General features: G+C 65.2%; 42 protein-coding genes and 2 pseudogenes. 20 read left to right on the top strand and 24 right to left on the bottom strand.

Translation table 11 applies throughout. The features are described from left to right. Positions 1 to 29: 29 nt before the first annotated feature. The 4 genes from GNZ21_RS16215 to GNZ21_RS14920 form a co-directional block, all read right to left on the bottom strand. Positions 30 to 266: a carboxymuconolactone decarboxylase family protein gene (locus GNZ21_RS16215; protein ID WP_308805455.1), complete on the bottom strand. Its 237-nt coding sequence runs from the start codon at positions 264 to 266 to the stop codon at positions 30 to 32. 233 nt (positions 267 to 499) lie between these two features. After that, positions 500 to 1,339 carry a DUF2510 domain-containing protein gene (locus GNZ21_RS14910; protein WP_308805456.1) on the bottom strand — a complete coding sequence of 280 codons (840 nt, stop codon included), beginning with the start codon at positions 1,337 to 1,339 and terminating at the stop codon, positions 500 to 502. Positions 1,340 to 1,461: 122 nt separating this feature from the next. Further along, a complete protein-coding gene (locus tag GNZ21_RS16395; protein WP_157325798.1) occupies positions 1,462 to 1,620 on the bottom strand; it encodes a helix-turn-helix domain-containing protein in 159 nt (52 codons plus the stop codon). 10 nt (positions 1,621 to 1,630) lie between these two features. Further along, entirely contained in the window at positions 1,631 to 2,077 is a 447-nt protein-coding gene (locus GNZ21_RS14920) for an SRPBCC family protein (protein WP_157325730.1), read from the bottom strand. Positions 2,078 to 2,296: 219 nt separating this feature from the next. On the opposite strand from GNZ21_RS14920, the gene GNZ21_RS14925 reads away from it, so the two are divergent. The 3 genes from GNZ21_RS14925 to GNZ21_RS14935 are packed head-to-tail and all read left to right on the top strand — an operon-like array spanning position 2,297 to position 4,568. Next, positions 2,297 to 2,884: a hypothetical protein gene (locus GNZ21_RS14925; protein ID WP_157325732.1), complete on the top strand. Its 588-nt coding sequence runs from the start codon at positions 2,297 to 2,299 to the stop codon at positions 2,882 to 2,884. Between the two features lie 60 nt (positions 2,885 to 2,944). After that, positions 2,945 to 3,628 carry an IMPACT family protein gene (locus GNZ21_RS14930; RefSeq protein WP_157325734.1) on the top strand — a complete coding sequence of 228 codons (684 nt, stop codon included), beginning with the start codon at positions 2,945 to 2,947 and terminating at the stop codon, positions 3,626 to 3,628. Between the two features lie 10 nt (positions 3,629 to 3,638). Beyond that, positions 3,639 to 4,568, top strand: coding sequence for an amidohydrolase family protein (locus GNZ21_RS14935; RefSeq protein ID WP_157325736.1), 930 nt, complete (start codon positions 3,639 to 3,641; stop codon positions 4,566 to 4,568). Positions 4,569 to 4,576: 8 nt separating this feature from the next. Here the strand turns inward: GNZ21_RS14935 and GNZ21_RS14940 are convergent, their stop codons facing one another. After that, positions 4,577 to 5,959 (bottom strand): DUF6318 family protein, encoded by a 1,383-nt coding sequence (locus GNZ21_RS14940; RefSeq protein ID WP_157325738.1) that lies wholly within the window; start codon positions 5,957 to 5,959, stop codon positions 4,577 to 4,579. Positions 5,960 to 6,141: 182 nt separating this feature from the next. On the opposite strand from GNZ21_RS14940, the gene GNZ21_RS14945 reads away from it, so the two are divergent. The 7 genes from GNZ21_RS14945 (at position 6,142) to GNZ21_RS14975 (ending at position 14,388) form a co-directional block, all read left to right on the top strand. Next, positions 6,142 to 6,768, top strand: coding sequence for a hypothetical protein (locus GNZ21_RS14945; protein WP_157325740.1), 627 nt, complete (start codon positions 6,142 to 6,144; stop codon positions 6,766 to 6,768). Between the two features lie 95 nt (positions 6,769 to 6,863). Next, positions 6,864 to 7,973, top strand: a complete 1,110-nt coding sequence (locus GNZ21_RS14950) for a BMP family lipoprotein (protein WP_157325748.1) — start codon at positions 6,864 to 6,866, stop codon at positions 7,971 to 7,973. Positions 7,974 to 8,012: 39 nt separating this feature from the next. Next, positions 8,013 to 9,587, top strand: a complete 1,575-nt coding sequence (locus tag GNZ21_RS14955) for an ABC transporter ATP-binding protein (protein ID WP_157325750.1) — start codon at positions 8,013 to 8,015, stop codon at positions 9,585 to 9,587. Continuing rightward, the gene (locus GNZ21_RS14960) at positions 9,584 to 10,930 is read left to right on the top strand and encodes an ABC transporter permease (protein WP_157325752.1); all 1,347 of its coding nucleotides are present in this window, start codon (positions 9,584 to 9,586) and stop codon (positions 10,928 to 10,930) included. Before GNZ21_RS14955 ends, GNZ21_RS14960 begins: the two co-directional genes overlap by 4 nt. Then, positions 10,927 to 12,237: an ABC transporter permease gene (locus GNZ21_RS14965; RefSeq protein ID WP_157325754.1), complete on the top strand. Its 1,311-nt coding sequence runs from the start codon at positions 10,927 to 10,929 to the stop codon at positions 12,235 to 12,237. The genes GNZ21_RS14960 and GNZ21_RS14965 overlap by 4 nt, the downstream gene beginning before the upstream one ends. A gap of 518 nt (positions 12,238 to 12,755) precedes the next feature. Further along, a complete protein-coding gene (locus GNZ21_RS14970; protein ID WP_157325756.1) occupies positions 12,756 to 13,373 on the top strand; it encodes a DUF47 domain-containing protein in 618 nt (205 codons plus the stop codon). Position 13,374: 1 nt separating this feature from the next. Further along, on the top strand, positions 13,375 to 14,388 hold the full coding sequence (locus GNZ21_RS14975; RefSeq protein ID WP_157325758.1) for an inorganic phosphate transporter: 1,014 nt from the start codon (positions 13,375 to 13,377) through the stop codon (positions 14,386 to 14,388). Positions 14,389 to 14,435: 47 nt separating this feature from the next. On the opposite strand, the gene pstB is transcribed toward GNZ21_RS14975, so the two are convergent. The 9 genes from pstB to GNZ21_RS15020 all read right to left on the bottom strand — a co-directional run bounded on the left by pstB (position 14,436) and on the right by GNZ21_RS15020 (position 24,920). Then, complete coding sequence (pstB, locus tag GNZ21_RS14980; RefSeq protein ID WP_157325760.1) at positions 14,436 to 15,215, bottom strand: phosphate ABC transporter ATP-binding protein PstB; 780 nt, start codon at positions 15,213 to 15,215, stop codon at positions 14,436 to 14,438. Between the two features lie 15 nt (positions 15,216 to 15,230). After that, positions 15,231 to 16,475 (bottom strand): phosphate ABC transporter permease PstA, encoded by a 1,245-nt coding sequence (gene pstA / locus GNZ21_RS14985; protein ID WP_157325762.1) that lies wholly within the window; start codon positions 16,473 to 16,475, stop codon positions 15,231 to 15,233. Next, positions 16,475 to 17,485: a phosphate ABC transporter permease subunit PstC gene (gene pstC / locus GNZ21_RS14990; protein WP_373868402.1), complete on the bottom strand. Its 1,011-nt coding sequence runs from the start codon at positions 17,483 to 17,485 to the stop codon at positions 16,475 to 16,477. The genes pstA and pstC overlap by 1 nt, the downstream gene beginning before the upstream one ends. Before the next feature lie 174 nt (positions 17,486 to 17,659). Beyond that, a complete protein-coding gene (pstS, locus tag GNZ21_RS14995; protein WP_188503566.1) occupies positions 17,660 to 18,850 on the bottom strand; it encodes a phosphate ABC transporter substrate-binding protein PstS in 1,191 nt (396 codons plus the stop codon). A 213-nt stretch (positions 18,851 to 19,063) separates the two neighbouring features. Beyond that, the gene (locus GNZ21_RS15000) at positions 19,064 to 19,588 is read right to left on the bottom strand and encodes an amino-acid N-acetyltransferase (protein WP_188503579.1); all 525 of its coding nucleotides are present in this window, start codon (positions 19,586 to 19,588) and stop codon (positions 19,064 to 19,066) included. A 32-nt stretch (positions 19,589 to 19,620) separates the two neighbouring features. Continuing rightward, complete coding sequence (locus GNZ21_RS15005) at positions 19,621 to 20,286, bottom strand: hypothetical protein (RefSeq protein WP_157325764.1); 666 nt, start codon at positions 20,284 to 20,286, stop codon at positions 19,621 to 19,623. 55 nt (positions 20,287 to 20,341) lie between these two features. Further along, positions 20,342 to 21,577: a chromate efflux transporter gene (gene chrA / locus GNZ21_RS15010; RefSeq protein ID WP_188503567.1), complete on the bottom strand. Its 1,236-nt coding sequence runs from the start codon at positions 21,575 to 21,577 to the stop codon at positions 20,342 to 20,344. A 65-nt stretch (positions 21,578 to 21,642) separates the two neighbouring features. Further along, positions 21,643 to 22,815 carry a fatty acid desaturase family protein gene (locus GNZ21_RS15015; RefSeq protein WP_157325766.1) on the bottom strand — a complete coding sequence of 391 codons (1,173 nt, stop codon included), beginning with the start codon at positions 22,813 to 22,815 and terminating at the stop codon, positions 21,643 to 21,645. Positions 22,816 to 23,018: 203 nt separating this feature from the next. Beyond that, complete coding sequence (locus tag GNZ21_RS15020; protein ID WP_157325768.1) at positions 23,019 to 24,920, bottom strand: sensor histidine kinase; 1,902 nt, start codon at positions 24,918 to 24,920, stop codon at positions 23,019 to 23,021. Between the two features lie 147 nt (positions 24,921 to 25,067). On the opposite strand from GNZ21_RS15020, the gene GNZ21_RS15025 reads away from it, so the two are divergent. The 3 genes and pseudogenes from GNZ21_RS15025 (at position 25,068) to GNZ21_RS15030 (ending at position 27,951) form a co-directional block, all read left to right on the top strand. Then, complete coding sequence (locus GNZ21_RS15025) at positions 25,068 to 25,757, top strand: response regulator (RefSeq protein WP_268234824.1); 690 nt, start codon at positions 25,068 to 25,070, stop codon at positions 25,755 to 25,757. 20 nt (positions 25,758 to 25,777) lie between these two features. Beyond that, a pseudogene (locus tag GNZ21_RS16220) lies at positions 25,778 to 25,852 on the top strand (hypothetical protein); the annotation flags it as partial. 80 nt (positions 25,853 to 25,932) lie between these two features. Continuing rightward, positions 25,933 to 27,951, top strand: a complete 2,019-nt coding sequence (locus GNZ21_RS15030) for a S9 family peptidase (protein ID WP_308805457.1) — start codon at positions 25,933 to 25,935, stop codon at positions 27,949 to 27,951. 141 nt (positions 27,952 to 28,092) lie between these two features. Here GNZ21_RS15030 and ppa read toward each other — a convergent pair whose 3' ends face one another. After that, positions 28,093 to 28,572 (bottom strand): inorganic diphosphatase, encoded by a 480-nt coding sequence (gene ppa / locus GNZ21_RS15035; protein WP_188503580.1) that lies wholly within the window; start codon positions 28,570 to 28,572, stop codon positions 28,093 to 28,095. A gap of 196 nt (positions 28,573 to 28,768) precedes the next feature. Between ppa and GNZ21_RS15040 the strand changes: the two genes are divergently transcribed. After that, positions 28,769 to 29,311, top strand: a complete 543-nt coding sequence (locus GNZ21_RS15040; RefSeq protein ID WP_229659450.1) for a GNAT family N-acetyltransferase — start codon at positions 28,769 to 28,771, stop codon at positions 29,309 to 29,311. Positions 29,312 to 29,315: 4 nt separating this feature from the next. On the opposite strand, the gene GNZ21_RS15045 is transcribed toward GNZ21_RS15040, so the two are convergent. The 4 genes from GNZ21_RS15045 to GNZ21_RS15060 form a co-directional block, all read right to left on the bottom strand. After that, positions 29,316 to 30,473 carry a DNA glycosylase AlkZ-like family protein gene (locus tag GNZ21_RS15045; protein WP_157325770.1) on the bottom strand — a complete coding sequence of 386 codons (1,158 nt, stop codon included), beginning with the start codon at positions 30,471 to 30,473 and terminating at the stop codon, positions 29,316 to 29,318. Positions 30,474 to 30,520: 47 nt separating this feature from the next. Further along, positions 30,521 to 31,135, bottom strand: a complete 615-nt coding sequence (locus GNZ21_RS15050) for a GNAT family N-acetyltransferase (protein ID WP_157325772.1) — start codon at positions 31,133 to 31,135, stop codon at positions 30,521 to 30,523. A gap of 262 nt (positions 31,136 to 31,397) precedes the next feature. Beyond that, positions 31,398 to 32,123 carry a GNAT family N-acetyltransferase gene (locus GNZ21_RS15055; RefSeq protein WP_157325774.1) on the bottom strand — a complete coding sequence of 242 codons (726 nt, stop codon included), beginning with the start codon at positions 32,121 to 32,123 and terminating at the stop codon, positions 31,398 to 31,400. Positions 32,124 to 32,298: 175 nt separating this feature from the next. After that, on the bottom strand, positions 32,299 to 33,714 hold the full coding sequence (locus GNZ21_RS15060; RefSeq protein WP_157325782.1) for a cytochrome P450: 1,416 nt from the start codon (positions 33,712 to 33,714) through the stop codon (positions 32,299 to 32,301). Between the two features lie 225 nt (positions 33,715 to 33,939). Here GNZ21_RS15060 and GNZ21_RS15065 point away from each other — a divergent pair, with 225 nt between their 5' ends. Genes GNZ21_RS15065 through GNZ21_RS15075 form a run of 3 tightly spaced genes read left to right on the top strand, consistent with a single transcriptional unit; the run spans position 33,940 to position 36,888 of the window. Continuing rightward, complete coding sequence (locus GNZ21_RS15065; protein WP_157325785.1) at positions 33,940 to 35,658, top strand: carbon starvation CstA family protein; 1,719 nt, start codon at positions 33,940 to 33,942, stop codon at positions 35,656 to 35,658. A gap of 10 nt (positions 35,659 to 35,668) precedes the next feature. Further along, positions 35,669 to 35,923 carry a cory-CC-star protein gene (locus GNZ21_RS15070; protein WP_157325787.1) on the top strand — a complete coding sequence of 85 codons (255 nt, stop codon included), beginning with the start codon at positions 35,669 to 35,671 and terminating at the stop codon, positions 35,921 to 35,923. Further along, positions 35,914 to 36,888 carry an ArsA family ATPase gene (locus GNZ21_RS15075; protein WP_188503568.1) on the top strand — a complete coding sequence of 325 codons (975 nt, stop codon included), beginning with the start codon at positions 35,914 to 35,916 and terminating at the stop codon, positions 36,886 to 36,888. The genes GNZ21_RS15070 and GNZ21_RS15075 overlap by 10 nt, the downstream gene beginning before the upstream one ends. Before the next feature lie 20 nt (positions 36,889 to 36,908). Here the strand turns inward: GNZ21_RS15075 and GNZ21_RS15080 are convergent, their stop codons facing one another. After that, positions 36,909 to 37,847: an HAD family hydrolase gene (locus tag GNZ21_RS15080; RefSeq protein WP_373868404.1), complete on the bottom strand. Its 939-nt coding sequence runs from the start codon at positions 37,845 to 37,847 to the stop codon at positions 36,909 to 36,911. A 96-nt stretch (positions 37,848 to 37,943) separates the two neighbouring features. Between GNZ21_RS15080 and GNZ21_RS15085 the strand changes: the two genes are divergently transcribed. After that, positions 37,944 to 38,873 carry an aldose epimerase family protein gene (locus GNZ21_RS15085; protein ID WP_157325789.1) on the top strand — a complete coding sequence of 310 codons (930 nt, stop codon included), beginning with the start codon at positions 37,944 to 37,946 and terminating at the stop codon, positions 38,871 to 38,873. Positions 38,874 to 39,056: 183 nt separating this feature from the next. On the opposite strand, the gene GNZ21_RS15090 is transcribed toward GNZ21_RS15085, so the two are convergent. Then, on the bottom strand, positions 39,057 to 40,469 hold the full coding sequence (locus GNZ21_RS15090; RefSeq protein WP_229659460.1) for an ROK family transcriptional regulator: 1,413 nt from the start codon (positions 40,467 to 40,469) through the stop codon (positions 39,057 to 39,059). A 131-nt stretch (positions 40,470 to 40,600) separates the two neighbouring features. On the opposite strand from GNZ21_RS15090, the gene xylA reads away from it, so the two are divergent. Together xylA and xylB are read left to right on the top strand one after the other, a co-directional pair. Beyond that, complete coding sequence (gene xylA / locus GNZ21_RS15095) at positions 40,601 to 41,779, top strand: xylose isomerase (RefSeq protein WP_157325793.1); 1,179 nt, start codon at positions 40,601 to 40,603, stop codon at positions 41,777 to 41,779. Between the two features lie 139 nt (positions 41,780 to 41,918). Continuing rightward, positions 41,919 to 43,364: a xylulokinase gene (gene xylB / locus GNZ21_RS15100; RefSeq protein ID WP_188503569.1), complete on the top strand. Its 1,446-nt coding sequence runs from the start codon at positions 41,919 to 41,921 to the stop codon at positions 43,362 to 43,364. Here xylB and GNZ21_RS15105 read toward each other — a convergent pair. From GNZ21_RS15105 to GNZ21_RS15115, 3 genes and pseudogenes are all read right to left on the bottom strand, one after another. Continuing rightward, positions 43,303 to 44,331, bottom strand: a complete 1,029-nt coding sequence (locus GNZ21_RS15105) for an HTTM domain-containing protein (protein ID WP_157325795.1) — start codon at positions 44,329 to 44,331, stop codon at positions 43,303 to 43,305. The two genes, xylB and GNZ21_RS15105, sit on opposite strands and share 62 nt — an antisense overlap. Further along, on the bottom strand, positions 44,328 to 44,981 hold the full coding sequence (locus GNZ21_RS15110) for a DUF5819 family protein (protein ID WP_198346045.1): 654 nt from the start codon (positions 44,979 to 44,981) through the stop codon (positions 44,328 to 44,330). The genes GNZ21_RS15105 and GNZ21_RS15110 overlap by 4 nt, the downstream gene beginning before the upstream one ends. Before the next feature lie 168 nt (positions 44,982 to 45,149). After that, a pseudogene (locus tag GNZ21_RS15115) lies at positions 45,150 to 45,831 on the bottom strand (hypothetical protein); the annotation flags it as partial.

Here is a 45,831-nt window from a genome sequence, read left to right on the forward strand (position 1 = left end):
CCCATACCGCTATCGGTAGTGCCGTTCCCTCAGCCCGTGTTCACAACCTCACGGGGAACTACATCTAGGTCGGTAGCGTGCATGTCCACGCAGAACGCGCACTCATTGATCTGGGAAGCACGCAGTTTCACCAAATCGAGCAGCACTGGATCGAGACTCTTCCGCAGATAGGTCTCCAACCCGATAACTGCCTGGTAGCCCTCGGGGTGCGTGTCGGTTGATTTCAAGACGAGGCAAGACGAACCCCTTCCATGTCGGTGCTGCACCGCGGCCTACCCGCAGTGAAAGAGCCTCCTTGCGGACTCTTCACCCAGCTTGTCGATGCCACCCCCGTCGATGTGACACCTGCCCTGGGCTATTAGGAGCCGGGTCGGCACAGTACGAAGGCGATGAGAAGGCGCACTTGGGTGTGGACGGTAATCTCGAAGGGTCTAGCCCATCACCGGCAGGAGAAGTGGGAAGGGTCTGATAAGCCGCTGGTCGCGCGTTCGAGGCGGAATCAGTCCGTCAGGACAGTGATGACCTCGACTTCGAGATAATTGCCGGAAAAGTCCTCGACTACAACCTCGTAATCACCGGCTTCGAGTGGCAAGGTCAGCCGAGAGTTGAACCCGTCGCCCCCATCGTCGTCGAACCATTCTTGCCCATCAGGGGCGATGAGCGTCATCATCGGATCCTCGTTGTTGAGAGTGTCCACGCTGATTTCGTAGGTGCCGTCCTCCTCCAGCGTCAGCACTGTCGAGGCTTCACCGCCTTCAGGAACCTCCAGCTCGACCCGCGGCAGGACCTCATTACTGTCATCCTCGCCTCGATCACCGAAGTCGAGAAGCCCGCCCTCCTCAGTGCTGGCTTCGTCATCGGTGCCGGTCTGGTCATCCTCGGCTTCCGCCTCTTCGAGCTCGGTCTCGGAGGCCTCAACCTCGCCCGACTCATCATCCTGTTCATCGTCGGAAGACAGCAGCATAATCAGCAGAGTCACGATGACTCCCAGGAGAACAAGCAGCACAACGCTGATTGTGATGATGATCCCCACGTTCTGCTTGCCAGAAGAGGGGCCCGGCTGCCACTGGGAAGGCTGCTCATGCTGCCCAGAGGGGGAATAGCTGTGAGCCTCAGTGTTCGCGACGTTCTGGCTGCCGGTCGCCTGGTAACCAGACGATCCAACGGCCGGATTGCCCTGCTCAGCTGGGCTGTACCCGGAGGCGGCCGGCTGGGCGGCTCCCCACTGAGTACCATCCCACCATCTCATCGCGCCGGGGTGCTCAGGGTCTGGGTACCAGCCTTCAGGTGGGAGTTGATTCACGGCGAACCTTTCACTTTGCGAGTTCACAATCGACACTAAGCCTATTCGAACTCATCGCATCACGCCTCCGTGTGGTTATTCCGAACCAGCACAGGGCCCGGGTTCGGCTCGTAACGAGAACGTGCCTAGAGGACGCCAGCCAGACCAGATCCGGGGCCCTACCCTGCTGGAGCCTCTTGCCCAGCCGGTCTCCGGCTCCTGTATTTCTTGGGACTCATTCCGTAGTGGCGCTCGAACGCCGATGAGAAGCTGTGAGGACTGCTGTAACTGGTCCTGCGTGCGATTGAAGCAACGGTGGCATTACCCCGGCTGAGCAGGTCAGCGGCCCTAAGCCTGTTCCGACACCTTCTTCAGGCGGAGGATGGACGCCTCGAGATTCTCTGCAGTGGTGTTCCGCGCCCGTTCCAGGCGGGCGGGGTCACTCAACGCAGTCCAGTCATAAGTATGGGTCACCTCGGTACGAGCAGGATCCACTGCTCTGAGCTCCCAGCGCCACAGGTGGCCTGGCTGGCTCCCTCCGATGGGCGAGGGCTTCCATGCGATCAGCTGCCCTTCTGCGAACTCCACCACGTGGTTCTCACGCGTCTTGCCATTGGTCAGCGTCATGAGGAAGACGTCTCCCACAGCACGCACCCGCTGGTCAGGCTCAGCCGAGGTGAGATTGTTATTGCCGTCCCATTCCGGCTGCCTGGCCGGATCTGCGATGTACTCGAAAACTGTCTCTGCCGGTGCCTCGATCACACCGCTGGCGCTCACCACCCGCTGCTCAGTCATATGACTCAGCGTATCCTAAGGCCTCCGAGAACAACACGATTCAGGTTCTGGATCCGTAGAAAACCGGCGGCCAGCAGGACTGCCAGCGCGGCCGGGTCATCCGGCCTCTGCGGACCGTCAGCTGACCCTGGCCCTTAGCACGGCATGTGACGCGCTGACCTGGGGCTTGTACGGTGAATAGTTATGCGAGACGGACTGAGCCCTATACGACACTCTCCGATGACCCTCATTGCCGTATTGATGGTGATCTCTGCAGCGGTAGCCCTCATCCAGGGGCAGATGGAGGATCTGCTCGTTCCCCTGTTGGTCCTGCCGGCTGTGCTGCCGCCGTTCCTCATTGAGAAGTGGGCTCGGGTCCACATCCCGGGAAGCGTCCAAGCCCAATATGCGCTGCTGCTGCTGGCCGGACCCTATGTGGGGGAGCATCTGGGGCTCTACCACCTGTGGGACCCCTGGGATAAGTGGGTGCACCTCTACTCCGGGTTCTTCATCTCCTTCACCATCGTTTTTGCACTCGGAGTGGTGCTGCGCCGGTACGGCCTCAGCCTGCCTCCCTGGGTGGAGGCCGTCATCCTGATCTCCCTCAAGGCTTCAGTAGCGCTGTTCTGGGAGGTCGCGGAGTTCTTTTGGGATCTGGCTCTGGGCACCTCGGCGCAGGACCACAACTTCGACACGATGACTGACATGATGCTGGGCACCGCGCCCGGCTTCCTCATTGCAGGGCTCCTGATCCTGCATCGCACCAAGAGGCGCATCCGGTATCTCGAAAACCTGCTGAACGCTCCCCTGCCGAAGTCCAGCAGCTAGGCCACCAAGGACCAGTCCCGGCCCGGCCCCCCTCCAGTCCCGGGGCCGTAGGCTGAAGAGATGACAGAGGCCAGGTATACGGTGCTCAGGCCCGGAGTGCGGATCACAGCGCAGATCGAGCGGAAGAAGTCGCGGTTCCTCACAGTGCTGGAACGTGCCGAAACCACCGAGCAGGCACAGGAGTTGGTCGAGGAACTCCGCCGGGAGCATCACAGCGCTCGCCACCACTGCAGCGCCTGGGCCATCGGTCCAGACCGCCGGGTCCAGCGAGCAAACGACGACGGCGAGCCCTCAGGCACCGCAGGGGCGCCCATGCTGGAGGCACTCACCAAAGCCCAGATGCCCTCTGGTGAGCAGGATCTCTCTGATGCTGTGGGCGTCGTCGTGCGCTGGTTCGGCGGAACTCTGCTCGGTGCCGGCGGACTGGTCAGCGCCTACTCCGACTCGATGATCGCAGCCCTGCAGCAGGCCCAGGCCCAGGGCGCTTTCCTGAGCCGGCGGCGGATGCGGCTGTTCACCCTGGAAACCCCTTTCGCCAAGGCCGGCCGATGGGAGAACGAGCTGCGCGCCATCGGCGCCGAAGTACCCTGCACCGACTACGCCGCGGTTCCGGGGGCAGCGGTGATGCAGCTGGCGGTCCAGGACGAGGACGCCTCGGTGGACAGTCTCCACAGCAGGGTCGCTGCCCTGACCCAGGGCGGAGGGCAGCTGCACCCGGCTGGCACCACATGGGTGGACCTCTAGGATCGGCAATATGACGACGACGCCTCCCCCAGCCCATGACGAGGACATCGCCCGGTATGCGGAGGCCCTGGGCATCCCGGGACTGGCCGATATCCACGTGCATTTCTTGCCGCAGAGCGTCTTGGACAAAGTGTGGGCCTTCTTCGACCGGGCCGAGGCGCACTACGGCAGGCCCTGGCCGATCCGGTACCGCTACAGCACCGAGACCCGACTGAAGATCCTGCGCAGCTTCGGGCTGCAGGCCATCCCGGCACTGACCTACCCGCATAAGCCGGGCATGGCGGCCTGGCTCAACGACTGGAATGCCGAGTTCGCCGCCGCCCACCCGGATGTCATTCACTGCGCCACCCTCTACGCCGAGCCGGAGGCCGCCCAGTACGTCCCGGCTGCCCTGGCCGCCGGTGCCCGCCTGTTCAAGGTCCATGTCCAGGTAGGCGAGTTCGCCCCCGATGACCCGGTCCTTGATCCGGCCTGGGCGGCCCTTGAGGAGGCAACAGTCCCAGTGGTCATCCACGCCGGCTCCGATCCGCTGCCCGGGGCTCACACCGGACCGGGGGCGGTGGGCCGTCTATTGGGGCGCTTCCCTGAGCTGAGGCTGGTGATCGCCCATATGGGCATGCCTGAGTACCAGCAGTTCGCCGACCTCGCCCAGGAGTACTCCGGGGTGCACCTGGACACCACGATGTATGTCTCCGGGTTCTTCAACTCCGCCGCAGATGTGCCCGCCGGCTACCGCGAGCGCCTGAGAACCCTGCAGGACAAAGTGGTACTCGGCTCCGATTTCCCCAATATCCCCTACCCATATGCCGACCAGATCTCCGGGCTGGCAGAACTGGGACTGGGGGATGAGTGGATGCGCTCTGTGCTCTGGGAAAACGGGGCGCGGCTGATGGGCCTCTCAGGGCAACATACGACGACGCCGCCCCAAGCAGGTGCCTGAAGCCAGCCTCAGTCCCTGGTCAGGTCCGGTTCGGGGATCTCGACCTCCATCAGCTCGAAGACCTCCTCCGGCTCATTGCCACCGGTCTCGGCGGCCTGCCAGTGGCCCACATCGTCGTTGTAGATGAACATGTAAGTGGTGGTGCCGATCTCGTGCTCCCGGTTCACGTGGAAGACAGTGCCGTCCTCCGCGTAGGCGGTCCACTGGCCCTCCACCAGCTGACCGGAGACCATCCCTGCCTCAGGGTTGGGCAGTGATCCCTGCCAGACCCGCACCTCAGAGATCTCAGTTGGGGTGTCCAGGGCGATGGTCACATTCTCCTGTTCGATCAGCTCCAGCCGGCCTTCGAAGAGGGACTCGAGCTCGCCCCACTCGGGGTGCATCATCTGCTCAGCCGGCTCCATGTCTCCGGTGGCCCCGGAGTAGTCGAAGACCTCCAGCCAGTAGTCCATCGCCGCAAGGGCGCCCTCGGGGCTGTGCTCCTCCACCTCAGAAGGCATCTCGGGCTGCTCGGGGGACTCGCCGGCACCAGGCGGGGTCCCGCCGTCGTCGTCGCTGTCATTGCCCGGATCGGTGTCCACAAAGCCGGGTGCGATCCCAGCCACCCGCCAGTGTCCCTGGTGCTCATCGAAGACCAGCTCAAAGGTGTTGGTCTCCAAAATGCCCACACTTGTGGTGACCACGCCCTCGGGGTCCACCCGCTCATAGGGATCAGAGACCAGGTCCACCACCGCTTCGAAACCCTCACCCATCGGCATCGAGAAGTAGAGCTCGCCGAAGATCTCACCGCCCACCAGCCACTGGTTCTCAGCGGCCATATCCTCCACATCCGTCTCCCAGACGGCACAGTCCCGGCAGTCCTCCATATGCAGCTGCGCAAGGTACTCGTTGTCACGGGTCAGCTCGGCATGGTGCAGGAACTCGAACCAGTGGGACAGCGCGGCATAGGCCCCATCAGTGCTGGAATCGCAGATCAGTGCAGAGAATTCAGGGGCCTCTACCCCCTCGGCGGGGGACTGCTGCGTGGCAGGCTGGAACTCCTCAGAGGATGCCAGCTGCTCAAAATACGGCACCGGGACCTCTTCCGGGCCCTCGCCCGTAATTACGTTGACCCCATGCAGAATCCGGTCCTCATCCTCTGGCTGGACCTGGGGATCTCCGGCGCAGAATTCGGCCAGCGTGCCGGGCTGCGCCTGGTCGGTCTCCGGCGGCTCCTCCGTGCCCTCAGGCTGATCAGTGCCCTCCGGATCCCCGGGCACCTCCACCGGCGGCGCCGGCTGCGGCTGGCTTCCGCAGGCGGTGAGGCCCAAGGCTGCCACAGCTGCCAACGCGGCCCAGTTCTGTGACCCTGGTCTGAAAATAATCCGTCCCGAGACTGCCTGCTGTCCCACGTCCAACTCCCCTGATGGCTGTGCTGTTACTGACCCGTTGCTGAAGACTCCGCCGCCCTCCGTACGCTCAGTCAAACCAGTTTGTCTGGAATGTTCCTGAATACTTGCCTGACGCCCACTACGTATTTCACTCGTACAGCCTGCGCTCTGCCATGCCCAGCGGCAGATATTATGGCGACCCGATGAGCAATGCTCCGCGCTACCGCAGACCCCTGTACTCCGACCCAGCTGCGTTCGACCAGCGGGTGGGTGGCTCTGATCCTGCCCAGATCGCCCAAGCGGCCCATGACACCGCCCACGCCTTGATCAGCCAGGGGCGCGACGCCGCCGACCCTGAAATCACCGAAAGGTTCGTGCGGCTGGCCGAGACAGAGGGGATCGAGGCCATCGCTGAGCTTTGGGCCCACTCCCCCGCCCGCTCTCTGGCGGGTGCCCTGTGGCGGATCTACGTGCTGCGGGCCGCAGTCCAGAAGTCCCCGGAGCGGATCAGCGAGTACTACCGGCTGGGCCGCAGCCACTCCGCACCCTCAGCGATCGCCGGGGTTGCCGAACCACCCTCCGCCGAGGAGATGACCCGGCTGGCCGACCGCATCCTGGCCGGAATGTACGCCGGGGACATCGATGTCGCCTTCGACCGGGCCGGCGCCTTCTGCCGGGTGGTCGCCCGGGGCCAGGCACTCTGGGCTGACCAGCGCCGACTGGAACACTTCGAGGCCCGGGCACTGACCGAGAAGGCCAAACAGCTGCTGGGCACCGCCGAGGAGCTGGAGTCCGCGGCCCGGGCGCACCGGGCCGGGACACTGGACTGACCCGGGGTTGGGTCTTCGACGTTTGACCCGTACTATGTCCTCACACCGCACCTGTGCGCGGTTACGCACCTTTACTCACACCACAGGAGAACCCGATGAGGCCCTTCAACCCCAAAACACTGTTCAGCCTGGCTGCAGTGGGCGTGCTCGCCCTCTCTGCATGCGGCGAAGCCCCTGAGGAGGAGCCGGAGAACGAGAACACTGAAACCGCCGAGAACGGCGAGGCCGCAGAAGCCCCCGAAGACGTGGACTTCACCGCCTGTCTGGTCTCCGATGCCGGCGGCTGGGACGATCAGTCCTTCAACGAATCGGCGTATAACGGCCTGCAGAACGCCATTGAGGATTTCGACATCGACTCCAACACTGCCGAGTCCAGCTCCGAGGCTGACTTCGGCCCCAATGTGGACGCCATGGTCCAGCAGGGCTGCGACCTCACCTTCGGTGTGGGCTTCATGCTGGAGGACGCTGTTGACGAGGCAGCCCTGGCCAATGAGGATCTGAGCTTCGGCCTCATCGACTCCACCTTCCCCAGCGATCCGGAGAACGGCAAAGCTCTGGTCTTCAACACCGCTGAGGCCGCCTACCTGGCCGGCTATGTGGCTGCTGCCACCTCTGAGACTGGTGTAGTGGCTACCTTCGGCGGGATCCAGATTCCCTCAGTGACCGTATTCATGGACGGCTTCGCCGATGGGGTGGATCGCTACAACACAGATAACGGCGCAGAGGTTCAGCTGTTGGGCTGGGACAAGGAGTCCCAGAACGGCTCCTTCTCCGGGGACTTCGAGGACCAGAACGCCGGGCGCACCCTCACCGAGCAGTTCCTGGCCCAGGATGCCGATATCGTGATGCCGGTGGCCGGTCCGGTGGGCCTGGGTGCGGCAGCCGCCATCGAGGATCACGGCGATGCCCTGTTGATCTGGGTGGACACTGACGGCTATGAGTCCACCGACTACGGTGACATCATCCTCACCTCTGTGATGAAGCAGATTCCGCAGGCCGTCTACGACACTATCGAGGAGGCTGTGGCCGGAGAGTTCAGCTCCGAGCCCTATATCGGCGACCTGGAGAACGAGGGCGTGGGACTGGCTCCCTTCCACGACTACGAGGACGAGGTTGACGGCGAGGTCAAGGAGAAGATCGACGAGCTGATCGAGGAGATCATCAGCGGAGAGACCGTGGTCGAGTCCGAGAACGCCCCGCAGTAGTCCGCACCAGGGCCCAACAAGCCGAGGGGAGTACGCGGCATGAAGCTGCAGCTCAAAGGTGTCACCAAGCGATTCGGCACCTTCACCGCCAATGATCAGATCGATCTGACGGTGCAGCCCGGGGAGATTCACGCCCTGCTGGGCGAGAACGGCGCTGGCAAGTCCACGCTGATGAACACTATCTACGGGCTCTACTCCCCGGACGAGGGCGAGATCCTGCTGGACGATGAGCCGGTGCGCTTCAGCGGGCCCGGCGACGCCGTGGCGGCCGGGATCGGCATGGTGCACCAGCACTTCATGCTGATCCCGGTCTTCAGCGTCACCGAATCCGTGATGCTCGGCTATGAGCCCACCAAGGGTCCCGGGCTCATCGACTTCACCGAGGCCCGCCGCCGGGTGAAGGAGATCTCCGCAAGGTTCGGCTTCGAGGTGGACCCCGAGGCGATGATCGAGGACCTTCCGGTGGGCGCCCAGCAGCGGGTAGAGATCATCAAGGCGCTCTCCCGGGACGCTAAAGTGCTGATCCTGGATGAACCCACCGCAGTGCTCACTCCGCAGGAGACCGATGAGCTGATCAGCATTATGCGTCAGCTCAAGGCCTCCGGCACCTCCATCCTGTTCATCACCCATAAGCTGCGCGAGGTGAGGGCGATCGCCGATAAGATCACCGTGATCCGCCGCGGCAAAGTGGTGGGCGAGGCCACCCCGGAGTCCACCGAAACCGAGCTGGCCAGCCTGATGGTGGGCCGCGAGGTCAGCCTCACCACCCAGAAGGAACCCGCCCAGCCCGGCGAAACCGCCCTGAGCATCTCCGGGCTGAGCGTGGTCTCCGCCCAGGGCAAAACGCTGCTGGACGATGTCAGCCTGGAGATCGCCCGCGGCGAGATCCTCTGCATCGCCGGAGTGGACGGCAACGGGCAGACTGAACTCACCGAAGCGATCCTGGGCATCCGTGAGGCTGCCGCCGGAACCATCACCCTGGACGGCACCGACCTGGGGCCCAAAAGCGTCAAGCAGCGGCTAAACTCCGGGATCGGGTTCGTGCCCGAGGACCGCTCCACCGATGGGGTGATCGCAGGGTTCAGCATCACCGAGAACTTTGTGCTGGACCAGTACGACCAACCCCCGTACTCCAACGGCGTGGCGATGAAGCATGAGGTGATGCGCGCCGCCGCTGCGGAGCAGACCTCCCGCTTCGATGTGCGCCTGGGCACGGTGGACGACCCCATCTCCACCCTCTCCGGGGGCAACCAGCAGAAAGTGGTGCTGGCCCGTGAACTCAGCCGGGACAACCGGCTGCTGGTAGCCTCCCAGCCCACCCGCGGAGTGGATGTGGGATCCATCGAGTTCATCCACCGCACCCTGATCGAGGAGCGGGCCAAGGGCACCCCCTGCCTGATCGTCTCCACCGAGCTGGACGAGGTGCTCAACCTGGCCGACCGGATCGCAGTGATGTACCGGGGCCGGATCATCGGCACCGTGCCCGGGGACACCGACCGGGACGTGCTGGGGCTGATGATGGCCGGGGTCCCCGCTGAGGAGGCCAAGGCGCAGGCGGCTACCCACCATACGGTGCTCGGTGAGGCCGACGCCGAGGCAGAGGAACAGGCATGAGCGAAGCGGACCGGAAGAACGACGCCGCCCCCGAGAGCAGCAGCCCCGCCCCGGCACCCGGAGGTGCCCTCAAAGAAGCTGAGTCGAGGCTGCACTATGCGCTGCGGGATCTGGCCCAGTCCTCCTGGGTCATCACGGTGCTCTCCATTGTGGTGGCCTTAGGCGTGGGCGCAGTGCTCATCCTGGCCACCAATGCCCAGGTCCAGGACACGCTGGGCTATTTCTTCGCCCGGCCTGGGGATTTCTTCTCCGCCAGCTTCGAGGTGATCCGCGATGCCTACTCCGCCCTGTTCCGCGGAGCCGTCTACGACTGGCAGGCCGCCACACCCCAGCGTTCCATCCGACCCCTCACCGAGACCCTGGTCAACGCCGTTCCGCTGATCCTGGCCGGGTTGGGCATCGCCATCGGCTTCCGCTCCGGGATGCTGAACATCGGCGGGCAGGGCCAGATCATCCTAGGTGCCACCTGCGCAGCATTCATCGGCTACGCCTTCCAGCTCCCGCTGGGCCTGCATCTGCTGCTGGCCCTGATGGGCGGGGTGCTCGGCGGAGCCATCTGGGGCGGGATAGCCGGCGTGCTCAAGGCCAAGACCGGGGCGAACGAGGTGATCGTGACGATCATGCTCAACAACATCGCCCTGTACTTCCTGGCCTGGCTGCTGCGCCAGCAGTGGTTCGTCCAGACCGGCTCCAACCAGCCGATCGCCGCCCCGGTGGAGGATTCCGCCCGGCTCTTCGGCCTGCTGGGCAGCGGTTTCCGGCTGCATGCGGGAATCTTCATCGCCATCGCCGCCACAGTATTCGTATGGTGGCTGCTCGAACGCTCCACTCTGGGCTTTGAAATGCGCGCCATTGGGGAGAACCCAGAGGCCGCCCGCACCGCCGGGGTCAACGTGCCCAAGGCCACTGCCCTGGTGCTGATCATCGGCGGTGCACTCTGCGGGCTGGCCGGGGCCGCCCATCTGCTGGGCACAGAGTATCGGCTGGCCGCAGGTATCGCCGGAACCCTGGGATTCGATGCGATCACGGTGGCTCTGCTGGGCCGCTCCCGACCGCTGGGCACCTTCCTGGCCGGGCTGCTCTTCGGCGGCCTGCGGGCCGGCGGAGTGCTCATGCAGGCTCAGACGGGCACCCCCATCGACATCGTGCTGGTGCTCCAGTCGGTGATCGTGCTGCTGATCGCCGCCCCGCCCCTGGTCCGCGCCATCTTCTTCCTGCCCGGTACAGACACTAAGCCGAAGAAACCACGGCACCGCCGCAGAGCACTTCGGGACACAGCCAGCCGACGCGCCGAGGACCCGGCACTGGCCGGCAGCGCACAGGGCGAGGGGAGCCAACGATGAGCGAGCAGACCACCGCCCCAGAGACCACCGCTGTCCACGCCGAGCCGCTGGAGCAGGCCGAGGCACGCCTGCAGCCCATCCGGTGGAAGTTCCCGGTCACCTACATCCTGCTGGGACTGCTCTCGCTGCTGGTCTTCACCCTGCTGATCCCCTCCGGTGCCGTCACCCAGTTCCGGGTCTCCACCGCCAACGACTTCATCACCTTCGATGCGATCAACGTACCCAGCTTCGGCACCGCGCTGGTGTTGAGCATCCTGCAGCTGGCACTGGCTGCCTGGGCGGTCTACGCGGCCGTGCACCGGATCCGGCTCGGCGCCTGGCACCCGGTACTCTTCGGCATCCTGTTCGTGCTGGCGTTCCTGGTCTACGCCGGGGCCGGCCGCGGGGCTTTCATACCCATGGTCACCCTGCTCTCCGGAGCACTGATGCTCTCAGTGCCGCTGATCTTCGGGGCCATGTGCGGCCTGGTGGGTGAACGCTCAGGCATCATCAATATCGCTATTGAGGGGCAGCTGCTGGCCGGTGCGTTCCTAGCCGCGGTGGCGGCGTCGTTCTTCACCTCCGCCTATGTGGGGCTCCTGGCGGCACCTTTTGCCGGTGCTGCGGTGGGCGCACTGCTGGTCTGGTTCGCCGTGAAGTACCACGTCAACCAGATCATTGTGGGCGTGGTGCTCAATGTGCTGGTGATCGGGCTGACCAGCTTCTTCTACTCCACAGTGCTGACCCAGAACGCTGAGCTGTGGAACACCCGGCAACAGCTGCCGCGACTGCCGATCCCAGGGCTGAGCCAGATCCCGATCATCGGACCAGTGCTGTTCAACCACACCATCCTGGTCTACCTGATGTACGTGATCGTCTTTGCGCTGAGCATCCTGGTGTTCAAGTCACGCTGGGGGCTGCGGATGCGCGCAGTGGGCGAACACCCCAAGGCGGCCGATACCGTGGGCATCAACGTGGCCCGCACCCGAGTGATCAACACGATCCTGGCCGGTGCCATTGCCGGAATGGGCGGGGCGTACTTCACCGTGGGTCAGGGCTTGGCCTTCGGCCAGGAAATGTCGGCCGGGCAGGGCTTCATCGCCCTGGCAGCGATGATTCTGGGCCGGTGGAATCCCAAGGGAGCGCTGCTCGCGGCGCTGCTGTTCGGGTTCTCCACTTCATTGGGTCAGACCCTGTCCACTATCGGCACCCCGGTTCCCTCCGAGATGCTGCTGATGCTGCCCTATGTGATCACGATCTTCGCGGTGGCCGGGTTCGTCGGCAGGGTGCGGCCCCCCGCCGCGGAGGGCGTGCCCTACATCAAATAGGGCTCGCGGCTCCGCATGCGCGGTGAGGAGCGCAGCGAAGACTTCAGGACGTGAAGTTCCGCGCCAGCGGAACGCGAACCGCGAGGTCAGGGACCTGCGCAGCCATCCTGACGGCTGTACGGGCCACCTCAAGGCGAGGCGAGCGGGACAGGAACCGCGACCTCAAGGACCCGCGCAAACGCAGTAGCGTTTTGGGGGGGCCAGGTCGTGGCGTGGCCGCCGCCGGGACTAAGGGGTGCCGGGCTGGGAACGCCTCACGGCGCGTGGCCGCTCGTAGCGGCTGAAGGTTGGAGCCCGGGGGTTACCTGCAGCCCGGCACCTTCACACCAGTGTGGACCCGGCGCCGAGGGATGGTCAAACTGCTGAGTACCTGGAACGGTTAATGACGCCTCTGGGACCACCCTGCGGTAGCCTTGTCTGCGGCCATTCACCCAGTGGCTATACACTCACCACTTATAGGACACCTGCCGTTCACCTTGGCGGCAGGCCTCGCCGCACGTACCAGAGGCCCATATCGAATGATCGCTCGGAACCGCCAGCGCCAGCACCGGTCTGCCACGCTGCTCACCGATATCGCCCGGGAAGTTCGGGCCGGGGTGAGTCTGCTGTCCCAACTGCTGGGCACCCCGGCCGGGGAGCGAATGGCCCACCGTGAGGAGCTGCTGGGGCTCGAGGGGCGGGTCATGGACCTGCACTTCAACCTGATGACCCATATCCGCAGCGTGTTCCTGACCCAGCTGCCCCGCCAGGACATCTACGGCATCTCCCAGCAGCTCAACCGCACTATGGAGCATGTGGTGGCAGCCGGTGACCTCATCCTGCGCCGTCAATCCCTGCAGCTTCCTCCAGAGTCCGCAGCCCTGATTGAGGCACTGACCCGGCAGGCCGAGCTGAGCCATGCCGCGATGGCCAGACTGGACGATTTCGACTACCTGGAAGAATACTGGGCCCAGCTGCAGCGGCTGAGCAAACAGGCCAATCGCATCCACCGGGACTGGATCACCTCCACCGATTCTGCATTCCAGCCCAATATCGCCCAGCAGCAGGCGCAGCTGGCCGATCGGATCCTGGCCGCAGTGCATTCGCAGCGGAAGGTCGCAGTCATCTGCGGGTCTATCATCGTGCGGGAATCCTGACGTGGAGCTTGCACTGCTGGTGCTCGTGGTGGCTGTTATGGCACCGAACCTCTACGTGGCGGGCCTGCACGATGTGCCCAACTCCATCGCGATTCCGGTCCGCACCCGTGCGCTGACCCCACGCATCGCAGTCCGAGTAGCAGCAGCCTTCAATGCCCTCGGTGTGCTGCTGGCTGTGCCGATGGGCCTCTACCTCTACTCCTGGTTCGAGTTCCCGCATATGGAGCCGGGGCTCACATTGGCAGTGCTGCTCTCCGCACTGTTGACAGTGCTGGGCTGGAACCTGTTCACCTATTTCCAGGGGATGCCGACCTCCACCACACACGCCCTGTTGGCAGCGCTGCTGGGCGGGGCGCTGGCGGCGGTGCTGGTGGATGGGGCCCCCAGTGACGAGGTATGGGCACTGCCCTGGCTCACCCCGCTGTTGACTCTGCTGATCTCCCCGCTGGTGGCATTCGGCCTGGCGTATCTGCTGGTGTTCTTGGCGGTTCGGATCGCTCGGGGCGAGGACCCCCATACCGTCAACCGGGTCTCTCGCGGGCTGCAGTCGGTCTCAGTGGGAGTGACCTCAGTGGGCACCGGACTGCAGCAGGGCCAGCGGTTCTCCTTTGTGCTGCTGATGGCGCTTGCCGCCGGTGGGGTGAGCGATCCCGAGGACTGGATGGGGGTGGCCTATGTGGTCTTCGCCCTACTGATCGGGGCCGGGGCCTGGCACGGCGGTTGGCGGATCGGCCATGTGCTGGCCCACCGGCTGGTAGCGATCGACCCGCTGCGCGGGATGGTCGCCACCAGCGCTGCCTCAGGGCTGCTGTTTGCCGGCTCATTGGGCATTGCGCTGCCGCTGTCGACCTCCCTGACGGCAGCAAGTGCCATTATGGGTGCCGGTTCAAACCAGCGCTTCGCCACCGTGAACTGGAGGCAGTTCCGCCGGATTGCCCGCTACTGGGTTGCCACTCCGATACTCTCCGGACTGGTCGCGGCCACTCTCACCGTGGCTCTGAGCGCACTGGTGTGAGTATTGGGGTCCGGCCGGGTATGGTCGGCCCCCTGCTGGCCAGCCGATCACCCGAACTTGCCGGAGACGTAACGCTCTGTCTGCTCGTTGGAGGGATTGTTGAAAATGACCGAGGTCTCGTCGTACTCGATCATCTTGCCCGGCTTGCCGGTGCCGGCGATGTTGAAGAACGCGGTCTTCTCCGAGACTCGGGCGGCCTGCTGCATATTGTGAGTCACAATCACCACGGTGTACTTCTCCTTGAGCTCCGCGATAAGATCCTCGATGGCCAGGGTGGAGATCGGGTCCAGGGCCGAGCAGGGCTCGTCCATCAGAATCACATCAGGCTCCACGGCCACGGTGCGCGCGATGCACAGGCGCTGCTGCTGGCCGCCGGAGAGGCCTGAGCCGGGCTTGTCCAGGCGGTCCTTGACCTCGTTCCAGAGGTTTGCCCCGCGCAGTGCCTTCTCCGCGATGTCATCGGCCTGGCTGCGGGAGAGCCGCGCGCCGTTGAGCTTGTACCCGGCCAGCACATTGTCCCGGATGCTCATAGTGGGGAACGGGTTGGGCCGCTGGAAGACCATTCCGACCATGGCCCGTACTGTCACCGGGTCCACGCCAGCACCGTAGATATTGTCCTCGTCGAGCAGCAGCTCACCCTCCACGCGGGCACCGGGCAGCACCTCGTGCATCCGGTTCAGGGTGCGCAGGAAGGTGGTCTTGCCGCAGCCGGAGGGACCGATGAACGCGGTCACGGAGCGGGCCGCGATCTCGATGTTGACCCCTTCCACGGCCATGAAGTCGCCGTAGTAGACGTTGAGGTCCTTGGCAGTGATGGACTTTGACATAGTGGGAGCGGCTCCTTAGCGACCGGTCTTCTTGGGGGCGAAGACGTTGGCGATGATGCGGGCAATGAGGTTGAGGGTCATCACAATCATGATGAGGACCAGAGCGGCTCCCCAAGCACGCTGCTCGGAGAGGTAGGCAAGTTCTCCTGGTCCGCCGAAAGGGTAGCGGAAAGTCTGGTAGATGTAGACCGGCAGGGACATCATAGATCCGGCAAACATATCCCAGTTCACACGGGTCAGGGTCCCTGCGGTGAGCAGAATGGGCGCAGTCTCACCGATCACCCGGGCGATCGCCAGCGTCACGCCGGCGGCGATTCCGGAGATCGCAGTGGGGATGACCACCTTGAGGACGGTCCGCCATTTGCGCACTCCCAGGGCGTAGGAGGCCTCGCGCAGCTCATTGGGCACCACCCGCAGCATCTCCTCGGTGGTGCGCACCACCACCGGAATCATCAGCACGCATAAGGCAATCGCTGCGGTGATGCCCATTGAGTAGTTGCCCGCTGTGTAGCTCCAGAGGCCTAGCTGGTTGCCCATCACCAGGATGGTCTGCATAGCGGCGACGCCGAAGAGCCCGGCCACGATCGAAGGAATACCGGTCATCACATCCACGAAGAAGGTGATGCCGCGGCTCAACGGACCGCCCCGGGAATACTCCACCAGGTAGATAGAGGTGAGCAGACCGATCGGCACTGAGATGATGGTGGCGGTCAGGGTGATCAGCAGCGAGCCGATGATCGCGTGCAACACACCGCCGCCCATCGGTGCCTCACCCTCGTGGATGGCCTGCTCCCGGGTGCGGGCCGCGTTCTGACTCATATCCTGGGTCCAGAACGAGGAGTGGGTGATGCCTTGGAAACCATCCACAACAACTGACCAGATCACTGAGATCAGCGGGATCAGGGCAATGACAAAGGCCACATAGACCAGATTGCGCCACAACCCGTCGGTGGCTTTGCGCTTATTCAGCTGCTGACGGGTCACTAGGTAGCTGAGCAGCACGTAGATGATCGCCGCCAGCACAAACCAGAGGGCGTAGTTCACGCTTTGCCCGCCGATCAGGTAGCTGATCACAAAACCGACGACGACGCCCACTGCGGCAGTTGCCGGCAAGAACCACTTCGGCAGCACATTGCCGGTGAGGGATCGGGGGCGGATCAGCTCGGACGGATCCTGCTGGCCAGAGGGTCCGGCAGGTCCTGCGACTGAGGCGGGGGTGGGAGTCTGGGAGCTGTTCTCCCGGGTCTCGGTCTCGGACATCAGTTGGCTCCTGAGAATTCCTTGTGGCGGGACACGATCCAGCGGGCCACCATGTTGACCGCCAGGGTGATGACGAACAGCACCAGGCCCAGAGCGACCAGCTGGTGCCAGCGCTCGGTGCCATGGCCGGTCTCCCCGAAGTTCAGGGCAATCTCACGCGGGATGGTGGAGTTGCCGGGAGAGATGATCGAAAGCTGGAAGCCCAGTCCGGAGACGACCATGACCACAGCCATGGTCTCGCCGAGCGCCCGGCCCAGACCAAGCATCACACCGGAGATGATCCCGGGGCGGGCGAACGGGAAGACCGCCATCTTGATCATTTCCCAGCGGGTGGCGCCGAGGGCCAGGGCGGCCTCCTCGTGGAGCTTGGGGGTTTGGATGAAGATCTCTCGGCAAACAGATGAGATGATCGGCAGAATCATCACAGCCAGCACCACCGAGGCGGTGAAGATGTTCTGACCTAGGCCGGGGGATCCGGCGAAGAAGGGGATGCCCCAGCCGAGGTTCTCCTCCGGCCAGGTGTAGAGCCACTGGCTGAGCCAGTGGTATAGCGGGACCATCGCTGGGGCCAGCACGAACATGCCCCAGGCGCCGTAGACCACCGAGGGGATGGCTGCCAGCAGGTCGATGATGTAGCCGATGGTCTTGGAGGCCTTCGGCGGGGCGTAGTGGGAGATGTACAGGGCTACGGCGATGGCGATCGGGGCGCCCATAATCAGTGCCAGGATGGCCACCACTACGGTGCCCAGGGCGAAGGGCCAGGCATAGGAGAGGAAGCGGCCGATGATCAGGCCCTCCTCCTCCTGGTACAGGGCACCCACTGAGTTCCAGGACAGGAAGATGGCCACGAAGGCGAGGATGATCAGGATGAAGATACCGGCGGCTTTGGCCAGCCCGGCGAAGCCCCGGTCCAGGCCTGCACCGGCTCTGTCTGCGCTGACCAGCGCGTTCTCCGGTTTCTTAGGCGACTTGCGGCGCTGTGCCCGGGTGTCGGTGGAGTCAGTCGTCACCGTGCTGCCTCTCTTGCGGTGCCAGTTGGTGCGGTGGTGTGAGGAAATAGGGGGTGGCGCGGTCGCGGGCGCCGGGGCTCAGCGTATTGCTGGACCCCGGCGCCCGCTATCACTCGCACCATTTGAGAATCCCTGAAGGATCAGGGAGATTGTGGTGGGCCTGGGGGCCCGGGATCAGCCGGAGATCTGGCTGATCGCCTCGTGCGCCTGGCTGATCAGGTCATCGTTCAGCGGGGCGGCGCCGGCAACATCAGCAGCGATCTGCTGAGCCTCGGCGGAGGTGATGTAGTGGGCGAAGCCGGCAGCCAGCTCAGCCTCCTCAGCACTGTCGTACTCGTTGCACCAGATGGTGTAGGCCACCTGGACGATCGGGTAGGCGCCGGGCTCGTCAGTGGCACGGGCCAGCTCGAAGCCCATGTCATTCTCAGCCTGTCCGCCGCGGAGCTCGGAGCTGGCAACAGCCTGTGCAGCAGCCTCTGCGGAGGGAGCGCTGGTCTCGCCGCCGATCTCCAGCTCAACGAGGGTCAGCCCGCCGTCCTCAGCCTGCTGGGCGTCCACGTAGGTGATCGCACCGTCCACGGACTGAGCGGCGCTGATCACACCGGAGGAGCCGTCACCGGTCTCTGCGGAGACCTCGCCGGGCCACTCGGAGTCAGCCTCCCAGGTCCAGGTGTCAGTGGCCTGGTTCAGGTAGTCGGTGAAGTTCTCAGTGGTGCCGGAGGAGTCCTGGCGGTGCACCACGGTGATGGCGGTGTCAGGCAGGTCCACTCCGTCATTGAGGGAGGCGATGGCCTCGTCGTCCCAGCTGGTGATCTCACCGGCGAAGATCTGAGCGATGGTCTCACCGTCCAGAACCAGGCTGTCCACACCCTCCAGGTTCACACCGACGGCGATCGGCAGAATCGCGGTGGGCAGGTGGAAGGCACCGTTCTCACCGCAGCGCTCCTGGGACTGGGCGAACTCCTCGTCGCTCATCAGGGCGTCGGAGCCGGCAAAGGAGTCAGCGCCGTTGAGGAAGTTGGCGCGGCCGTCGCCGGAGCCGACAGCGTCGTAGTCCACATTCACACCGGCGGTGAGGTTCGGGAACTCGAGGGCCCACTCCTGGATGGCCAGCTGGAAGGAGGAGGCGCCGGAACCGGAGAGGTCGCCGGACAGTGAGGAGTAGTCCATGTCACCGGAGGCCTCACCGTTGTCCTCGTCGGTCTCCTCGGCGTCGGTGTCGTCGCCGTTGTCGGTGTCTACGGTGTCGTTCTCGTCGGTGCCGTTGTCGTCACCGTTTTCGGTGTCGTCGCCATTGCAGGCCACCAGGGCCAGCGATGCTACGGACAGGATGGCCGCTGCGCGGCCGAAGCTTGCTACCTTCACGTTTTCCCTCTCTGAGGTTTGAGCGTCGGCGCAGGCTGTGATCAGCGCCGAGTTCTTGGTGCTTGGAACTTCGTCGGTTCGCGCACCTGGGAGCAGGCACGCTTATCGAACCGGGTGCCACGCTAAGGACGTGAAGTGACCAGAAGTTGCTGTTCGGGTGAACTGGAGGTGAACAGCTGGGGGCTAAACGGTTTAGTAGCGATGAGAGCTGCCTCAGTGCCCGGAAGCGTCCAAGTCCAGGATCATCCGGGTATTGCCCAATGTGTTGGGCTTCACACGGGCCAGGTCCAGGAATTCGGCCACACCCTCGTCCGGGGAGCGCAGCAGCTCGGTGTAGACCTCCGGGTCCACCGGGGTCTGGTCTGCCATCACGTGGAAACCGTGACGGGTGAAGAACTCCACCTCGAAGGTCAGGCAGAACACCCGGGAGGTGCCCAGTGCCCGGGCCCGCTCCAGCAGCTGGTGCAGCAGGGCTCCGCCGACGCCGCGGCCCCGCCAGGAGTCCAGGGTCGCGAGGGTGCGCACCTCGGCAAGGTCCTCCCACATCACATGCAGGGCGCCGAAGCCGATCAGGTTTCCTTCCGTATCCTCAGCGATCAGGAACTCCTGGATGGATTCGTAGTAGGCCACCCGTTCCTTAGGCACCAGGACACGTTTGGCCACCAGGGGCTGGGCCATCTCCACGATGCGCGGCACATCAGAGGTCCGGGCGGGGCGGACCCTGAACTCCGCGGGCACAGCTTGGCCTCGGTGCACGCCTGAAGACTCGTTCACTGGCTGGCTCCGGTGACGCGGAAGCTGTGCGGTTCACTGCTGATACCGGAGACTGAGACGGTGAGCTCATAGTCTCCGGTGACCAGTTCGGCGGGTTCGGCGCAGTCCACTGCGGACTCGGAGCGGGGCCAGACCATATTGGCGCGCTCGGTCTGCCCGGGTTCGAACTCGATCTCCAAGGAATCACCGCGGATATCGCATTGGGCGGTGGTGAAGATCTCCCGGCCGCCCAGTGAGACGCTGAACTCCTGTTCGGCGGTGCCTACATCCAGGGTGCAGTCGCTGGAGCCGGTGTTCTCGATCTCCATGATCAGCATTGGTGCGGTGGCAGCATCGTAGGATTCGTGACTGGTGCTGGCCCGGACCTCAATATCGGCCGGGGCGCAGAACCCTTCGGCGGCGGGCTCCGGGGGCGTATCCGGCTCAGCATCAGTGCCTTCGGCGGCAGGCTCCCCAGTGGGGTCGGGGGCAGAGCCGGGTGCGCCGGCGGCGTCGTCGGCTGTCTGCTGCTCAGTCTGCTCGGGCGAGGGGTCCTCACCGAAGATGCGTTCGTAGAGGGCGCGGGCGCCCCAGACGGCCAGAGCCAGCAGCAGCACCGCCAGCAGCGCGGCCACGAGTCGGCGGCGCCGGTACACAGCGGGCGAAGGGCGGCGGCGAGTCACAAGTCCAGACTAGCCAGCGCCTGCAGCGGATTCACGACGCCGCGCGGAGCTAGAGTCAGAGCACCACCCAGCCCAGCAGGCCGGCGGCGATGACCACCGCCCAGGCGGGGACCTTCCAGTTGTTCAGCGCCACGAAGGCCGCCACGGTGAAGCAGATCGCTAACGTGGGGTTGGGAGTGTCCATGATCCCGTCGGTGAAGACCGGGCTGTAGAGGGCTGCGGCGAGGACTCCGACCACTCCGGCGTTGAAGCCCAGCAGCGCCTTGCGGGCGGTGCGGTTACCGCGCAGGCGCTCCCAGAACGTCACTGTGCCCACCACAAGCAGGCCGCCGGGCAGGAAGATCGCGATCACGGCGATGGCCGCACCGAGCAGCCCGCTGGGGTCCGTCTCCGCAGAGGCGCCCAGGAAGCCGGAGAAGGTGAACAGCGGGCCGGGTACTGCCTGGGCGGCACCGTAGCCTGCCAGGAAAGTGGAGGAGTCGATGAGCCCGGTGCCCACAGTTTCGGCTTCCAGCAGCGGCAGCACCACATGGCCGCCGCCGAATACCAAGGCCCCGGCCCGGTAGAAGATGTCGAAGAGCGCCAGCACCGAGTTGCCGGTGGCCGCGGCAGCCGCTGGCAGCCCGAACAGCAGTCCGAAAAACAGGACCAGACAGGTGATGGACACCGATTTGGGCAGCCGCAGCGGGAAAGCGTCCTGGCTGTCCATCTGCTCCTCGGGGGCACGCAGTGCGATCAACCCGATGAGTCCGGAGAGCGCGATCGCGCCGACCAGGATGAACGGACTGGGCACCAGCAGCACCACCACCATGGATCCCACGGCGATGGTCGCCCGGGGCGGGTCCGGGGTCAGCGAGCGCGCCATGCCGAGCACGGCATGTGCCACCACGGCCACGGCGGCGGCTTTGAGCCCGTTGATCCAGCCTGCCTCGCTGAGGTCACCGGCATTGGCCACCCCGTAGGCGAAGGCCACCAGCAGAATCACCGAGGGCATAGTGAACGCGAACCAAGCGGCAAAGAGTCCGCCGACTCCGGCGCGCTGCAGGCCCAGGGCCATGCCTACCTGGCTGGAGGCCGGTCCGGGCAGGAACTGACATAGCGCCATCAGATCGGCATAGGCCTTCTCGGTGAGCCATTTGCGGCGCACCACAAAGGCCTCGCGGAAGTAGGCCAGATGCGCCACCGGTCCGCCGAAGCTGGTGAGGCCCAGCCGCAGGAAGACCAGGAAGACTTCCAGTACACTGCCTGGGGGCTTCTGCTGCGGCTGCTGCTCTGACTCAGATACGCTCACCCGGGCAGTAGTAGCACATGGACATTAACCCCCGGTGAGCTGCTGGTGAAGCGGTGCAGCGCCGGTCAGACCACCTGTGTGCCGGTGCTGCGGAACTGGGCAGTGATCGGGCACTCCATGGGGTCGGCGTAACCCAGACCCACCCGGTTCAGGTAGCGGATGATGATCCGGTAGGAGGACAGAAGCCCGGTCTCGGTGTAGGTGATCCCGTGCTCGGCGCAGAACTCGCGGACCAGGGGGCGGACCTTGTGCAGCTTGGGGCTGGCCATCCGGGGGAAGAGGTGGTGCTCAATCTGGTAATTCAGCCCGCCCATCGCCCAGCCCATCGGCCGGCCGCCGGAGATGTTCCGGGAGGTCAGCACCTGCCGGCGCAGGAAGTCCACCTCGGCGTCTTTGGGGATCAGCGGCATGCCCTTGTGGTTGGGAGCGAAGCTGGCGCCCATGTACACGCCGAACACCGCCACCTGCACGGCGATGAACCCGAGCCCCAGCAGCGGGCCCAGCAGCCAGATGATCAGCAGCGGGTAGCCGATCAGCCGCAGGGCCAGGAAGCTGGCCTCCACCTTGCGGCGCTTGACCTTTTCTCCGCGCAGTACTGCCCGCACCGCCTGGCCGTGCAGCACAAAACCGAAGAACAGCAGGATCGGGAAGAAGAACCAGCCCTGCCGTTTGGCGAACCAGGCGGCGATACCGGTGCGGTCAGCCGCATCCCCGGGGACGAAGGCCAGTGTTCCGGCCTTGATGTCGCCATCCTTTCCGATGACATTGGGGTTGGCGTGGTGCTTTCCGTGCTTGCGCACCCACCAGCTGTAGGACATGCCCACCACCAGATTGCCCATCAGCAGAGAGAGCCATTCGTTCTTCCGCCCGTTGTTGAAGACCTGCTGGTGGGCGGCGTCATGGGAGAGGAAGGCTGCCTGAGTGAACAGGATGCCGAGGAGGACCGCCACCGCCAGCTGCCAGAGGCTCTGCCCCACCAGCCCCATCAGCGCCGCTGTTCCTAGGAAGCCGAGGGAGAGCACCACGGCGCGGCCGATATAGCTCTGGGCGTTGCGCTCCATCAGCCCGGCTTCTTTGACCCGCTTGGAGAGCTCGAAGAACTCGTTGGTCTGACGGTTGGGACGCGGCGGTGCGGGTTCCGCCGGCGCGTGCGCGCCGCGGCCGGCTGCGGGGGCGCCGTCCTTCGCGCCTTGTGTCCGGTAAATGACTGCGCTGGGAGCACCTTGAGTGATGGTCATGGGTTCACCGTAGGGAGCAGGCTCCACCCCCCGCGTCCCTCCCTGGAGCCAATCTGACCCCCTACTCCGGTAGGGGTGGCCTGAACGGGCTGGCACGGGCAGGGCTGAACCAGACAGAGCTGGCCGGGGTAGGACTGGCATGGGCAGGGGCGAGCCCGGCAGGCTGGATCGTTCAGGGTTGGATCGTACAGGGATGCAGCGGCTCAGAGGGGCAGTCTGGCTTGCACAGTGAAACCGCCGTCCTCAGTGGGCCCGGCCTCTGCCGAGCCGCCCACGGCAGTGGCCCGCTCACGGATGCCGCTGAGCCCCAGCCCGGCCCCGGGGGCAGGCTCCATCAGCTCCTCCGGGGAGGGGCCGTTGACCACACTGATGTTCAGCCTGCGGGCGGGGCCATCAGCCTCCGCGCGCAGCTGCACCTCGACCTCCGCGCCCGGGGCGTGGCGCAGGGCATTGCTCAGCGCCTCCTGCACAATCCGGTAGGCGGCAAGTGCAGTGGCCGGGGTGGCGGAGGCGAGCAGGGCGGCGTCGTCATCTGCGGTGAGGCCGCGATAGCGGATGGGGGTGCCGGAGGCCCGGGTGGTCTGGACCAGCTCCTCGATGTCTTCCAGGCCGGGTTCAGGAGCTGTGGGCACCTCATCCTCGGCCCGCAGGGTGCTCAGCAGCATCCGCATCTCGCTCAGGGCCTGCCGGGAGGAGCCGGCGATCTCCTCGAACTCACGGCGGGCGTCATCGTTGAGACCCGCGATCCGGTACTGCGCGGTGGAGGCCTGCACACTGATCACTGACATGGAGTGCGCCACCACATCGTGCAGCTCGCGGGCGATCCGGGTGCGCTCCTGCAGCTCCTTGCGGCGGCGGTCCTGTTCGGCGGAGGTGCGTTCGGCGGCCTCGAGGCGCCCGGCGTTGAGGATCCATAGCCGCAGCAGCACCCCCACGCCCACCACGCCGGCACTGATTGAGGTGAAGACGATGCTGTTGCCCAGGGAACCGGAGGGGAGGTCCTCCACCAGGGTGAACAGAGCGATCAGGGTCAGCACCGCCCCGCCGCACCAGGCGGATGCCGCGCAGTACCAGGGGCGGGCCAGTACGGCTACTGTCAGCACTGCGCACTGGGTGATCAAAACCGGCACCGGCCAGGGCCACAGTCCGGTGCCGGCCGGGGCGGTGGCGATCATCAGTCCGGCCGCGGCGGCCAGGGACAGCGCCAGGCCCGGCCAGACCCAACGCAGGGTCAGCACCACGGCCGCGCAGTGCGCTACCACCAGCACCATGGCCACCGCCACATTGACCGCGTACAGCACCGAGATCAGCGGCCAGCTCACTGCCAGCAGCACCACCGCGGCGAACCCGGCCCCGATCCAAGCCCAGGCGGTGCCGCTGAATGAGGCCGAATGCCTGCTACCGGCAGCGGCGTCCAGGGGGTCGGCGCGGTGGCCGAAGAGCTCACCGCGGCCGCCGTCGCCGAGCAGAGCAGTGGTCAGCATCGCATCAAGTCCGGCCAGTCCGCGCATCACCGTCGGCAGGGTGAGCAGCAGCACCGCGCCCAGCAGAAAATGCGCCCCGGCATCCAGCAGGTACTGGGCCGTTTCACGCTCAGGAACCAACGAGGAGCCCACCAGCTCCAGCAGCTGGATCACCGACCGTTCATCAGGCAGGAAGATGGACCAGAAGAAGTAGCTGATCCCGGCAAGGCCGCCCAGGGTCCAGACCACCGCCAGGATGAAGGTGATCAGCCGCAGCGGGAAGGCGATGAGCATTTCGAAGATCAGGTCCAGCCAGCGCCGCGGGTCCACGGCCAGGCGCAGCTTGCCGGTCATGCCCGGGCCTGCCGGCTGGTATCGGACAGGCGCCACTGCCGCACCCCAGAGCCGCAGCCGGTTGCGGTCCAGTTCGGCGAAGCCGGAGGCGACCACCAGGGTCAGCGGCAGCAGCAGCGCGCCGAGCCAGATCACCAAGGTGGCCGCAGAGGCAACTGTCATCGCCAGCAGCAGTCCGAAGCTGAACACGGCAATCGGCAGACCTGGCAGCACATAGGCGAAGTCCCGGGAGAGCCGGCGCAGAATGGTCTCGCCACCCCTGCTGCTGTGCGATGTGATGAGGTTCATACGGGTCACGCTAGGCACGTCCTTGAGGCACCGGCATCCCGCTGCAGAGTGATTCCGTGTTCATCGGGGCAGTACCTGCGGGGTAGTCCGGCAGCCGATGGGCGGCCCTGCCTCTGCCAGGACCGTGAACTGGGGTAGCGTGAGCCTGTGCCCGAGACCCGCAGTGCCCCAGCCTCTTCCGTCCGCGTGCTGATTGTGGATGACCAGCATATGATCCGCGCCGGCTTCGCCGCTCTGCTGGACGCCCAGGAGGGGATCGAGGTAGTGGGCACCGCTGAGGACGGCAAAGGGATCGCGGAGACCGTGCGGCGCACCCGGCCGGATGTGGTGCTGATGGACATCCGGATGCCCGGAGTCAACGGTCTGGAGGCCACACGCACAGTGCTCAGTATGCCTGGTGAGCCGCCGCGGATCCTGATGCTGACCACCTTTGACGCCGATGAGTACGTCTTCTCGGCCCTGCGCGCCGGAGCCAGCGGCTTCCTGCTCAAGGATGCCACCCCGGAGGAGCTGATCCATGCGGTGCGGGTGGTGGCTGAGGGTGAGGCGCTGCTCGCCCCCAAGATCACGCGCACCCTGATCGCCGACTATGCGGCCCGGCCGGCCGCCCCGGCACAGAACAGAGCTGTGCTGGCCGAGCTGACCGAGCGCGAGCTGGATGTGATGCGCCTGGTCGCCAAAGGTCTGCCGAATGCTGAGATCGCCACTGAACTGTTCCTGGCCGAGCAGACGGTCAAGACCCATGTCTCCCGGATCCTGAGCAAGCTGCAGCTGCGCGACCGCACCCAAATCGTGGTCACCGCCTACGAATCCGGCCTGGTCCGAGCCGGCGAATAACCTCTGGTTGAATGGGTGAGATGACGACGACGCCCGCTCCCCCAGTCCCGAAGAGAGTCCCCACCCAGCGCACCCACCACGGTGACACTTTTGTGGATCCGTATGAGTGGCTGCGGGACAAAGAGGACCCTGAGGTCATTGAGCATCGAAGGCGGAGAACGCCTATACCGAGGCGGTGGCCGCCGACCAGCAGCCGTTGCGCGAGGCGATCTTCTCCGAGATCAAGGCCCGCACTGTGGAGACCGATCTCTCGGTGCCTGCCCGGCGCGGGGACTGGTGGCACTTCGTGCGGACCATCGAGGGCGAGCAGCACCCTATCTACTGCCGCGCCCCGGTCACCGACCCTGACTCCTGGACCCCGCCGGAGGTTGAGCCCGGTGTGCCGCTTCCGGGTGAGCAGACCTACTTCGACACCAATGCGGAGGCGGCCAAGCACCCCTTCTACTCACTGGGCGGAATGGCCATCGACGAGGCCGGAACCCTGCTGGCCTATTCGGAGGACACCAGCGGGGACGAGCACTTCACGCTGCGTTTCAAGAACCTTGCCACCGGCGAGCTGTACCAGGAGTCTGTGCCGAACCTGCACTACGGGATCTACCTCTCCCCCGACGGGCAGCGCGCCTACTACTTCGCCGCCGACGAGTCCTGGCGCCCCAACCGGCTCTATGCGCACACGATCGGCACCGACGCCGCCGAGGACCGGCTGCTGCTGCAGATCGATGACATCACCCAGTGGTCAGGGGCCTGGTACTCCGCAGACCGTAAGCAGCTGGTGATCGAATCCGGCGGCTCGGAGTGGAACGCCACCCGGCTGCTGGACCTCACCGATCCGCAGGCCGAGCCGGTGGAGATCATCCCGGCCTCGCGCGGGCTGATCAACTATGTGGCGCCCTTCGACCTGGACGGGCAGCGGATGCTGCTGATCACTCATAACCAGGACGGGCCCAATAATGCGGTCTCACTGTGCACTGCGGAGGAGCTGCTCGCTCAGGCTGATGCCGCGACGCTGGATCTGGGGCGCACAGTGCTGAAGCATGAGGAGGACGTCAAGCTGGACTACTACCTCACCGTCACCGCCGCCCAGATCCTGGTGGAGGCCAGGATCAGCGCGAATCCCTCGGTGCGGCTGCTCTCACTGGACACGGTGCGGCAGGTGCGTGAGGGCGGCAGTGCTGTGGCGGCGTCGTCGTTGCCTGGCCCTGCCTTTGACGATGAGATGCATGCCGTGAATGTGGTGCAGGCCCGGTTCGAGGCCCCGGTGTTCCGGGTGGAGTACACCTCCTGGCTGGTGCCTGACCGGGTCTATGACATCCCGCACGCTACCGGTGAGCCCGTCCTGCGCCGGCAGACTCCGGTCAACGACTTCGACCCCTCGAAGTATGTGGCTGAGCGCCTCTGGGCGGAGGCTGAGGACGGCACCAAGGTGCCGGTGAGCATGCTGCGCCGGGCTGAGGTGAAGCCGGATGGGACCAACCCGCTGGTGATCTACGGCTACGGCTCCTATGAGCTGAGCATGGACCCGGCGCTGTCCGTGCCTTCGCTGTCCCTGTTGGACCGCGGCATCGTCTACGCCGTGGCGCATATCCGCGGCGGCGGCGAGCTGGGCCGGCTCTGGTACCAGGGCGGTAAGAAGCTGAACAAGAAGAACACCTTCACCGATTTCATTGCGGCCACCGACCACCTGGTGGCCTCCGGCTGGGCCGCGGCGGACCGGGTGGCGGCGATCGGCGGTTCGGCCGGCGGTCTGCTCATGGGCGCGGTGGCGAACCTGGCACCTGAGAAGTACCGCGCGATCGTGGCGCAGGTGCCCTTTGTGGACAGTCTGACCACCATCCTGGACCCGGAGCTGCCGCTCTCGGCCGGAGAGTGGGAGGAATGGGGGAATCCTCTGGAGGATCCGGAGGTCTACGCCTATATGAAGTCCTACTCCCCCTATGAGAATGTGCGCAGCGCCGCCTATCCGGCAATCGCCGCAGTCACCTCGCTCAACGACACCCGGGTCCTCTACGTGGAGCCCGCCAAATGGGTCCCGGTGCTGCGCGAGCACCAGCAGGGCGGTGCCCCGATCGTGCTGAAGACCGAGATGGACGGCGGGCACGGCGGAGCCTCCGGCCGCTACGAGAAGTGGAAGGACCGCGCCTGGGACTACGCCTGGGCGGCCAGCTGGATCGGGGCCACCGAGCTGCTGAGCTGAGCGGCTGGCACTCCGGGGCCCAGCATGGGGCTCCGATCCGGCCCAGAGTCGCCCCGCGAAGAGTCGAGTGGTGAGTTCTCCCCGTTATTCCGTGAACCTGACGGATTTTAGCGGGGTGATCTCACCACTCAATGACTCCGGTCAGCCCTTGAACCGCTCGATGCTGCGGGTGAGCTCGGCCTCGGCCTCTTCGCGGCCGGCCCAGCCTTCGACCTTGACCCATTTGCCGGGCTCGAGGTCCTTGTACCGGGTGAAGAAGTGCTCGATTTCCTTGACCAGGAACTCGCCGAGGTCGCTGATGTCCTGAATGTGGTCAAAGCGCTTGTCGTCGGGCACGCAGACCAGCTTGGCATCGCCGCCGCCGTCATCGGTCATGTTCAGCACCCCGACCGGACGGGCCTCGACCACCACACCGGGGAACAGGTCCACGTCCGGGATGTAGACCAGGGCGTCCAGCGGATCGCCGTCCTCGCCGAGAGTGTCGTCGAAGTACCCGTAATGGGTGGGGTACTGCATGGGGGTGAAGAGCACCCGATCCAGTCGCAGCCGGTGGGTCTCATGGTCGATCTCGTACTTCACGCGGGAGCCGGCGGGGATCTCGATGGTCACATCGCGGACAATTGCCACATTTCCTCCTTGGAGTTCAGGTCAGCGGTTCACCGCCCAGCGTATAACGGCGCCGAGGGTTGAGCCGAGCGGGGCCCGCGTTCTCGATGAGCACCTGCCCTCGCCCTGAGGAGCCTCCCCCGCATCTGCGCTCTTCGGCAGCGCCAGCGGGGAGGCCTGGCTCTGCACTGGAACATTTGATGAGAGGCTGATGACTATGACAGAACATCTGGGTACTGTGCTGCTGACCGAGCGGCTCCGGCTGCGCCCTCCGGAGCCGAGCGACCTCGACTTCACCCTGGATATGTACTCCCGGCCTGAGGTGGTGCGCTATATCGGCACCGGCCAGGTGCAGAGCACCCGGGACGAGGCGCTGCAGCGGCTGGCGCGCTACCGCTCCCAGTTCGGCCCGGTCACCGGGGTTTGGTTGATAGAGCGAAGGGACGACGCCGCCCCGCTCGGGTTTGCTCTGATGAAGCCGATTCCGTTCTCCGAGGGGGTCACGGCAGAGCAGTCAGACTTTGAGATCGGCTGGCACCTGCACCCGGGCGCCTGGGGTTCGGGCTTTGCCTCTGAGTCTGCTCAAGCTCTGGTGGATCACGCACGTGCGGGTGGGCTGCAGCGGTTGGTGGCGGTGACCAACCCTGCAAACGCCACATCTCAGGCAGTGGCCCGGCGGCTGGGTATGACCTACCAGGGAGCCACCGACCGCTACTACAACACCACCTGCGAGCTCTTCACCCTGGAGCTCTGAGCGCTCAGTCCCCCGGCAGGCGTAGCGAAACGCCCAATTGCCGGGCCAGGGTCGCCGCCGCGGCCTTGGCCCGTGCGATCACGCTGCGTGCAGGCACTCCGGGCTCAGCCCAGATCCGGTTGAGCACAAGTTCACCGTTGCTGCGCCAGAGGTCCACCCGGCCGATCAACTCGGTGCCAGAGAGCACACCCATCACATAATGGCCGTAGACCCGCTTGTCCCTGGGCACATACGCCTCAAAGGTGTAGTCGAAGCCGAAGATCCGCAGCGCCCGGCGCCGGTCCCGCAGCAGCGGGTCGAAGGGGCCGATCAGCCGGGCCTCCTTGACCGGTCCGATCCCGGCCGGATCAACATCGGCTTCCAGCAGTCCTGGCAGCACATAGGCGGTCTCCCGCCAATCCGGCACGGTGACCGGGAGGAGCCCTGCCAGCTGGATTCCGTGGGCGGCGTCGTGTTTGCTCAGGTGGTAATGGTGGGCGAAGTCGCTGACCGTCATCACGGCCAGTGTCCCGGCGGCTCGGCGGGCCAGCCCTGCGCGCAGCTCATCCGGGGGCAGCTGCTCGGCCTGGCGAACCTCGGGCGGCAGGGCGCGCTCGGGCAGATCGAAAAGCCGGATGACGCCCTCGCGGGCGGTGATCACCAGCTCACCGGTGCGGACCATGAGTTCGGCCGCCTGCTTGATCTCGGACCAGTTCCAACCGGTGGTCCGGGCGGAGTCCAGGGCAGTCTCGATAGTGCCGATCTGCACTCCGCGCGGTTGGGCGGCCACCACCTCCCGGATCTGTCCGCGCAGCTGTTCGGAGAGGGTGTCCCCGTACTTGTGGCGGACGCTCTGCCGGCGCAGTTCAAGCAGGGGCCAGTCCTGCAGGGGGAAGACACAGGCCACTTTGGTGAAGGATTCGAAGGAGGCAGGGGCCCCGGCGGGCCAGAGGGCGGCGTCCACCTGATCGGCCCGGTGTTTCCGCGGCAGCCGGGTCAGGCTGGTCAGTCGCTGGGCGGTGGAGACCCGGGTCAGCGGATCCAGCTGAATGAGTCCGATCCCGCGCAGCACCTCAGCGGCATCCCAGTACTCCCCGGGCAGCGCCGGGGCAGGGATCTTCTGGGCGCCGACCACCGCGCCGCGGATCCATTCCGGACTGACAGTGATCGGCTCAGCAGACATGGCTCAATCCTGCCACGCGGCTCCCCGGTGACGCCGGTCCCGTGGAGTCACCTTTGCTGCGAGTACTTAGCCAATCTGTGTTCGAGGCCTGCTCTCACCGCCGGCCACTCGGTGTTCAGAATGGAGAAGACCACCGTGTCGCGGAGGGTCCCGTTGGGCATGACCCGGTGATTGCGCAGCACCCCGTCCTGCTTCGCACCCAATCGGGCAATCGCCGCCCGGGACTGATGGTTGTGCCAGTGGGTGCGGAACTCCACGGCGATGCAGCCCAAAGTGTCGAAGGCCCGTTCCAGCATCAGCAGCTTCATGGCCGGATTGATCCCGGTGCCCTGAGCGGCACGCCCCAGCCAGGTGAAACCGATCTCCAGGCGCGGGGAAACCGGGTCGATTTCCATGAATGTGGTCATCCCCACGGCAGTGCCTGAGGCCGGATCAACAACCGCCCAGGGCGCCATACTGCCCTGCCGCTGCAGTGCCAGCCGCCGGTCAATCTCCTGGGCCATGCGCTGCGGGGAGGGGATCCCGGTGTACCAGGTCTTCCACAACTGGCCCACGCTGACAGCAGCGGCCAGCTCATCCTGCTGGGTGTAGCTCAGGGGCTCAAGCCGGACCAGCTCATTCTCCAACACCGGCGCAGCGGCGAAATCCTGGTGATCGTTCATGGCCCGAGCCTACTGGGCGGCGAGACGCCCCACCCCTGGAGACCCGAACGCCCCGCCCCTGGAGACCCGAACGCCCCGCCCCTCAAGACGCGAAACGCCCCACCGCTCGAGACGCGAGCGCCCCACCCCTGGAGACCCGAACGCCCCGCCCCTCAAGACGCGAAACGCCCCACCGCTGGAGAATCGCGTGCGCAAATGGTCGGAGTCCCGGCCTGCAGCGCCCTCATTCCGGCAACATGCGCACCCGCTGTGACCCTTAGGTTCACTCCTGGGACTGGTGCCGGGCGCTGAGCAGCATGAAGTCCTTCAGCCGCTCATTGCCGCGCACCGCGGCAGTCCAGCTGGGACGGATGAAGTCGCTCTTGGCCATCCGGTACTGGATCTCCCATTCCGGCTGTTTGCCGTGGGCATCGGGGACGCGTTTGGTGCCGCACTGAAAGTAGCCTAGGGACTCTGAGACCCGCTTGGAGGGCTGGTTCCAGTCATAGGCCCCGGACTGGGCGTACTCGGCACCGAAATGGTCAAAGGCCCACATCAGCGCGGCCGCCCGCTGTTCCTTGCCGTAGCCGTTGCCCTGCTGATCGGCGCGCAACCAGCTGGCGGACTCCACAGTACGCAGCACCCGGTAGTTCTCCGCCCAGACATCCTGCATCCCGATCAGCGGACCCTCGGAACCGTCCTGGTTCCTGAAGAAGACCGCCAGCATCAGGTACCAGGAGTCCGGGCCGATCGCCGGGCGCTTGGACCACAGCCAGGTCAGCGAGTTCTTGGCGATATCCTCCGGGGAGTTCTCATCCCAGGGGGAGGCGAAGGAGTTCCGCTTACCCTTCATAATCCCGGATGACGCCGCGGCCACATAGGCGGGGAAGTCGGTCTCGCGCACCTGGCGCAGCACCAGCCTCGGGGACTCGATGCGCAGCCCGAACGGCGGCCACACCTGCTCCAGCGAGAGGGTCGGGCAGTCCTTGGGCACCCGGAACTCAGTCATGGGCCAAGCCTACTTGCCGGTGCCGCCGCAGTTGCCAGATCCTGTAGCGAAACTTCGGGAACTCACCCTGTTTCGGCCTGAGTTTCCATAGTTTCGCTACCGGATTCTTAGGAGGGGCTCGGCCGGGCCGAGCTCACAGGCGACGGGCACCCGGAGCGGATACCGCGGAGGGCACTCAGCGAGGCGAGAGCTGGAACTCCAAGCTGAAGTTGTCCAGCAGTGCCGGCAGGTTCCCGGGCTCCAGCTCATGTGAGGTCAGCTCGATGCTGCGCTGCCTTACAATCTCTGCCATGAAGTTGGAGGTCAGCAGCAGCACCAGGTGCCGGCCGGGGCAGATCCCAGGCCCGCCGCTGAAGGGCACCAGCGGCCATTCCTCGCGGGTGCGCTGATGATCCCAGACCTCCGGGGCGAAGCGGTGGGCGAAGTCCAGGTTCTTCTCATCCCGGTGGAAGAACGGGGCGAAGATCAGCACTGTGGTCCCGGCGGGCATCACGCCGTGCTCGAACTCCACCTCCCGGGTGGTCTCACGCAGGATCATCGGGGTTGTGGCCCACAGCCGCAGCGACTCCAGCACCGTTGCCCGCAGCAGCGGCAGCATCGGCGCTTCAGCCTGCGCCTCCTCCGCGATCTGGTAGCGAGCCGCGTCGAGCCGGTCCTGGTGGGCGGCCAGCAGGGCAAGCCCCCGGTAGCTGGCCATCCCCGCCGGGTCAAAGGCAAAGAGCCACTGCGGGACCTGCTGAACATTCTCATCCCGTGAGGTCTCGGTATCCCCAGCGGCCTCAATCTGCTTCATGAAGGCAGCCAGGCTCCCCGGCTCAGCCTTATCCACTGCCTGGCTGATCCTCTCCAGAATCTCGGCCCTGTCTTCTGTGTTCACAGGGCGCAGGAAGGCGAAGTTCCCCCGCTTGCGCTGGGTCTCCATTAGCTCCACGAGCTCCATGTCATCGCGGTATGAGTCGCCCAGCACCACCCGGTTCACCAGACGGAACCAGGCATTGAAGTACGCATCGTAGTTGAGCTGGCCTGCGGCGTCGTCGTTGTCTGCGACTTCCTCCAGCAGCGCGGCGGCCTCTTCTCGCACAGCGGGCATGAACTGCTCAGCCATCCGGTGGATCGGGTGATTATGGTCCAGCAGCTTTTCGTTGGCGTCGCGGCGCCGGGCCCGCTCGGAGCCCTCGGAGATCAGCGAAACCTTCGGCTCGAAGTGCTTCAAGGCGTGCCGTTTGAGCGTCTCCGCAGTCGCGAACGGCTCCGGTGACTCCTCTAGAATGCGGTGCACATGGTCGGGGTCAAGCACAGTGGCCATCTTCTGGCCTGGCACCGCGAGCATCAGCGGACCTCGCCCGTATTTCTCGGCCATGGTCTGCATCCGGGTGACTGCCCGTGCCTCCAATCCCAGCCGCTCCACGGCGGCCACAACTTTGGGCCGGCGAACGATGGGACCCTTGGCGATAGTGGGGAATTCGACTTCGGCAAGGACTTGGGCCGTCTCCGCGGCTGTGGCCTTGGGCAGAGGGTTAGTCACAGCGGACTGACCGGTGGAGTAGACGGATCCCACCACACGGTGGCTGGCGGTGTTTGGGTGTGTCATGGGTACAACTCACAATCTCACTCGCTTTATGTACCTAGACCGCCCACACCATCACCTTCACCTGGACGTTCACTAGAAATAACGACGCCGCCACCGGTAATGATGTGGCACGCGTCACAAGGTGCCCATATACTGAAATGACGCAACGCAAAAGCATCGTCGGTCACATGCGCTCGTAGTATTTCCGGCGACACTCACACCCACGGATCACTCAGGAGCCACCCCATGGATGCACCAAACTCGCTGGTGCTGGCCGTCATCGGCATCGCGATGATGCTGGCCGGATACTTCCTCTACTCAAGATTCCTGTCCAAGAAGGTCTACAAACTCAACGCCGAGTTCAAGACCCCTGCACATCAGTTCGAAGACGGCGTGGATTTTGTTCCCACCAACCGGTACATCCTCTGGGGACACCACTTCACCTCTGTAGCCGGTGCCGCCCCGATTGTGGGGCCGGCCGTCGCCGTGATCTGGGGCTGGCTGCCTGCTTTCCTCTGGGTCACCTTGGGCACAGTGTTTATGGCCGGTATGCACGACTTTGGCACCCTGTGGGCCTCGGTGCGCAATAAGGGCAAGTCCATGGGCGCCCTCTCCGGCACCTACATCGGCAACCGGGGCCGCAATCTATTCCTGGTAGTCATCTTCCTGCTGATCCTTATGGTGCTGGCTGCCTTCGCCGTGGTGATCTCCAACCTGCTGGTGGCCCAGCCCGGGGCAGTCATCCCCACCTGGGGCGCCCTAGTGGTCGCCGTGCTGGTGGGCCAGGCCATCTACCGGTTCAAGTGGAACCTGATCGCGGTGACCGCCGTAGGTGTGGCTGCACTCTACGGGCTGATCCTGCTGGGCAACGCGTATCCGATTTCACTGCCCGAGGAGGGCATGCTGGGGCTGACCCCGAATGCCATCTGGATCATCCTGCTGTTCCTCTACAGCGGCATCGCCTCCCTGCTGCCGGTCTGGGTGCTGCTGCAGCCGCGTGACTTCATCAACGGCGTGCAGCTGTTCATCGGTCTGGGCATCATCTATGGTGCAGTGCTGCTGGCGACTCCCACAGTGGTCGCACCGGCGGTCAACGATGCTGTCCCGGCAGACACCCCCTCCATTGTGCCGCTGCTGTTTGTCACTATCGCCTGCGGTGCGATCTCCGGATTCCACGGGATCGTCTCCTCAGGCACCAGCTCCAAGCAGCTGAACAGGGAGACTGACGCCCGGTTTGTGGGCTACTTCGGCGCAGTGGGTGAGGGCCTGCTGGCTCTGGGTGCGATTATCGCCACCACAGCCGGGTTCCAGACGGTGGCCCAGTGGCGCGAGGTCTACGACTCCTTCTCCGCCGGCGGTGTGCCTGTCTTTGTGGAAGGCGGGGCAAACATCCTCAACGCCGGCCTGGGCATCCCGCAGGGGTTGGCCGCCACTATCCTCGCCACTATGGCGATCCTGTTCGCTGCCACCACTCTGGACACTGCCACCCGTTTGAAGCGGTTTGTGATTCAGGAGATCGGCCAGATCGCCGGGGTGAAGATCCCCACTCTGGCGGCCACTGTGATCGCGGTTGTGCTGGCCTTCGCCCTGACCTTCTCCCAGGGTGCCGACGCCTCCGGCGGTATGACGCTCTGGCCACTGTTCGGCACCACCAACCAGCTGCTGGCCGGCCTGTCGCTGACCATTCTGGCAGTGATGCTCATCCGCAAGGGACGCCCGTTCCTGCCGGTGCTGCTACCTGCGGTGTTCGTGCTGTTCATGACGATCTATGCAGCGCTGGTTCAGCTGGTGGACCTCTTCCAGGCCGGGGACTGGCTGCTGTTCACCATCGATGTGGTGATCGTGGTGGCCGCGACCTGGGTGCTGCTGGAGGCTGTGATCGCCATGCTGGCAGCATGGAAGGGCCCCAAGGAACCGGAGGACGAGGAATCACTCACCGAGGACCAGAAGCTCTCAGCCCCGTAGACTCGGCGGCATGAGCTGGTTCAAGAAGGCCGAGAGGGGGCTGCGTGATTTCTACGTGGCCCCCTATCGGCGTGTGTTCGCCCGGGCCAAGCGTGATGAGGAGGATCTGTTCATGATGCTGGTGCTCTCTGAGGCGCTGGGCGTACCGAACCCGGCCTCCGGCGCCACTCTGGAGCTGCTGCCGGAGATGCTGGACCGGATGCACGACTGGCATATCCGGCAAGGACTCGACCGTTCTCCGATGGACGGTATGCAGTGCTGTTAGATCTTGCTGCCGAGCGGAAGCTCCTGTTCATCGGCGGCAAGGGCGGGGTGGGCAAAACCTCGGTCTCCTCCGCAGTGGGCCTGCACCAGGCCCGAGCCGGGCGCCGGGTGCTGCTGGTCTCCACGGACCCCGCACATAATCTGGGTCACCTGTGGGACCGCCCGGTGGGTGATGATCCGGTGCTGCTGGCCGATGACGGCGGTTCCGGAGTCCTGGCCGGAGTGGAGATCGATCCTTCGGCCACCATCGAGCACCATCTGGCCCAGGTGGGCCAGACTCTGCGCGACTTCATGCCGGATCATCTGCATAAACAGGTGGGGGCTCATCTGGAGCTGGCCCGGAAATCCCCCGGGACCCATGAGTCCGCCATCCTGGAACGGATCGCGGAGGTGGTGGAGCTGGCCGAGCGGGACTATGACCTGATCATCTTCGACACTGCTCCCTCCGGCCACACCGCCCGGCTGTTGGCCCTGCCTGAGATTATGTCTGCCTGGACCGAGGGGCTGCTGAACCGGCGCACCAAGGCCGAGAAGTTCGGAGCAGCTGTCCGTGCGCTGGACAATGACGACCCGGAGAGTTCCGAGGGGGCCAACCGGGATCGGCGGATCCGCCAGGTACTCACCCAGCGGCGGGCTAAGTTCGAGAAGCTGCGCGGAATGATTACAGATCCAGCCCTCTGCAGCTTTGTCATTGTGGTCACCGCCGAACGGGTGCCCGTACTGGAGTCAGCTGAGCTGTTCCACCAGCTCGACGGGCTGGGAGTCCAGGTGGGCGGCGTCGTCGTCAACCGTCTCTCCCCCGCCGATCAGGGAGAGTTCCTGGCCGCCAAACGGGCCCAGGAAGAGGCTCAACTGGCCAAACTGGGCCAGCTGCTGCCCGGGGCGCAGATGCTGCAGCTGCCCATGCTGGCAGGAGACTTGGTGGGTGAGCCGGCAGTGGCACAGCTCGCCGAGCAGCTGCGGTAGCCCATAGGGTCGGTGCGCCGCTACGGCTGCGCCTCACCCGCAGCTGGTGAGTCTGCTGCTTCCAGGATGGAATAGAGGACATCGACCAGGCCGTCCTCATCCACTGTGCCGGTGACCTCATCGGCCACCTCCTTGACCTCCGGAGCTGCCTGCCCCATGGCAACTCCGCGGTGGGCCCACTGGAGCATCTCCATATCGTTGCGGCCGTCCCCGCAGGCCACTGTGACCTCTTTGGGTGCACCGAGCTTCTTCCGCAGCGTCTCCAGGGAGAAGGCTTTGGTCACCCCGTCGGCAGTGATGTCGATCCATGCCGACCAGCCCACTGAGTAGCTGACCCCTTGCAGGCCGATATCCCTGACCGCGCGGGCGAACTCATGGGCAGTGGCGTCATCGGAGTTCACCACCAGGCGGACGGCCTCAGCCCGCTTCATCTGCTTCATGCTCACCGGCTCCGGGACCAGGCCGAAGGTGAGGTCCTCGAACCGTTCGGTGGCGATGAAATGCCCGGCAGAGGTCTCAATGGCGAACCGGGCGGTGGAGAGCCGCTCGTTGAGAGCTTTCAGTGCCGGGGCCGGGTCGAAGACCTGCTGGTCAATGACCTCAAAGCCGTCCTCCAGACCGCCTTCCTCCGGAGGCCGGGCATCGATGCGCAGGGTGACCCCGCCGTTGGAGCACACCGCATAGCCGTGGGTGATGCCGAAGGTCTCGATGATCGGCAGGGTGGCCTGCAGTGAGCGTCCGGTGGCGATGACCACTGTGTGCCCGTCAGCCACCACGGCCCGGCCGGCCTGCTTGACGGCATCCGACATATGCCCGTCATGGTTCACGATAGTGCCGTCGACGTCCAGGCACACCATCAGGGTGCCGGGCTGGTGCACAAAGCTGCCGCCCGACCCCGCTGCGGGCCGGGAAAAGTCTGCCTGCCGCTTGCCGCGCCGAGTCTCCAGTAGTGAATCCATAGGGAGAACAGTGTACGACGCCACGCAACCCCCTAAGTGGGCAACTGACCAGGGTTTAGCTAGTGTTGACCCAGAGTTCACGTGAAGGAGACCACTATGACCGCCTCTGCGCCCAGCGTCACCATCTCAGCCGGCGGGTACGCCGCCACAGTCGCCACCCGCGGCGGCGCCCTTCTGAGCCTGACCAGCCAGGACCCCGCCACAGGTGCCCCGCAGAACCTCATTGTCCCTGCCCAGCGGGCGGAGGGCGGCTACCCCGGCGCCGTTCTGGCGCCCTGGCCCAACCGGGTGGTCAAGTCCCGGTACCGCTACCGAGAGGCCGAGTACTCCCTGCAGCCCAACGAGGAGGAGACCGGAGCAGCGATGCACGGGCTGCTTCACGGTGTGCAGCTCAGCATCCAGCACCAGCGGGAGTCGGAAGTCCATCTAACTGGGGTCATCGAGCCTACGGAGGGATATCCATTCCGGCTCGAGGTGGTGCTGGTGTACCGGGTGGCCGGGCATCTGGGGCTCACTGCCACGCTCAGCACCCGCTATATGCCGGAGACCGACGACGACGCCGAGTCGCCACAGCTGCCTACAGCTCCGTATGGCGCCGGCTTCCACCCCTATCTCACCGCGGCGGATGCCCCGCTGAAGTCCTGCCGGCTGCGACTGCCGGCCAGCACAGTGGCGAATACCAAGCCCACCGGCAAGGTAGTGGGCTCCAGCCCGGTCTCCGGGGACCTGGACCTCACCGACGGCCCGCTCTTGGCCGGGCTGCGCATTGATCACGCCTACACCGGGCTGCCGGAGGAGGGGTGGAGCGCTGAGCTGCTGCACGGCCCCAGCGGGTTCATGGTGCGGATGATCTCTGACACTGCTTGGGCGCAGGTCTACACCGGGGAACGGATTGACCGGGCCGGGGTGGCGGTGGAGCCGATGACCTGCCCGCCGAACGCCTTCAATTCGGGCAAGGATCTGATCGATCTTGAGCCCGGGGCCTGGCATCGCGTGGGCTACAGCCTGGAGGCCTTCCGGCTGTAGCAAGTCCCGCGGCGTGGGGAGCCCGCCCACCTCACTCCGACGGTGGGCACAAATAACCACAGTTCAGGACTTATCAGCCCAGATTTATGGGCATTTGCGCCCACCGAACGCTGAGCGCAGCGGCTGCAATAGCGAGCCGGGCAGCGCTGGCGGCGCGGCCGCTTTGCTCGCGCCTCATCCCCGCTAACTGGCGGGTACCCACATCTGCGGGGCATCAACTACGGCGCGCAGGGCTAGCATGGCTCCGCCCGTGACCGCAGGTGCGGGGCCGGTACCTGATTCACGGACCCGGAATGCCGCCCACTGGGAGGCCAGTACGCGGCGCTGCAGCTCCTCCTCGATCCGCGGTCGCAGCAGATCAGTCAACGGTGCGAACTCACCGCCTAGGACAATCTCGTGGACGTCCAGCACATTCATTGCCCCGGCGAGCGCCACCCCCAGCGCCCAGCCAGCCCGGCTGATCGCCGCGCGTGCGGTCTCAGCGGCGCTGTCATCGGAGCTGTCCTCCTCCCGGGCCAACTGCATGAGGTCAGCGGCTGCCACATTAGGCCCCAACCCTGCCGCGGTCAGAAGTGCGCGCTTGCCGGCGTAGACCTCCAGACATCCGGTGGCCCCGCATCTGCACTCGGGCCCGGCCGGCTCCACCGAGAGGTGCCCCAGCTCGCCGGCCCAGCCGTGCGGGCCCGGGTTGACCACTCCGTCGATCACCACGGCCGAGCCGATGCCCATCTGCGCCGAGACAAAGAGGAACGTCTGCTCCTCCCCATCGGCCTCGGTCAGCTCCTGGGCCACGGCCAGGGCCGCGAGCTTGGCCTCATTGGCCACACTGATGAACTGGCCAAAGGGTTCCTGGCCGGCTGCTGCAGTGAGCAGCTCCACAGTGTCGATATCCCGCCAACCCAGATTGGGGGCCAGCAGCAGGGAGCGCTCGTCCGAGCCCACCAGCCCCGGCATCGCCACCACTGTGCCCACTACCTGGGCTCCTGACTCCTGAGCTTGGGCGGAGACGCCGGCGGCGAGCTCCCCCGCCTCCCGCAGCACGGAGACCGGGTCCGAGCCGCGATAATCGCGCTCCACCAGCGCCTCGGCCAGCACGCTGCCGGTGAGATCAAGGGCCCGGACCGCCATGAAGTCCACGTTGACCTCCACACCGAGTCCGGCCAAGGTCTTCCGGGCCGGGGTCAGCGGCACTGCCGGGCGCCCCCGGGTGGGGCCCACCATGGGGGAACCCTCGCGGACGATGCCCGCGGCCAACAGATCATCCACCAGGCGGGAGACTGTGGAGCGGGTCATCCCCGTGCGGATGGACAGATCTGCCCGAGACAGCGGTTCGGCCGAGGCGAAGATCTCTTCGGTGATCAGAAGCAGATTAGCCTCGCGCAGGGTCTCCTGCCGAGCCCCTGGGCGCAGCGCCTCGCTGTGCGGGGGCCGGTCACGCCGCTGGGGGCGCAGAAAGTCGTGCCGGGCGGCGTCGTCCTCTGCTGTGCCGTTGTGCTCGCCGTGTATATGGCCGTTGCCGTTTCTGGCCACTCCGGTGAGCCCGCGGGTCAGCGACCGCCTGCCCAGGCGAGCCAATGAACCAGAACCGTTCCACATCACGGACTTGATCTTATCCCCCCAAACAATTAGGTTACATCTAGCAACAAAATGAGCGCCTCGTCACATTGTGCCCTCAAGCATGATACGGGTCCGCTCCGTCTTTTTGATCCCGTAATGGAGGAACCCTCATGGCATCGTCGCCTTCTGACTACAAGCTCTCCTTTGGTCTCTGGACTGTGGGCTGGACCGCCCGTGACCAGTTCGGTGAGGCCTCCCGGCCTGAGTTCGAGCCGTGGGAGTACCTGCCCAAGCTCAAGGAGGCAGGGGCATCAGGCGTCACTTTCCACGACGACGACGTGGCCCCCTTCGGCACCGACGAAGCCGCCCGGGAGAAGTACTTCACCAGGTTCAAGGAGGTCGCTGAGCAGGTGGGCCTGAAGATCGAGATGGTCACCACCAACACCTTCGCCCACCCGGTGTTCAAGGATGGCGGTCTGACCTCCAACGACCGCTCGGTACGGCGCTTCGGGCTGCGCAAGCTGCTGCGCAATGTGGACCGCGCTGCCGAGTTCGGCGCCGAGACCTTCGTGATGTGGGGCGGGCGCGAGGGATCCGAGTATGACAATGCCAAGGACCTCAACGCCGCCCATGAGCGCTATGCCGAGGGCATCGACACGGTGGCGGCCTACATCAAGGAGAAGGGCTACAGCCTGCGGATCGGCCTGGAGCCCAAGCCCAATGAGCCCCGCGGCGATATCTTCCTGCCTACCATCGGCCATGCGCTGGGCCTGATCGCCCAGCTGGAGCACGGCGATATTGTGGGCCTGAACCCGGAGACCGGCCACGAGCAGATGGCAGGCTTGAACTTTACTCACGGCATCGCCCAGGCGCTGTGGGCCGGCAAGCTCTTCCACATCGACCTCAACGGCCAGCGCTCCATCAAGTACGACCAGGACCTGGTCTACGGCCACGGCGACCTGACCTCCGCCTTCTTCACCATCGACCTGCTCGTCAACGGGTTCCCCAACGGCGGGCCGAGTTATGACGGCTGGCTGCACTTCGACTACAAGCCCTCCCGCACCGACTACATCGACGGGATCTGGGACTCCGCGAAGGCCAATGTGGAGATGGTGACTCTGCTGGCCGATAAGGCCAAGGCCTACCGGGCCGACCCCGAGGTCCAGGCCGCCTTCGAGGAGTCCGGAATCTTCGAGCTGGCCCAGCCCACCCTGGCCGAGGGCGAATCGATCAGCGACTTCCTGGCGGATAAGAGCGCCTATGAGGACTTCGACCCCGAGGCTGCCGCTCAGCGGAACTTCGGCTTCGTGAAGCTCAACCAGCTGGCCCTGAAGCACCTGATCAGCTGAGCCGAGACCCCTCTGCGCATCGACTGGTGAATTCTCCCCGCTACTCCGAGCCTCTGACGGCCGGTGAGCGGGGAGATTCCACCACTCCTTGCCGTTTAGACTGATCTGACTCGTTCATCCGAAGCCAAGGAGCTCACCCGTGGCAATTCTGGTAGCCGGCATCGATTCCTCCACCCAGTCCTGCAAGGTGGTGATCCGGGATTCGGAGACCGGGGCCCTGGTCCGGTCCGGCTCCGCCAAGCACCCGGAGGGCACCGAGGTGGACCCCGAGGCCTGGTGGGACGCCTTCCTGCAGGCTGTGGAGGCCGCAGGCGGGCTGGGCGACGTGGCCGCTGCCTCCGTGGGCGGGCAGCAGCACGGTCTGGTGGCCTTGGACTCCTCCGGCCGAGTGATCCGCAATGCCCTGCTGTGGAACGACACCCGCTCCGCCGAGGCGGCCGACCAGCTGATCCAGGAGCACGGCGGCACGGCTGAGGGCAAGGCCAACTGGGCGCGGATGACCGGCTCGGTGCCGGTGGCCTCTTTCACCGCCACAAAGCTGCGTTGGCTGGCCGAGGCCGAACCGGAGAACGCTGCCCGAGTGGCCGCGGTGGCGCTGCCGCATGATTGGCTGACGTGGAAGATCTCTGGGGCTGCTCGCTTGGAGGACCTGACCACCGACCGCTCCGACGCCTCCGGGACCTCCTATTACGACACCGCAGCGGGTCAGTATCGCTATGAGCTGCTTGCTCAGGCGCTGCATATCTCGGAGGAGGCGGCCAGAGAGATTGTGCTGCCCCGAGTGCTGGGCCCCAACGAGTCCGCCGGCACCGGCGATCCCGCTCGTGGCTGGGGCCACCTGGTGCTGGGGCCCGGGGCGGGCGACAATGCCGCAGCAGCCCTCGGTTTGGGCATGAGCACTGGGGATGTAGCAATCTCGATCGGCACATCTGGTGTTGTCTCTGCAGTTTCCCCTGAGCCCATCCAGGACCCCTCAGGCACGGTCAACGGCTTCGCCGATGCCTCCGGGGAGTTTCTGCCGCTGGCGGTGACCCTCAACGGCTCCCGCATTCTCGACGGGGTCTGCCGGATGCTGGGTGTGGATCATGACCAGCTGGCAGAGCTAGCCCTGGCAGCGGAACCTGGCGCAAATGGGCTGACACTCATCCCCTACCTAGAGGGTGAACGCACGCCGAACCTACCTTTCGCCACGGGGTCGTTCATCGGACTCTCCCTGGCCTCGATGAACCCGCAGGATGTGGCTCGATCGGCGGTGGAGGGCCTGCTGTGTCTGCTGGCCGACGGTCTCTCCGCGATGACTAGTCTGGGAGTGCCGGTCAACTCCATCCAGCTGATCGGCGGGGCAGCTCGGAACGCGGCAGTCCAGCAGCTGGCACCGGCGATCTTCGAGCGCGAGATCCTGGTACCCGAACCCGATGAGTACGTGGCCAACGGGGCGGCCCGCCAGGCGGCCTGGGTACTGTCCGGAGCTGAGGCACCCCCAGCCTGGGCGGCGTCGTCAACCACCAGGTTTAGCGCCGAACCTACCCGGTTCGTGCGCGATCGCTACGCCGAGCGCCAGATGCTCTTCGCGGAGCGGCCCTAAGCTCCTCGAGCCGGCGCCAGGTGCGGTTGGTGACAAAGATCGCGTCGAAAGCGAGCATCGCCAGTGAAAACCAGGGCAGCCCCATAAGCACTGCGATCCCACCGTGGAGCATGATCACCCCGAGAATGGCCAGTCTTCGGGTCACCGGGTGGAGCAGGCCCACCGCAAAGAAAAGCTGCACATAGACGGAGAAGTATGTGATCAGGGTCAGCACATAGGGATTCTCATAGATCAGTGCGTTCAGCCAGGGATAGACCGCGTATTCATGCAGCACCAGCGGGTAGTACAGCGCAGTGCCGGCCTGCCAGAGATCGCCTTGGACTTTGAACAGGGCCGAGGCGGTGTAGAGGATGAAGATCTGACAGGACAGTGCGATCAGTGCAGCGTTGTGCAGCAGCGTGGTGAACCAGCCTGGCAGCACCGGTAGGCCGAACCAGATTCTATGCCACCCCTTGAGCTCCTGCCGCTGCTCGCCGAGCCGACGCCGGCGGGCGTCCAGGGACCAGTGTGCATTAGTGGTCATGAAGACCATGAACGTCAGCCCGATCCGGGCGATATTGTCGCCCTGGTCACCTAGAGTGTCTGCCCGTTCCACTAAGGCGGCCATCCCCAAGGCCAGCAGTGCCGTGTTGAGCCGAGTCCGCCAACCAATGATGACTGCGGCTGCTATAGCCATCAGCAGCAGGTACTTCAGGGTGAACAGGGCCGGGCTTTCTCCGTCAAAGATGCTCAGCAGCGCACCAAATTCAGAGGACTCTCTGAAGGGTTCGGCCCATCCTGAGCCCGGCCCCCAGAGCACGTGCCGGGCGCGGAAGTTGCTGACCAGTAGGCCCAGTACAGCTATGCCCACCAAGATGCGGGCGGCTGAGAGCCCGTAAAGCGCGTGCTTCTGCAGGAGCAGCCAGGCCTGGGCGCGGGTGGACCACCGCCCCAGGGCGCGGCGCCAATCAGCAGTGCTACTGGTCACGAACTGGCCTCCAATCCTTGGAGGTAGTGCTCAAAGAGTTCCAGCTCGTTCTCCGCCAGATCGGCTGGGGATCGCCAACCGTAGTCCCGGTAGTTTCGGTTTTGGTCATCGAGATCGCGCTCTTCGCGCACTGCCCATCCTGGTGCTGGGCGTGTGGAGGTTCGGTACTGGACGTGAATGATCTGCTCCTGGTGGAGGTGCTCGGCGACAGCGGTCGCTATCCAGACCGCGGCGTGGTCGGCCTGCATGTACCGGTCCACGTGGTGCTCCCCGGTGCCTCCCTCCACGTCGAGGAGCCTGCTGCGGAGTGTCTCCACGGGGGTTTCCACGTAGTTGGCGTCCAGCCACTCCACTTGGTCATCGTTCAGGTTGGCCCGGGCCGAGTGCATTCGGTCAGCCAGGCGCCGGGTGATTTTAGAGGTCCGTGTGCCCAAGGGATTGCCGGCCACAATCTGGTCCTCAATCTCCACCAGGTCCACCCACTCGGTGGTCGATCGTTCGCCAGTCTCGTCCTCTACCAGCGCGCGCACCTCAAGGGTGACGGCGGTCCGGCGCGGGTTGGGGGCAAAGATGGACCAGTTCTGCTCGAACCACGGCATGACGTAAGAGCGGAGGTTCTGATTCCCAAGTTCTTCACGAATGGGGGTCATAGGTGCCACCCACAGCGCAATGAGCAAGGTATGGACGACGACGACCGATATCACAGGAAGAGCCAGAGCCCTGCCCCAGACGGGCAGCTGTCGCAGCTGACGGCGCTGCTCACTTAGTGGAGCAGCGCCGTCGCTGGTTATTGATGATGTGTCTGTCACGCGGTCAGGCTACATCGTGCTGCCTCTGCGCCGGCTGCTGGCGACCAGGGCTCCTGCGCCCAGCACCATGACCAGTCCGGCAAGCACTGCCAAGGCGGCAATACCAGCACCTGTGGCGGCCAGTCCATCATCGTCATCCCTCGGCGGTCCGTCAGCGGGTCCTGCACCGGTCGTAATGGTGAGAACCGCTGAGGCGGAGCTGTCGGGATCCTGATCATCGGTGGCGGTGATCGTCAGTGCACCTGGGTCGGTCCCCTCCGGGACCGTCCAGCCGGTGGAGAACTCACCGTTCTCATCAACTGCCACACCTTCGATGGTGTCGACTACGTCACCGTCCTCGTCGGTGATCTCGATGGTGACTGTGGTGTCAGGGTCGAATCCGTCACCTTCGATCGTCACCTCATCACCAGGCTGCGCCGAATCGGGGTCTACAGTGACGTTCGGGTCATCCCCTGCACCGTCAGGATCGCCGTCAGCGGCGCCATCCTCGACACCATCTTCAGTGCCGGTCTCGGCTCCGTCGTCAGTGCCATCCTCAACACCATCATCAGTGCCGTCTACGTCACCATCGTCGGCGCCATCCTCAACACCATCTTCAGTGCCGGTCTCGGCTCCATCTTCAGTGCCGGTCTCGGCTCCGTCGTCAGTGCCATCCTCAACACCGTCCTCAGTGCCGTCTACGTCACCATCG

Source organism: Nesterenkonia alkaliphila (assembly GCF_009758175.1).
In the GTDB taxonomy this organism is placed as follows: Bacteria; Actinomycetota; Actinomycetes; order Actinomycetales; family Micrococcaceae; genus Nesterenkonia; species Nesterenkonia alkaliphila.

What these genes read in the sequence shown, in the direction of transcription:
- GNZ21_RS14920 (WP_157325730.1), bottom strand. Translation starts at nt 2,077, where the DNA reads ATGACTGAGCAGCGGGTGGTGAGCGCCAGCGGTGTGATCGAGGCACCG.
- GNZ21_RS14925 (WP_157325732.1), top strand. Translation starts at nt 2,297, where the DNA reads ATGACCCTCATTGCCGTATTGATGGTGATCTCTGCAGCGGTAGCCCTC.
- GNZ21_RS14930 (WP_157325734.1), top strand. Translation starts at nt 2,945, where the DNA reads ATGACAGAGGCCAGGTATACGGTGCTCAGGCCCGGAGTGCGGATCACA.
- GNZ21_RS14935 (WP_157325736.1), top strand. Translation starts at nt 3,639, where the DNA reads ATGACGACGACGCCTCCCCCAGCCCATGACGAGGACATCGCCCGGTAT.
- GNZ21_RS14945 (WP_157325740.1), top strand. Translation starts at nt 6,142, where the DNA reads ATGAGCAATGCTCCGCGCTACCGCAGACCCCTGTACTCCGACCCAGCT.
- GNZ21_RS14950 (WP_157325748.1), top strand. Translation starts at nt 6,864, where the DNA reads ATGAGGCCCTTCAACCCCAAAACACTGTTCAGCCTGGCTGCAGTGGGC.
- GNZ21_RS14955 (WP_157325750.1), top strand. Translation starts at nt 8,013, where the DNA reads ATGAAGCTGCAGCTCAAAGGTGTCACCAAGCGATTCGGCACCTTCACC.
- GNZ21_RS14960 (WP_157325752.1), top strand. Translation starts at nt 9,584, where the DNA reads ATGAGCGAAGCGGACCGGAAGAACGACGCCGCCCCCGAGAGCAGCAGC.
- GNZ21_RS14965 (WP_157325754.1), top strand. Translation starts at nt 10,927, where the DNA reads ATGAGCGAGCAGACCACCGCCCCAGAGACCACCGCTGTCCACGCCGAG.
- GNZ21_RS14970 (WP_157325756.1), top strand. Translation starts at nt 12,756, where the DNA reads ATGATCGCTCGGAACCGCCAGCGCCAGCACCGGTCTGCCACGCTGCTC.
- pstB (WP_157325760.1), bottom strand. Translation starts at nt 15,215, where the DNA reads ATGTCAAAGTCCATCACTGCCAAGGACCTCAACGTCTACTACGGCGAC.
- pstA (WP_157325762.1), bottom strand. Translation starts at nt 16,475, where the DNA reads ATGTCCGAGACCGAGACCCGGGAGAACAGCTCCCAGACTCCCACCCCC.
- GNZ21_RS15015 (WP_157325766.1), bottom strand. Translation starts at nt 22,815, where the DNA reads ATGACCATCACTCAAGGTGCTCCCAGCGCAGTCATTTACCGGACACAA.
- GNZ21_RS15020 (WP_157325768.1), bottom strand. Translation starts at nt 24,920, where the DNA reads ATGAACCTCATCACATCGCACAGCAGCAGGGGTGGCGAGACCATTCTG.
- GNZ21_RS15040 (WP_229659450.1), top strand. Translation starts at nt 28,769, where the DNA reads ATGACTATGACAGAACATCTGGGTACTGTGCTGCTGACCGAGCGGCTC.
- GNZ21_RS15045 (WP_157325770.1), bottom strand. Translation starts at nt 30,473, where the DNA reads ATGTCTGCTGAGCCGATCACTGTCAGTCCGGAATGGATCCGCGGCGCG.
- GNZ21_RS15050 (WP_157325772.1), bottom strand. Translation starts at nt 31,135, where the DNA reads ATGAACGATCACCAGGATTTCGCCGCTGCGCCGGTGTTGGAGAATGAG.
- GNZ21_RS15055 (WP_157325774.1), bottom strand. Translation starts at nt 32,123, where the DNA reads ATGACTGAGTTCCGGGTGCCCAAGGACTGCCCGACCCTCTCGCTGGAG.
- GNZ21_RS15060 (WP_157325782.1), bottom strand. Translation starts at nt 33,714, where the DNA reads ATGACACACCCAAACACCGCCAGCCACCGTGTGGTGGGATCCGTCTAC.
- GNZ21_RS15065 (WP_157325785.1), top strand. Translation starts at nt 33,940, where the DNA reads ATGGATGCACCAAACTCGCTGGTGCTGGCCGTCATCGGCATCGCGATG.
- GNZ21_RS15070 (WP_157325787.1), top strand. Translation starts at nt 35,669, where the DNA reads ATGAGCTGGTTCAAGAAGGCCGAGAGGGGGCTGCGTGATTTCTACGTG.
- GNZ21_RS15080 (WP_373868404.1), bottom strand. Translation starts at nt 37,847, where the DNA reads ATGGATTCACTACTGGAGACTCGGCGCGGCAAGCGGCAGGCAGACTTT.
- GNZ21_RS15085 (WP_157325789.1), top strand. Translation starts at nt 37,944, where the DNA reads ATGACCGCCTCTGCGCCCAGCGTCACCATCTCAGCCGGCGGGTACGCC.
- GNZ21_RS15090 (WP_229659460.1), bottom strand. Translation starts at nt 40,469, where the DNA reads ATGTGGAACGGTTCTGGTTCATTGGCTCGCCTGGGCAGGCGGTCGCTG.
- xylA (WP_157325793.1), top strand. Translation starts at nt 40,601, where the DNA reads ATGGCATCGTCGCCTTCTGACTACAAGCTCTCCTTTGGTCTCTGGACT.
- GNZ21_RS15110 (WP_198346045.1), bottom strand. Translation starts at nt 44,981, where the DNA reads ATGACCCCCATTCGTGAAGAACTTGGGAATCAGAACCTCCGCTCTTAC.